This is a genomic window from Amycolatopsis kentuckyensis, assembly GCF_041679295.1.
GTDB lineage: Bacteria > Actinomycetota > Actinomycetes > Mycobacteriales > Pseudonocardiaceae > Amycolatopsis > Amycolatopsis kentuckyensis_A.
Genome location: NZ_JBGDMD010000006.1, coordinates 277202 through 334255, shown reverse-complemented (window position 1 = coordinate 334255; position 57054 = coordinate 277202). Strand labels below are relative to the sequence as shown.

55 protein-coding genes (2 of these 55 only partly in view) are annotated in these 57054 nt (G+C 71.0%); 25 read left to right on the top strand and 30 right to left on the bottom strand.

Annotated elements, in window-relative coordinates; translation table 11 throughout:
• Positions 1–26: the start of a hypothetical protein gene (locus ACERZO_RS26795; RefSeq protein ID WP_372667524.1), read on the bottom strand. Its footprint begins 1342 nt before the window's first position; 26 of the gene's 1368 nt are visible here — the first part of the coding sequence; the start codon lies at positions 24–26; the stop codon falls past the left edge of the window.
• A 60-nt stretch (positions 27–86) separates the two neighbouring features.
• Positions 87–467: a hypothetical protein gene (locus ACERZO_RS26790; RefSeq protein ID WP_372667523.1), complete on the bottom strand. Its 381-nt coding sequence runs from the start codon at positions 465–467 to the stop codon at positions 87–89.
• 149 nt (positions 468–616) lie between these two features.
• On the opposite strand from ACERZO_RS26790, the gene ACERZO_RS26785 reads away from it, so the two are divergent.
• The 10 genes from ACERZO_RS26785 (at position 617) to ACERZO_RS26740 (ending at position 9828) form a co-directional block, all read left to right on the top strand.
• Positions 617–1138: a YbaB/EbfC family nucleoid-associated protein gene (locus ACERZO_RS26785; RefSeq protein ID WP_372667522.1), complete on the top strand. Its 522-nt coding sequence runs from the start codon at positions 617–619 to the stop codon at positions 1136–1138.
• A 26-nt stretch (positions 1139–1164) separates the two neighbouring features.
• Positions 1165–1488, top strand: coding sequence for a hypothetical protein (locus ACERZO_RS26780; protein ID WP_372667521.1), 324 nt, complete (start codon positions 1165–1167; stop codon positions 1486–1488).
• Positions 1489–1498: 10 nt separating this feature from the next.
• Positions 1499–2464, top strand: coding sequence for a WXG100 family type VII secretion target (locus tag ACERZO_RS26775; RefSeq protein WP_372667520.1), 966 nt, complete (start codon positions 1499–1501; stop codon positions 2462–2464).
• 104 nt (positions 2465–2568) lie between these two features.
• Positions 2569–3528, top strand: a complete 960-nt coding sequence (locus tag ACERZO_RS26770) for a hypothetical protein (protein WP_372667519.1) — start codon at positions 2569–2571, stop codon at positions 3526–3528.
• On the top strand, positions 3525–3794 hold the full coding sequence (locus ACERZO_RS26765) for a hypothetical protein (protein ID WP_372667518.1): 270 nt from the start codon (positions 3525–3527) through the stop codon (positions 3792–3794). The genes ACERZO_RS26770 and ACERZO_RS26765 overlap by 4 nt, the downstream gene beginning before the upstream one ends.
• 114 nt (positions 3795–3908) lie before the next feature.
• Positions 3909–4637, top strand: coding sequence for a hypothetical protein (locus ACERZO_RS26760; RefSeq protein ID WP_372667517.1), 729 nt, complete (start codon positions 3909–3911; stop codon positions 4635–4637).
• Positions 4638–4895: 258 nt separating this feature from the next.
• The gene (locus tag ACERZO_RS26755; protein ID WP_372667516.1) at positions 4896–5765 is read left to right on the top strand and encodes a ribokinase; all 870 of its coding nucleotides are present in this window, start codon (positions 4896–4898) and stop codon (positions 5763–5765) included.
• 28 nt (positions 5766–5793) lie between these two features.
• Positions 5794–6531: a hypothetical protein gene (locus tag ACERZO_RS26750; RefSeq protein ID WP_372667515.1), complete on the top strand. Its 738-nt coding sequence runs from the start codon at positions 5794–5796 to the stop codon at positions 6529–6531.
• The gene (gene ptsP, locus ACERZO_RS26745) at positions 6524–8152 is read left to right on the top strand and encodes a phosphoenolpyruvate--protein phosphotransferase (RefSeq protein WP_372667514.1); all 1629 of its coding nucleotides are present in this window, start codon (positions 6524–6526) and stop codon (positions 8150–8152) included. Before ACERZO_RS26750 ends, ptsP begins: the two co-directional genes overlap by 8 nt.
• Before the next feature lie 266 nt (positions 8153–8418).
• A complete protein-coding gene (locus tag ACERZO_RS26740; protein WP_372667513.1) occupies positions 8419–9828 on the top strand; it encodes an MFS transporter in 1410 nt (469 codons plus the stop codon).
• 69 nt (positions 9829–9897) lie between these two features.
• Here ACERZO_RS26740 and ACERZO_RS26735 read toward each other — a convergent pair whose 3' ends face one another.
• Positions 9898–10560 (bottom strand): DUF1707 SHOCT-like domain-containing protein, encoded by a 663-nt coding sequence (locus ACERZO_RS26735; RefSeq protein WP_372667512.1) that lies wholly within the window; start codon positions 10558–10560, stop codon positions 9898–9900.
• On the opposite strand from ACERZO_RS26735, the gene ACERZO_RS26730 reads away from it, so the two are divergent.
• The gene (locus ACERZO_RS26730; protein WP_372667511.1) at positions 10465–11652 is read left to right on the top strand and encodes a hypothetical protein; all 1188 of its coding nucleotides are present in this window, start codon (positions 10465–10467) and stop codon (positions 11650–11652) included. The two genes, ACERZO_RS26735 and ACERZO_RS26730, sit on opposite strands and share 96 nt — an antisense overlap.
• Here ACERZO_RS26730 and ACERZO_RS26725 read toward each other — a convergent pair whose 3' ends face one another.
• The 3 genes from ACERZO_RS26725 to ACERZO_RS26715 are packed head-to-tail and all read right to left on the bottom strand — an operon-like array spanning position 11653 to position 14641.
• A complete protein-coding gene (locus tag ACERZO_RS26725; protein WP_372667510.1) occupies positions 11653–12312 on the bottom strand; it encodes a response regulator in 660 nt (219 codons plus the stop codon). It lies immediately after the preceding gene.
• Positions 12309–13445, bottom strand: coding sequence for a MacS family sensor histidine kinase (gene macS / locus ACERZO_RS26720; RefSeq protein ID WP_372667509.1), 1137 nt, complete (start codon positions 13443–13445; stop codon positions 12309–12311). The genes ACERZO_RS26725 and macS overlap by 4 nt, the downstream gene beginning before the upstream one ends.
• Complete coding sequence (locus ACERZO_RS26715; RefSeq protein ID WP_372667508.1) at positions 13442–14641, bottom strand: AI-2E family transporter; 1200 nt, start codon at positions 14639–14641, stop codon at positions 13442–13444. Before ACERZO_RS26715 ends, macS begins: the two co-directional genes overlap by 4 nt.
• A 236-nt stretch (positions 14642–14877) precedes the next feature.
• Between ACERZO_RS26715 and ACERZO_RS26710 the strand changes: the two genes are divergently transcribed.
• Entirely contained in the window at positions 14878–15786 is a 909-nt protein-coding gene (locus tag ACERZO_RS26710; protein WP_372667507.1) for a hypothetical protein, read from the top strand.
• Between the two features lie 186 nt (positions 15787–15972).
• Positions 15973–19170, top strand: a complete 3198-nt coding sequence (locus ACERZO_RS26705) for a beta strand repeat-containing protein (protein ID WP_372667506.1) — start codon at positions 15973–15975, stop codon at positions 19168–19170.
• Positions 19171–19355: 185 nt separating this feature from the next.
• On the opposite strand, the gene ACERZO_RS26700 is transcribed toward ACERZO_RS26705, so the two are convergent.
• On the bottom strand, positions 19356–20126 hold the full coding sequence (locus ACERZO_RS26700; protein WP_372667505.1) for a dioxygenase family protein: 771 nt from the start codon (positions 20124–20126) through the stop codon (positions 19356–19358).
• 68 nt (positions 20127–20194) lie between these two features.
• Positions 20195–20575, bottom strand: a complete 381-nt coding sequence (locus ACERZO_RS26695) for a MarR family winged helix-turn-helix transcriptional regulator (RefSeq protein ID WP_372667504.1) — start codon at positions 20573–20575, stop codon at positions 20195–20197.
• A 68-nt stretch (positions 20576–20643) separates the two neighbouring features.
• Here ACERZO_RS26695 and ACERZO_RS26690 point away from each other — a divergent pair, with 68 nt between their 5' ends.
• The gene (locus ACERZO_RS26690) at positions 20644–21096 is read left to right on the top strand and encodes a MarR family winged helix-turn-helix transcriptional regulator (RefSeq protein ID WP_372667503.1); all 453 of its coding nucleotides are present in this window, start codon (positions 20644–20646) and stop codon (positions 21094–21096) included.
• Here ACERZO_RS26690 and dnaB read toward each other — a convergent pair.
• The 12 genes from dnaB to ACERZO_RS26630 all read right to left on the bottom strand — a co-directional run bounded on the left by dnaB (position 21093) and on the right by ACERZO_RS26630 (position 30836).
• Complete coding sequence (gene dnaB, locus ACERZO_RS26685) at positions 21093–22508, bottom strand: replicative DNA helicase (protein ID WP_372667894.1); 1416 nt, start codon at positions 22506–22508, stop codon at positions 21093–21095. The two genes, ACERZO_RS26690 and dnaB, sit on opposite strands and share 4 nt — an antisense overlap.
• Before the next feature lie 502 nt (positions 22509–23010).
• Positions 23011–23799, bottom strand: coding sequence for an ESX secretion-associated protein EspG (locus tag ACERZO_RS26680; RefSeq protein ID WP_372667502.1), 789 nt, complete (start codon positions 23797–23799; stop codon positions 23011–23013).
• 87 nt (positions 23800–23886) lie between these two features.
• Complete coding sequence (locus ACERZO_RS26675) at positions 23887–25245, bottom strand: hypothetical protein (RefSeq protein WP_372667501.1); 1359 nt, start codon at positions 25243–25245, stop codon at positions 23887–23889.
• A 1-nt stretch (position 25246) separates the two neighbouring features.
• Entirely contained in the window at positions 25247–25849 is a 603-nt protein-coding gene (locus tag ACERZO_RS26670) for a DUF3558 domain-containing protein (protein WP_372667500.1), read from the bottom strand.
• Positions 25846–26199: a hypothetical protein gene (locus ACERZO_RS26665; RefSeq protein ID WP_372667499.1), complete on the bottom strand. Its 354-nt coding sequence runs from the start codon at positions 26197–26199 to the stop codon at positions 25846–25848. The genes ACERZO_RS26670 and ACERZO_RS26665 overlap by 4 nt, the downstream gene beginning before the upstream one ends.
• A 128-nt stretch (positions 26200–26327) precedes the next feature.
• Positions 26328–26786, bottom strand: a complete 459-nt coding sequence (gene rplI / locus ACERZO_RS26660) for a 50S ribosomal protein L9 (RefSeq protein ID WP_257926071.1) — start codon at positions 26784–26786, stop codon at positions 26328–26330.
• A gap of 14 nt (positions 26787–26800) precedes the next feature.
• The gene (gene rpsR, locus ACERZO_RS26655) at positions 26801–27049 is read right to left on the bottom strand and encodes a 30S ribosomal protein S18 (RefSeq protein ID WP_003098744.1); all 249 of its coding nucleotides are present in this window, start codon (positions 27047–27049) and stop codon (positions 26801–26803) included.
• Positions 27050–27092: 43 nt separating this feature from the next.
• Positions 27093–27602, bottom strand: coding sequence for a single-stranded DNA-binding protein (locus ACERZO_RS26650; protein ID WP_372667498.1), 510 nt, complete (start codon positions 27600–27602; stop codon positions 27093–27095).
• A 17-nt stretch (positions 27603–27619) separates the two neighbouring features.
• Positions 27620–27946, bottom strand: coding sequence for a 30S ribosomal protein S6 (gene rpsF / locus ACERZO_RS26645; protein WP_176173898.1), 327 nt, complete (start codon positions 27944–27946; stop codon positions 27620–27622).
• 102 nt (positions 27947–28048) lie between these two features.
• Positions 28049–28924 (bottom strand): hypothetical protein, encoded by an 876-nt coding sequence (locus ACERZO_RS26640; protein WP_372667497.1) that lies wholly within the window; start codon positions 28922–28924, stop codon positions 28049–28051.
• 87 nt (positions 28925–29011) lie between these two features.
• Positions 29012–29914: a hypothetical protein gene (locus ACERZO_RS26635; protein WP_372667496.1), complete on the bottom strand. Its 903-nt coding sequence runs from the start codon at positions 29912–29914 to the stop codon at positions 29012–29014.
• Between the two features lie 121 nt (positions 29915–30035).
• Positions 30036–30836, bottom strand: coding sequence for a hypothetical protein (locus ACERZO_RS26630; protein WP_372667495.1), 801 nt, complete (start codon positions 30834–30836; stop codon positions 30036–30038).
• A 114-nt stretch (positions 30837–30950) separates the two neighbouring features.
• Between ACERZO_RS26630 and ACERZO_RS26625 the strand changes: the two genes are divergently transcribed.
• Entirely contained in the window at positions 30951–31724 is a 774-nt protein-coding gene (locus ACERZO_RS26625) for a deoxyribonuclease IV (protein WP_372667494.1), read from the top strand.
• Here the strand turns inward: ACERZO_RS26625 and ACERZO_RS26620 are convergent.
• Positions 31721–33271 carry a glycosyltransferase family 87 protein gene (locus ACERZO_RS26620; RefSeq protein ID WP_372667493.1) on the bottom strand — a complete coding sequence of 517 codons (1551 nt, stop codon included), beginning with the start codon at positions 33269–33271 and terminating at the stop codon, positions 31721–31723. The two genes, ACERZO_RS26625 and ACERZO_RS26620, sit on opposite strands and share 4 nt — an antisense overlap.
• 49 nt (positions 33272–33320) lie before the next feature.
• A complete protein-coding gene (locus tag ACERZO_RS26615) occupies positions 33321–34406 on the bottom strand; it encodes an ROK family protein (RefSeq protein WP_444843233.1) in 1086 nt (361 codons plus the stop codon).
• A gap of 29 nt (positions 34407–34435) precedes the next feature.
• Here ACERZO_RS26615 and ACERZO_RS26610 point away from each other — a divergent pair, with 29 nt between their 5' ends.
• A complete protein-coding gene (locus ACERZO_RS26610; protein ID WP_372667492.1) occupies positions 34436–35479 on the top strand; it encodes a Gfo/Idh/MocA family oxidoreductase in 1044 nt (347 codons plus the stop codon).
• Between the two features lie 42 nt (positions 35480–35521).
• Here ACERZO_RS26610 and ACERZO_RS26605 read toward each other — a convergent pair whose 3' ends face one another.
• The 4 genes from ACERZO_RS26605 to ACERZO_RS26590 form a co-directional block, all read right to left on the bottom strand.
• Complete coding sequence (locus tag ACERZO_RS26605; RefSeq protein WP_372667491.1) at positions 35522–37849, bottom strand: transglycosylase domain-containing protein; 2328 nt, start codon at positions 37847–37849, stop codon at positions 35522–35524.
• A gap of 80 nt (positions 37850–37929) precedes the next feature.
• Positions 37930–40353: a transglycosylase domain-containing protein gene (locus ACERZO_RS26600; protein ID WP_372667490.1), complete on the bottom strand. Its 2424-nt coding sequence runs from the start codon at positions 40351–40353 to the stop codon at positions 37930–37932.
• Positions 40354–40502: 149 nt separating this feature from the next.
• Positions 40503–42962: a transglycosylase domain-containing protein gene (locus tag ACERZO_RS26595; RefSeq protein ID WP_372667489.1), complete on the bottom strand. Its 2460-nt coding sequence runs from the start codon at positions 42960–42962 to the stop codon at positions 40503–40505.
• A gap of 340 nt (positions 42963–43302) precedes the next feature.
• The gene (locus ACERZO_RS26590; RefSeq protein ID WP_329053600.1) at positions 43303–43701 is read right to left on the bottom strand and encodes a DUF5318 domain-containing protein; all 399 of its coding nucleotides are present in this window, start codon (positions 43699–43701) and stop codon (positions 43303–43305) included.
• Positions 43702–43946: 245 nt separating this feature from the next.
• Between ACERZO_RS26590 and ACERZO_RS26585 the strand changes: the two genes are divergently transcribed.
• The 4 genes from ACERZO_RS26585 to ACERZO_RS26570 all read left to right on the top strand — a co-directional run bounded on the left by ACERZO_RS26585 (position 43947) and on the right by ACERZO_RS26570 (position 46954).
• Entirely contained in the window at positions 43947–44492 is a 546-nt protein-coding gene (locus ACERZO_RS26585) for a PadR family transcriptional regulator (protein ID WP_372667488.1), read from the top strand.
• A gap of 69 nt (positions 44493–44561) precedes the next feature.
• Positions 44562–45650, top strand: coding sequence for an inositol-3-phosphate synthase (locus ACERZO_RS26580; protein ID WP_372667487.1), 1089 nt, complete (start codon positions 44562–44564; stop codon positions 45648–45650).
• 90 nt (positions 45651–45740) lie between these two features.
• The gene (locus ACERZO_RS26575; RefSeq protein ID WP_372667486.1) at positions 45741–46271 is read left to right on the top strand and encodes an RNA polymerase sigma factor; all 531 of its coding nucleotides are present in this window, start codon (positions 45741–45743) and stop codon (positions 46269–46271) included.
• Positions 46268–46954, top strand: a complete 687-nt coding sequence (locus tag ACERZO_RS26570; protein WP_372667485.1) for a hypothetical protein — start codon at positions 46268–46270, stop codon at positions 46952–46954. Before ACERZO_RS26575 ends, ACERZO_RS26570 begins: the two co-directional genes overlap by 4 nt.
• On the opposite strand, the gene ACERZO_RS26565 is transcribed toward ACERZO_RS26570, so the two are convergent.
• Positions 46947–47585, bottom strand: coding sequence for an HAD family hydrolase (locus ACERZO_RS26565; protein WP_372667484.1), 639 nt, complete (start codon positions 47583–47585; stop codon positions 46947–46949). The two genes, ACERZO_RS26570 and ACERZO_RS26565, sit on opposite strands and share 8 nt — an antisense overlap.
• Positions 47586–47651: 66 nt before the next feature.
• Between ACERZO_RS26565 and ACERZO_RS26560 the strand changes: the two genes are divergently transcribed.
• The 5 genes from ACERZO_RS26560 to ACERZO_RS26540 all read left to right on the top strand — a co-directional run bounded on the left by ACERZO_RS26560 (position 47652) and on the right by ACERZO_RS26540 (position 53948).
• Positions 47652–48110 carry a MarR family winged helix-turn-helix transcriptional regulator gene (locus ACERZO_RS26560; RefSeq protein ID WP_086680461.1) on the top strand — a complete coding sequence of 153 codons (459 nt, stop codon included), beginning with the start codon at positions 47652–47654 and terminating at the stop codon, positions 48108–48110.
• On the top strand, positions 48100–49317 hold the full coding sequence (locus ACERZO_RS26555) for an MFS transporter (RefSeq protein WP_372667483.1): 1218 nt from the start codon (positions 48100–48102) through the stop codon (positions 49315–49317). The genes ACERZO_RS26560 and ACERZO_RS26555 overlap by 11 nt, the downstream gene beginning before the upstream one ends.
• 170 nt (positions 49318–49487) lie before the next feature.
• Complete coding sequence (locus ACERZO_RS26550) at positions 49488–51560, top strand: PhoX family protein (RefSeq protein ID WP_372667482.1); 2073 nt, start codon at positions 49488–49490, stop codon at positions 51558–51560.
• A gap of 86 nt (positions 51561–51646) precedes the next feature.
• Complete coding sequence (locus tag ACERZO_RS26545) at positions 51647–53254, top strand: DUF7850 domain-containing protein (RefSeq protein WP_372667481.1); 1608 nt, start codon at positions 51647–51649, stop codon at positions 53252–53254.
• A 13-nt stretch (positions 53255–53267) separates the two neighbouring features.
• On the top strand, positions 53268–53948 hold the full coding sequence (locus tag ACERZO_RS26540; protein ID WP_372667480.1) for an SDR family oxidoreductase: 681 nt from the start codon (positions 53268–53270) through the stop codon (positions 53946–53948).
• On the opposite strand, the gene ACERZO_RS26535 is transcribed toward ACERZO_RS26540, so the two are convergent.
• The 3 genes in view from ACERZO_RS26535 to ACERZO_RS26525 are tightly spaced (at most 23 nt apart) and all read right to left on the bottom strand, a layout consistent with a single transcriptional unit that may run on beyond the window.
• Positions 53945–55252, bottom strand: a complete 1308-nt coding sequence (locus ACERZO_RS26535) for an amidohydrolase family protein (protein WP_372667479.1) — start codon at positions 55250–55252, stop codon at positions 53945–53947. The two genes, ACERZO_RS26540 and ACERZO_RS26535, sit on opposite strands and share 4 nt — an antisense overlap.
• Before the next feature lie 23 nt (positions 55253–55275).
• On the bottom strand, positions 55276–55926 hold the full coding sequence (locus tag ACERZO_RS26530; RefSeq protein ID WP_372667478.1) for a response regulator transcription factor: 651 nt from the start codon (positions 55924–55926) through the stop codon (positions 55276–55278).
• On the bottom strand, positions 55923–57054 hold the 3' portion of the coding sequence (locus tag ACERZO_RS26525; protein ID WP_372667477.1) for a sensor histidine kinase. Its footprint extends 665 nt past the window's final position; only the last 1132 of its 1797 coding nucleotides appear in the window; its start codon lies off the right edge, out of view; its stop codon occupies positions 55923–55925. Before ACERZO_RS26525 ends, ACERZO_RS26530 begins: the two co-directional genes overlap by 4 nt.

The following is a 57054-nucleotide window of genomic DNA, read 5'->3' as shown; positions in this document are numbered from 1 at the left end:
TCGAGCATGTCGCCGAACAACCCCACCGAACCGCGCTCCCCTCGCGTTCGATCTCCCCTCTTGCGTCACGGACAATACCCCACCGGTTACCGGCCGTGTGAGGAATCGACCAGGTCAGGCGATCGCACCTGCCACCGCGCCAATGGCCGGAGCGCCCACATGCACACGACGGCCATGCCGAGCGCGACGAAGAAGTGCACGACCCACGCCCCGACGAGCGAGGGCCCACCCCATGACCCGGCGGCCCCGGCCTCGGTCCAGAAGAACCCGTAGGTCCCGATCCGCCCGACGAGGTACCAGACCAGCAAGCCGAGCGGAAAAGCCAAGACGGCGGCGCCGAAGCCACCCGGTCTCGGCTCGGCACCCAGCCACCGCCGCGCCAGCCGCGTCCGCGCCTTCGGGCCGGCCAGGTACGCGGGCAGCGCGAGGGCCGCGTAGATCGTCCGTTTCCAGTCGGAGATGTTCATGAAAAGGCACGCTACGAGCCGCTGACCAGTGCGAACACCGGGCTTACCGCCCGGAAGGGTGGGGAAAACCGGAACTCCCCCGAAACTGTCGGGCCGGTGTGCCACACTCGGTCGCCGTACGGCTACTGACGTGAACAGGGGAGGTTCGCGTGTCGAACCCTGAGCAACTGCTGGCTGGCTTTGACGCCAGGATCGCCGAGGCCAAGCAGCGGGGTGACCGCATGCAGGCCGAGATGGCGACGGTCTCCGTGTCCGAGCGCAGCCAGGACGGCCAGATCGCGGTGAAGGTCAACCACCTCGGCAACCTGGTGGGGCTGGAGATCGGGCACGCGGTGCGGGACAAGGCGAACCTCGCCGACGAGATCCTGCGGACCGTCAAGCGCGCGCAGAGCAAGCTGGCGGATGCCGTGCAGGCCGGAATGCCCTCGATCGCGGGCACCGAGACCATGAACGAGCTGGTCCGGCAACTCCACGACGAATTCCCGGAGCCGGAGCCGCAAGGCTTCGTGGACGGCGGCCACGCGGCGACCGCGACCGACGGGGCGCGCTTCATCGCCGAGGAGGAGCCGCCGTCGCCGCCGGAGGCGAAGCCGAAATCCGCGCCGTCGCGGCCCGCACCTGAGACCGGCGCCGACGACGACTACTTCAGCGACGGCGACTACCTGCGCTGACCAGGGCAACGAGGGAGGGGAACACCGTGAACAACCCGCAGCCGGACATCCGGATCAAGCCGGAGCAATTGCTGTCCCACGCGAAGAAGCTCGAACCGTTCGTCGACCGGTTCGCGAAGACGCTGGACGCGGCGGCCCAGGTCGTCGACCCGATGGCGTTCGGCCTCATCGGCCAGGCCTGCGGTCTCGGCGCGCTGTGCGGCGTCGCCCAGACCCTGGGGAGCGACTCCATCGGCCACGCGAAGAACGTGGCCCAAGAGCAGATCGACCGCGTCCGCACCTGGTCCCAGCACGTCGAATGGCGCGAGCAGGACGTCAAGGCGAGCTTGGAAGGCATTCACATTGACTGAGAACGGGTTGGTGACGGAAGCCAAGAAGAAGGTCGACGAAGGTTCTTCGGCGCTCGAAGGCGCCGGGATGGCGCAGGACTTCTGGGACGCCGCAACGAAAGCGGCCGACGGCGACTGGACCGAAGGACTGCTCAACCTCGGCTTCGGTGCCATGGGCGTGATGGACTTCCTCCGGGACCCGATCGCCGGCCTGGCCAGCATGGGGCTCGGCTGGCTGATCGAGCACGTCGAGTTCCTGCGCGCCCCGCTCGACTGGGTGACCGGGAACCAGGAACAGCTCGACGTCATGCAGGAGACGTGGAGCGGCATCAGCGACGAGATCGACGCCATCGCCAAAGACCTCCTCGAGACCGTGAAGGCCGACAGCGCGGAGTGGCAGGGACAAGGTGCGGACGCCTATCGCGCGTTCGCCGCCGAGCTCGGCGACATGTACTCCGGGGTCGCGGGTGGCGCGAAGGCCGTCTCCGTCCTGATCGACGTCTGCAAGAGCATCCTGAACGTCGTGCGCAGCGTGCTGCGGGACCTGCTCACCGAATGCATCGGCAAGCTGATCAGCATCCTCATGCGGTACCCGGGCCCCGCCGCGCCGGCGGGCCTGGCCGGTGAGGGCACGGCCGAGATCGTCAGCTGCGGCACGCGGATGTCGGAGTGGGTGCAGAAGCTGATGCGTGCCTTCCAGAAGGGCATCAGTCAGTTCAACCACCTCAGCGGGCTTTTCCGAACCGTCGGCCAGAAGCTGCTCGCGGCTCTGCGGGACGCGGCTCACGCGGCGCCGGGCATCTTCAAGGACGGGCTCAAGGAGCTGCCCAAGGCAGTCGGTGAAGAGGCCGGCAAGGAAGCGGGCAAGAAGACCGCGGGCGCCTACGACGAGGCGGACAAGAACTACCGCGAAAACCACTACAACGAGAAGAAGCCCGCAGCCGCCGAACCTGTCTTCCAGCAGCAAGGCGGTCAGCGCATTTCCGGGTCGATTTAGCCGCCGTGGTCTCCACGACTCCCGGCGAGCCGGAAACGGACGCGGTCCGGGTCCGGCTCCCGATCCACAATCCGCCGTCCGAACTGAGAACGGCCGTCGGGTGCATGGCGTTCTTCGGTGTTTTGCTCGCTGCCGCGGCCTGCGCCTTGGCGTGGGTGCGCAGCGGTGACCCGGTCATGTACCTGGTCTCGCCCGTGCTCGGCGCGCTGGCATTGCTCTGCTTCTGCGCCGGACCGCTCCTGCGGCGGTACATCCGGCGCAACGGCGCGCTGGTGACGGCGAGGGTCGAATTCGGCCCCGATGGGTTCCGGCAACCGCTCGAGGACAAGACGACGCTCGTCCTCCCGTGGCACGACGTCCGCCGGTTCGACTTTCGCGGTGGCCGGCCCGGTGACCGGGTGTCGCTCGCGGTTTCGCTGGTGGACGACGACGCGATCCGGAACCTGAACCCCGACTGTCGGCACAAATCCGAAGACGGCTACATCCTGTCGTCGGCGATGGCCCGGGAAGAGGCAGAAAAGGCGTCCGCGGCGATCGAGCGGTACCGCCCCGGCCTCGTGCGGTGGACCTCCCAGAACGTTCGGCGCGGCGGCTTCGGCGTGCCGAACCCGGTGAAACAACTGGTGAAACGCTGGAGCGCGGACCAGTCACGCACGCTGGTCCGCGCCGAGCAGGCGTCCACCGGCCGGCTGTTCGTCCTGTGGACGGCTTGGCTGGCCGTCATCGCCGACTTCGTCGCGCCGGCCTTCTACGACATCCCGCCGGGGATCCCGTTGCCCGTCGCCGTGACGATCTGGGTGCTGCTGTACCTGACGCGCTATCGGGGCGAACTCGGCGAGTTCGCCCTCTCTGCCGACGCGATCACCTGGCGTCCCAAGGAAGGCGACCCGATCAGGGTGCGGCGCACCGACCTCGCCAGGTTGAGTGCCTCATCCTCGGCGAAGAAAGCCACGCGCCACTACGTTTCGGTCCACGCGGTCCTCCGTCGCGGTGAGGATCGGCGATTGGCGGCGAAAGTCTCCCCGGGCGCGGCCAAGGCCGTGTTGAGGTTGGTGACCGCGTGAACGAAAGTGTGGTCATCTCGCGGACGGAGGGTCGGCACTGGATCCTCGCCGGGGTGCTGCTCCTCGTCGCCGGCGGGTTCGTCTGGCTGACGCTGGCTTCGCAGCGAAGACCGGGCGCAGCGGGCTGGGTTTTCGGCGGAGCCTTTGGGCTGCTCGGCTTGATCTTGGTCTCCCGCTCGCTGCCTGAACCCGTCGTCGACGAACTGGTTCTCGACGTCTCGGGGATTTCGCGCATCGTCGGCGGAGTCGTCTGGGCGGTGCGCTGAGATGAGCTGGCAGCCGTCGCGGTACCGGCCGAGCTGGGCCGTGAACACTCCTTCCGGGTCCTTCTCGAGCCAGCCGATGCCCGGTTCGCCGAACAGCACAAAGGTCTTACTCCGGTGGCCGGAGGTGCGTTCCTGGTACCCGGGATCACGCTGTCGGACACCGAAGCCGGCCGCGTCCGCGAGATCGCCGGAAAGTCCGCCAGAGTCGCTGAACGGGCGATCACCCCCGTGGTGCCCGAACCCGCGCCCCGGGGTCACGCCGGCCGCCGAGTCCGCCCCGGCCCGGCAACCGTGTCCGAGCTGGACCACGTGAGCATCCACGTCAACGGCTGGGACCGCCGGAAGGTGTGGCTCTTCGACTTCGTCATGGCCATGCTCGGTATCGGGGCGTACGTGGCAGCTGAGCTCATGCCTGCCGGCTTCCTGCACACCGTCTGCCGGATTCTGCTGGGCGCGGTCATCGTGCTCGGCGGTGTCGTCCACGCCTTCGAGTTCAACAGCCGCAAGCGCGAGCTTCGGGCCGACCTGCGGCTTTCGAACGTGGGCTTCCGGTGGAAGACCTACTACCGGAAGTTCGAACTGGGCTGGCGTGAAGTCGCCGAGCTGCGGCTGCTCGCGGACGGTAACCTCGAGTTCCGGCCGGTCGACCTCGACTTTCCGCTGCGCCACGGCGACGCCGAGAAGTTCGCTCTGAGCGACGGCTGGTATCGGTTGCCGCGGCCCTTGAGCTCCGCGGCGATGCGGAAGTTCACCACGCACGCGCCCACACTGCTGCCCCACGGAGTCGCGTTGACCATCGGGGGCGGGGCGCCGCCGACGCCGATCACTCGGGGGGCTACGTGATCGGCGCCGGCGACCTGATGCCCTCTCCGGCTCTCGCCGGTTGGGGCACCGTCACCACGTCTCGCGTGATGACGCACCTGGAGAGCGGGACCGGTCCGGGAAGTGACGGCCGGGGGACGGACATCCCCTGATCGAGTGACGGGTATCCGCTGCTCGCATGATTGTCGCACTCAACGCCGGATAAGTTACAAAAACCTTCACTTTCCTCTGGGGCACCCTTCCCGACCTGGTCGGACGGCTTTCGTGGGACAGTGCGGTATGAACTCGGACGTACTCGTTGTGGGATCCGCCAACGCCGACCTCGTCGTCGCCGTGGACCGGCGGCCGGCGGGTGGCGAAACCGTACTGGGTGGGGACACCGTCCTCTCGCCGGGTGGCAAGGGGGCCAACACCGCGGTCGCGGCCGGGCGGCTCGGGGCGGACGTCGCGCTCCTCGGTGCTGTCGGCGACGATCCCTACGGGCGGCTGCTGCTCGACTCGCTGCGCGCCGCCGGCGTCGACACCGGGCTCGTCCGGACGAGTGAGCGGCCGACCGGCATCGCCTACATCACCGTCACCCCCGACGGCGAGAACGCCATCCTCGTCTCGCCCGGCGCCAACTCGAGCCTGGAGCCCGCTGACGTCGACGCCGTCTTCGACGGGGTCGAGATCATGGTCGCGTCGCTCGAGGTGCCGCTGCCGACCGTCGAACATGCCGTCGCGCGGGCCGCCGAAAAGGGCGTCAAAGTCCTGCTGAACCTGTCGCCGGCGGCCGAGCTCTCCCCCGAGACGCTCGCCAAGCTCGACGTCCTGCTGGTCAACGAGCACGAAGCCGCCTGGTTGACCGGGCCCGGCGCGGACTTCCGGAAGCTCCTCGGACTCGGGCCGCGCGCCGCCGTCGTCACGCTCGGGGCGGCCGGTGCGGTCGTCGTCGACGAGGGCGGTAGCACCGAGGTCGCGTCACCTGAGGTCGAGGCCGTCGACACCACCGGCGCCGGGGACGCCTTCGCGGGCGCGCTCGCCGCGTCGCTCGCCGACGGCGCGGACCTCGTCGACGCGGCGAAGCGCGCGGTGCGCGTCGCGGCCTTCAGCGTCACGCGGGCCGGGGCGCAGCCGTCCTACCCGACCGCCGCCGACCTGGGGGAATGATCGTCCGGCGGCTCGTGTTGCCCATCACATGGGCGATTCGTTTGGTTCGGCCTGGTGGCGCGGCTACGCCGCACAGCTGAGGGCGATCGCGGAAGCGCGGCGGCCCGACCACCTCGCGATCATGCCGCTCGGCGAAACCCTGCAGGCGCTCGGCAAGCAGACCGAAGTCGACGAAGGCGTCTACGACGTCCCCCTGGACGGCATCGTCGGTACGGTCGCCCGCGCCGGCGACTTCGACCGTGAGTTCCGGCCACGCAACCGAGCGCTGCGCGACCGCTGGGACCGGCTGACGCGGACGACCGCCGACCTCCCGCCGGTGCGGCTCGTGCGCCTCTCCGACATGTTCTTCGTCGACGACGGCCACCACCGCGTCGCCATCGCCCGGGCCCGGGGCGCGACGACCATCCGCGCGCGGGTCCGCTGGATCAGCACGGTCGCCTGCGCGCTGCGCTGCCTGACGCTCGCCGACCTGCCGTCGAAGACCGCCGAGCGGATGTTCCTCGAGCGCGTCCCGCTGCCCGACGACGTCCGGCTCGGGCTCTGGCTCGACGACCCGGCCGACTGGTTCCGGCTCGCCGACTCGGCCGAGGCCTGGGGTTTCCGCCGTATGCTGGCCGGACGGCCGGTGCGCAGCCGCGGCGAACTGGCCGAAGCCTGGTGGCACGAGGAGGTCCGGCCGGTGCTCGAACAGGTGCGTCAGCGAGGCTTGTGCCCGCCACCACGAGATATCCAGACGTATCTGAGCTATGGTCTAGACCATGTCTGAGTCCTTGTCCGGGGTCGCCGTCAGCCCCGGCCGCGCCAGTGGTCCCGTCGTCCGCGTCGCGGAGCCGCTCGGCGAGCCCGCCGCCACCCCGGCCCCGGCCGATCCCGCCGCCGAAGCCGCCCGGATCACGCCCGCCGCCGCGGTCGTCGCCGGAAGGCTCGAGAAGCAGGCCGAGACGGCCACCGGCGAGGCCGCGACGATCCTCATCACCACCGCCGCGATGGCGGCCGACCCGGCGCTCGCGGCCCAGGCCGAGACACTGGTCAAGACGCAGGGTCTGCCGGCCGCGCGTGCCGTCTACCGGGCCGCGGAAGGCTTCGCCGAAGCGCTGGCCGCCGCGGGCGGGTACATGGCCGAGCGCGTCCGAGACGTCCGAGACGTGCGCGACCGGCTGATCGCCGAGCTGCTCGGCATCGCGCCGCCGGGGGTGCCCGAGCTGGCGTCGCCGAGCGTGCTGGTGGCGCGGGACCTCGCCCCGGCCGACACCGCCGGCCTCGACCCGGCCAAGGTGCTCGCCCTGGTCACCGAAGAGGGCGGCCCGACGAGCCACACCGCGATCCTCGCGCGGGCGCTGGGCATCCCGGCCGTCGTCGCGGTGCGCGGCCTGCTGGCCCTGGACGCGCAAGCGCTTGCGGTCGACGGCGACGCGGGCACGGTCGAGGTCGCCGACCCGTCGGCGCCGGTCGTCACGGCAACGGTCGCGCAGCTCGCCGACTGGAACGGCACCGGCGCGACGGCCGACGGCCACCGCGTGAAGGTCTACGGCAACGTCGGCTCCCCGGCCGACGCGCAGGCCGCGGCCGACGCGGGCGCCGAGGGCGTCGGCCTCTTCCGCACCGAGTTCTGCTACCTGGACGCCTCGGACGAACCGTCGGTCGCCGAGCAGCGCACCGCGTACACGGCGGTGCTCTCGCCGTTCCGCGGCAAGCCGGTGATCGTGCGGACGCTGGACGCGGGCGCCGACAAGCCGCTGGCGTTCCTCTCGCCGGAAGCCGAGCCGAACCCGGCGCTCGGTGTCCGCGGGCTGCGCGTGGCGTTCGACCGACCCGAGGTGCTGGACCGCCAGCTCGAAGCGATCGCCGGCGCGGCTGAGGACTCCGGCGCCGAGGTCTCGGTGATGGCGCCGATGGTCGCGACGGTCGAGGAAGCCGCCTGGTTCGCCGAGCGCGTCCGCGCGGCGGGCATCGCGCGGGCGGGCGTGATGATCGAGATCCCGGCGGCGGCGCTGAGCGCCCGCGAGATCCTCGACGTCGTCGACTTCGTCTCGGTCGGCACGAACGACCTGGCCCAGTACACGTTCGCGGCGGACCGCCAGCTGGGCGCGGTCGCGAAGCTCAACGACCCGTGGCAGCCCGGACTCCTGCGCCTGCTGAAGCTGATCGGCGACGCGGCCAAGGCGACGGGCAAGCCGGCGGGCGTGTGCGGCGAAGCGGCGGCGGACCCGCGGCTCGCGCTGGTGCTGGCGGGTCTGGGCCTGACGAGCCTGTCGATGAACGCCCCGGCGGTCCGCGCGGTGGGCGCCAGCCTGGCGTACACGACGCTCGCGGAGTGCGAGGCACTGGCGGAAGCGACGCTGGCGACGTCCGACCCGGCCGCGGCACGCGCGGCGGCTCGCCCCTGACCGAAGCTCGCCGACCGATTCCCGGGGGCGCCCCCCCACTTTCAGTCTATCGGTCGTGACCGACAGTGCCGGATTGTGCGAACCTGGATGCGCGGAGTTGTCCCCAATGCACGAGGGGTGTGGACAACCTGACACAACCCCGTGAAGGCCGCCTCGACCACGAGGTGGCCTTCACGGCTTTCCGGCAAAAAATCCCGGGCTGTCGATTTCGGCCGCGCCCGCTCGACGAAGTGGTGAGAGCACCACCGAGCCGAGAGGACGCAGCCATGACCATCACCGCCGAAGCGCCGGGAGCCCCGAGCGGAGCGCCGGCCGAGACGGCGAAGGCCGGGCGCCGGGAGTGGGTCGGGCTGGCCGTGCTGGCCCTGCCCACCCTGCTCGTCTCGCTCGACGTCTTCGTCCTCGTCCTCGCGCTGCCGAAGATCGCCGCCGGGTTGCACGCCGATGGCACCCAGCAGCTCTGGATCATGGACACCTACGGCTTCATGGTCGCCGGGTTCATGGTCACCATGGGGACCCTCGGCGACCGGATCGGGCGGCGGAAGCTGCTGCTCATCGGGGCCGCCGCCTTCGGGCTCGCTTCCGTCGGGGCTGCCTTCGCCACCACCGCCGGGATGCTCATCGCCGCGCGGGCCGTGCTCGGGATCTCCGGTGCCACCCTCGCGCCCTCGACCCTCTCCCTCATCGGGACCCTCTTCAAGAACCCGCAGCAGCGGGCGCAGGCCATCGGGATCTGGGCCGGCTGCTTCACCGTCGGCGCCATCATCGGGCCGATGGTCGGCGGACTGCTGCTCGAGCACTTCTGGTGGGGCTCGGTCTTCCTGCTCGGCGTCCCGGCGATGGTCCTGCTGCTGATCATCGGCCCGAAGCTGCTGCCCGAATACCGCGACGAGCAGGCCGGCCGGCTCGACCTCCCCAGCGTCTTCCTCTCGCTCGCCGCCATCCTGCCCGCCGTCTACGGCGTCAAGGAGCTGGCTCGCGACGGCGTCCACCCCGTTCCCGTGGCCGCCCTCGTAGCAGGCCTCGCCGTCGGGTACGTCTTCTACAAGCGGCAGCGCGCCCTGAAGGACCCTCTCGTCGACTTCAGCCTCTTCGCCGCGAAGCCCTTCCGCACCACGCTCGGCGGAATGCTCCTGTTCAGCATGCTCGGCGGCACCACGATGCTGTTCACCGCGCAGTTCCTGCAGGTCGCGCAGCACCTCTCGCCGGTCGGGGCCGCCCTCGGGCTGCTGCCCGGGATGGCCGCCTCCACCGTCAGCTTCCTCGCCGCGCCGCACCTCGCGCGGCACGTCAAGACGAACGTCCTGATCGCCGGCGGGGTCGCCCTCGCCGCCGCCGGGATGGCGATCCTCGCGCTCGCCGACCCCGCGGCCGGGCCGGCGTGGCCCGCACTCGGGTTCGCCGTGACGTCGCTGGGCGTCGGGCCGATGGTCGCGCTCGGGACCGATCTCGTCGTCGGGTCGGTTCCGGAGCGCAAGGCCGGCGCCGCCGCGTCGCTGGCGCAGACCGTCAACGAGTTCGGCTACGCCATCGGCATCGCGACCGTCGGGACGCTGGGCAACGCCGTCGTCTCCGCGCACGGGTTCGCCGCCGGCCTGCACGTCGTCGCCGGGCTCGCCGCTGTGGCGTTCGCCGTCCTCGTCGGCTTCGTCGCGCGGAACCTCCGGGGCGCGTAAAGCGAAGGCCTCCCCACCCGATGCCTGGGTGGGGAGGCCTTCTTGACGCCGGGGGCAGAGGGGCCCCGGCTAGCCGAACAACCCGCGCCGCGGGTGCCGGATGACCAGCGAGCCGCCGTGGACCCGGCCGCTCAACACGAACCGCGGGTTCCCCAGGTGCCCGTTGCTGCGCGTCTTGTCCTCGAGCGAACCGAACTTGACGTCGGTGATCGAGTTGACGTCGACCGCCGCGTGCTCCGGGATGATCACCTCGACCGACCCCCACTTGGCGTCCAGCTCGATGTGCACCACCGGCGACTGGACCTGGGCCTCGGTGAAGTCGAGCTTCGTCGAGCCGTACTTGTTCCGCACGACCATCTCCGGCGGCACCACCCACGGCCCGCTGCGGACCAGCGACGAGTACTTCGCGTTCAGCTCGAACCGCCGGCCGGGCGAGAAGCCCGGCGCCGGCGGAGGCGCCGCGTACGACGGCGCGGCGGCCATCGCGGCCGCCGGGTGGTACAGCCCGGCGAGGTCGGCCAGCACGGCGTTCAGCTCGCCCCGGGTCCGCGACGCCAGCGCGCGGTCGGTGCGCTCGGTGAACTCGTCCAGGTCGATCATCCCGCGGCCGATGGCCTTCTGCAGGACCCCGACGACGTGCTCACGCTCGTCGTCGGACACCCGGAGATCGCGCTCGCTCAACGGCTTGGTTTCGGTCACCGGTTCCGCCGCCGCGGTCTCTTCCTCGCCCATGCCCACGATGGTAGAACCGGATTTCACCAGGGAGATCGGGGGAAAACCCTGAACGGACCCGTATTCCGCGCCGCTGCCGCCGTCGCGGCCGTCGTCCTGCTGTCCGCGTGCACGAACAAACTCGAAGCGCCGCCACCGCCGCCGGGTCCGCTGGCGGAACTCTCCGGGATCCAGGCGACCGGCGGCATCGGCGTCACCGCGCTGCTGCCGACCGTCGCACCCACCCTGTTCGACGCCGACCGCGGCCCGGCGGCCACCCTGCCCGGCTACCCCGGCGGTGACGTCCGGTTCGACGTCGTGCGGGTCGGGAAGCACCTCGTCCTGACGGTCCGCCCGCAGTACCCGAAAGACGCCGAGCCCTCCGAGATCCTCGAGTACACCGGGCCGGCGAGCCCGCCGCGGTCCCTCGGCCGAGCCCGGTCGGCGGGTCCGGACGCCGATGGCGAGGGCGTCTGGCTGGTCCGGCAGGACGCGCCGGACGACTGCCGCCTCCAGCACGTCTCGTTCACGAACGGCGAGCTCGGGCGCGGCCTGCCCGCCAGCTGCCGCACCGGAGTGCGGGCCGAGACCCGGCACGGCCTGCTGATCACCATCAACGCCGACGCCGCCGAATCGACCGACGCCCTGATCGAACCGGCGACCGGCCGGACGGTCCGGCAGGCGCCGCGCATCCTCGGCGCCGCCGGCGACTGGCTGCTGCTCGACGGCCTGACCGACCTGACCCTGGTCGACCTGCGGGACAACAGCAGCAAGAAGCTCAGCCGGCCCTCGATCGGCGCGGCGCCCACCGTGGTGCCCTCGCGTGAAGGAGCCATCTGGGCCGTCGACTTCGCCGACTCCGCCTACCGCCACACCAACACGCAGACACGGGACATCTGGCTGCTCCGCCCGGACGGGCCGACCTGGGACCACGCTCCCGGCATGCCGTTCGTCACCGAGCACCTCCAACGCGGCTTCGACTGGTCGGAAGCCGGTGACCTCGTGCTCGCCGACGACGTCCTCGCCGCCTGGCACCCCGGCGAACCGCAGTGGCGGCTGGGCCAGGCCAAGCTGCCGAAGGGCACCTGGTCGGGCCTGGCGGTCCAGCCGTGACTACTCCTCGTCGAGGCCGTGCTCGATCGCGTACCGGGCCAGCTCGACACGGTTGTGCAGCTGCAGCTTCCGCAGCGTCGACTGCACGTGGTTCTCCACCGTCCGGTGCGACAGCACCAGCCGTTCGGCGATCTGCCGCGCGGTCAGCCCCTTCGCGACCAGGCGCAGGACGTCGGTCTCGCGCTCGGTCAGCCGCGGCGGTTCCGCACCTTCCGCCGGCGCGTCGGCCATCCGCCGGTACTCGCCGAGCACCAGCCCGGCCAGGCCCGCGGTGAACACCGGGTCGCCGGCCGCGGTCCGGTGCACGGCGTCCACCAGCTCCGCCGCGGACGCCGACTTCACCAGGTAGCCGGACGCGCCGGCCTTCACCGCCTCCAGGACGTCCTTGTGCTCGCCGCTCGCCGACAGCACGAGCACCTTCGTCGACGGCAGCGCCGAGGTGATCTCACGGGTCGCGTCCACGCCCGACGTGCTGCCCAGGTTCAGGTCCATCAGCACGACGTCCGGCCGGACGGTCCGCGCGATGCGCAGCGCCGCGTCGGCGTCCGGCGCCGTCGCGCGGACGTCGAAGCCGTGCTCGGTCAGGTCGCGGGCCACCCCGTCGCGCCAGATCGGGTGGTCGTCGACCACCATCACGGAGATCCGCGGCTCGTCGCTCATCTCGCACCCCTCGTGCTCGGCACCCTGACCTCCCACTCCGTGCCCCGGCCGGGCCCGGTGTCGAGGGTCGCGCTCCCGCCGAGGTCGCGGACCCTCCCCCGGATGGATTCCACCACGCCGAGGTGCCCGTCCGCGGCCGCTCGCTCGAGAACGCCGTCCGGAATGCCCGGTCCGTCGTCGCGGACGCTGACCACGACCTCGCCGCCGAGGTCCTCCAGCAGCACCCACGCCCGCGCGTCGGGGCCCGCGTGCTTCTCGACGTTCGAGAGCGCTTCGCGGGTGATGGCCACCAGTTCGTCGGTGACGTGGGCCGGCAGCTCGACGTCGTCCGCCGGGGCCGAGACCTGCACCGACGACGTCGCGAGCAGCTGCAGCGCGGCGCGCAGGCTCGCCGTGCCGCGGTCGTTCGGCGTCAGCGGTTCGGTCGTCACCAGCGACCGCAGCGCGATCTCCTGCTCGCCGGCCAGCTTCGCCAGTTCCGCCGCTTCGCCGCCGACTTCGTTGCCGCGCTTGCGGACGCGGGCCAGCACCTGCAGGACGCTGTCGTGGATCGACCGCGCCAGCCGTTCCCGCTCGGCCGTCGCCGCTTCCTTCCGCAGCGCCTGCTCCAGCCGCGCCGCGGACCGGCGGCCCATCGTCGCGGCCATGCCGACCAGCAGGCCGGCCGCGGCGAGCAGGACGCCGTCGCGGGCGACGTCGAGGTCGAACTTCTCCCGCGCCAGCCCGGTCGCCACGCCGACGACCAGCCCGGCCAGCACCCCGCCGCCCGCGCCGAAACGCGCGCCCGCCGCGACCGGCGGCACGGCCGCCCACACCGTCGTGATGAGCGGGACGTTCAGCGCGAACTGCGCGTCGCTGAGCACCCACGGCGAAGTCAGCAGCAGCGCGGTCGTCAGCACCAGGTCGAAGACGACCAGCGCCGGTGGCCGCGTCCGCTCGCGCAAGTAGAGGAAACTGCTGAGCACCGACCAGACGGCCATCACCCCGAGGATCGTCCAGGCCAGCCACTCGCGTTGGTAGTGCCCGCTCTGGACGATCACGGTGCCGCAGGCGAACGCCCAGGTGAGCACGCGGAACGCGAGCACGCCACGCCACATCGGCGTGATCGGGTCGGGCGTCCGCGCGGTGGTCATTCGTCGTCGTCGCCGCGCGTCGGCACCTGCGCCTTGGGCGAGCCCGGCTCGGCGTCGTTCGGCTGCGCGGCCTGGTCCTTCAGGACGTCCACCTCGGCCGGGTCCGGGTTGGTCTCGTGCAGCAGTGACCGGACGCCGGCGTTGAGCACCGCCAGCAGCGGCACGGCCAGCAGCGCGCCGGCGATCCCGCCCGCGACCAGGCCGGCGGTGATGGCGAGCACGACGGCCAGCGGGTGCAGCTTCACCGCCCGCCCGAGCAGCAGCGGCTGCAGGATGTGGCTCTCCAGCTGCATCACGCCGATCACGATGGCCAGCACGATCACCGCGCCGATGAAGCCGTTCGTCACCAGCGCGATGAGCACCGCGACGCCGCCGGTGATGACCGCGCCGATGATCGGGATGAACGCGCCGATGAACACCAGCGTCGCCAGCGGGATCACCAGCGGCACACCCATGATCCACAGGCCGACGCCGATGCCGACGGCGTCGACCACGGCCACCGCGGCCGTCGCCCGCACGTAGCTGACCAGCGACGCGAACCCGCGGCGCCCGGCGACGTCGACGCGGTTGCGGACCCGGGCGGGCACCGCGCGGACGAGGAACGTCCAGATGCCGTCGCCGCCGCTGAGGAAGAAGATCGTGATGAACAGCGTCAGCAGGAAGCCGGTGAGGATCTCGCCGACGGTGCTCGCCGTCGTCAGCGCGGTCGTCGTGATGGACGCCTGGTTGTTCTGGATGAACCCGATCGCCTGGTTGATGAAGTCCTGGATCTGCTCCTGGCGCAGGTGCGGCGGGCCGTTGAGCAGCCACTCCTTGATCTGGTTGAGGCTGTCGTTGAGCTGCTGCTGCAGCTGGGGCAGGCCGGAGGAGAACTGCGTGATGACGAACGTCAGCAGCCCGCCCAGCACCGCCAGCCCCGCGATGAGCACGATGGCCGTCGCCAGCCCGCGCGGGAACTTCACCGCCACCAGCTTCTGCACCGCGGGCGCGAGCAGTGCCGACAGCAGCAGGGCGATGGACAGCGGGATGATGACGACGGACAGGTAGCCGATCACCCAGACCACGGCGTACAGCGCGGCGATCACGACGATGAACCGCCACGCCAGCGCCGCGCTGATGCGCAGGCCCCGGGGGATCAGCCCGGTGATGTCCTCGTGCTCCGGCAGGAACGGGTCTTCGCGTCGCGCGTGGCTCACCGGATCACCGTACTGGCAACACCGCCCGATTCGGCCGCTTTCCGCGGGCCGAGTCCGACACGCTCGGCTGCCAGGGGAGATCACCCGGTGTCAGGCCCGGTTGCACGCTGTGTTCTTCACACGATGGGGGCATCAAGTCGTGTCGAGGATGCGAGCCGCGTCGCGGGTTTGATTAGGTCGATCCCGCAACGGCAATCGCCGAACGATCACCCGGTTTCGAAGGAGACGCACCTGTGGTGGACCACGCGACGAACGAGGGGCAGGGTGCCAAGCGCGCCGGCCGCTTCGTGTCGCGTGCGCTGCTCGTGCTCGGTGGTGCCGTGGCCGGTACCGCCGCCGCGTGGCTCGTCTCCGGTGCGGTCGCCTCCGCGGACACCGTCGAGGTCGGTACCGCCCCGATCACCGAGGCCGCCACCGGCAGCGTCGGCGACGTGAACGCCGGCGCGACCGACGCGGCGAGCGACGTCTCCGCCTCGAACTGCCACCAGGACGCCACGTCGTGGAGCGACCCGTGCGCCCGCGTCCTCGGGCACGAGGTCTCCGACCGCGTCGGCGACTCGGTCTCGGACTTCGCCGAGGACGCCGTCGTCAGCCCGGCGCACCGCACCCTCGACGCGGTCGAGCACATCGTCACCCAGCCGCAGGACACCCGCGAGGTCCTCGAGCAGACCTTCACCCCCGAGCCGGCGCACGACGTGCTGCAGCTGCTCAACCCGGGTGGGCACGGGGACCTGGTCGCGCTCCCGGGGAACTCCCCGGTCGAGCAGCAGCCGGTCACCACGACCCCCGGCCAGGCCACGGACCCGGTCGCCGTCTCGACCGTCCAGCTCCCCGCCGCGTTGCGAGCCGCGCTCGCGATGCCGACGGGTCTTCAGCACGACGTCACCGGTGGCGCGGGCGATTCCCGTGATTCCCACCGTGACCTGCCGTCGCCGCTGACCCCGGTGCAGCTTCCGGTCGCACCGTCCGTCCCCACCGCCCCGGGTGGCAGCACTGCCCCCGGTGGTCACCTCGACGGCCTCAACTTCGGCGTCCCCTTCTGGACGACCGAAGCCGTCGACTCCGCCGTCGCGGCCATGAGCCGCGCCGGCCTGCGCACCACGATGCGCACCCCGGGCGAGCAGCCCGGCGTCACTCCTGACTGAACACCTCCCTTCACGGGTCGCTGACGCGCCCAAGTCCGTCTTCAGCTGACGGCGCACGCGTCCGCGAAATACCCGTGATCAGGCGGTGCGCTTTGTTGCGCCCGCAGAAATTCCTTCCCCCCTCGGTGCGTATCGACGCACCCCCATAAGCCCGCAAGGGAACCCGAAATAAAGGAGAAAAACCCCATGCAGACGTGGGCAAAGCGCGGACTCCAGACCGCACTTGTCACGGGTGGGTTGCTGATGCTGGGCACCGGCATCGCCTCGGCTGACGAGAACGTCAACCCCGACACCCCTGCCTCGCCGCTCGACCTGAACGTCACGGTTCCGATCCAGGAAGCCAACAACGCGGTCGGCACCCCCTTCGGCCAGCTGGACCTGCCCGCCGGGCAGACGGAGCTGAGCGCCAAGCCGGTCACGCAGGCCGCGAACCAGGCCGCCCAGCAGCTCGACGAAGCCAGCCCGATCAGCCAGAGCACCCTCGGCGGTGTCACCAAGGCCGACGGCGCGGGCGCGTTCACCCCGAGCCACAACAACCTCAAGGGCAACAAGGTCACGGGCGACGTCGTCGTCCCGATCCAGATCGTGGACAACGCGGTCGGCGTGCTCGGCGACGCGACGGTCCAGGGTGGCAACCACACCCAGACCTGGGACCACAACCAGGACATCGCGACGACCGGGCAGGACTCGAGCCTCGCGGGCAACGCGGTCGCCCTCGACTGGGCGCTCCCCGTCCAGATCGCCGGGAACGGCGGCGGCGTCGCCGGCGGCACCGGCCGCGTGACCGGTGGGTCGGCCAGCCAGAGCGCCACCGAGACCGGCGACGTCGACACGAACGGCGACGGCTCGGCCCTCTCCGGCAACGTGGTGGCCGGCCAGTTCGCCACCCCGGTGCAGGTGACCGGCAACGCCGCCTCCTACCTGCTCGGCAACGGCCAGAGCCACGGCTACACCGCCGACACCGTCGCGACCTCCGGCGGCTCGCTGTTCAGCTCCGGCGACCAGGCCAGCGGCTCCGGCAACGTGGTCGGCGCGCCGATCGCCCTGCCGGTCAAGTTCAACTGCAACTCGGGCGCCGTGTGGGGCTCGCTGTCGAACTCCGACGGCTGCAACACCTCCGCCGACGCCACCGCCGGGGACACCCGCGAAGGCAGCCTGGGCATCCCGACCTACCTCGAGACGTCCGGCAACGACTCGTTCCTCTCCGGCAACGGCGGGGCGGCCTCGCTGTCCCCGATCGCGAACGTCGCGGGTGTCGCGGGCTCGTGGATCGGCAACGCCACGGCGGGCATCCCCGACACCGGCAGCTCCTCCAGCACGGTCGACTCGGGTGGCTTCGTCAAGACCGCCGGCGACAACGCCAGCGGCTCGGGCAACGTCCTGAACCCGTCGGTCGCGCTGCCGGTCGAGGCCTTCGGCATCGGTGGCACCTACATCGGCCAGGCGAACGCCGCGCACGACAACACCACCGACGCCAACGCGGGCAACGGCAGCTACACCAAGGGCAACGGCTCCGTCCTCGGCGGCAACATCGTCAACACCCAGACCGCGGGCGCGCCCGAGGTCTTCGGCATCGGCGGCAGCCACATCGGCAACGCGTCCGGCACGGCGACCGAGGACAAGACGGTCACCGCCGGGGCGTACGACGGCACCCAGGGCGACAACTCGTCCGGCTCGGGCAACGTCGTGCAGGTGCCGGTCGGCCTGCCCGCCGAGGTCTTCGGCGTGGGCGGCTCGTTCATCGGCCAGGGCTCCGGCTCGGCCGACGAGACCAAGGTCGTCTCCGGCGGCGGCGGTGGCAGCACCCACGACGACAACGGCTTCCTGAGCTCGAACCTGGGCACCGTGCCGGCGTCGCTGCCGGTGCAGGTCGCCAACATCGGTGGCGCGTTCGTCGGCCAGGGCCACGGCAAGGGCTCGACCGACACGACGTCCAACGCGGGCGGCGACGTCACGGCGAACGGCCCCGCCGGCGCCGGCGCCGGCAACATCATCGAGGCCCCGGTCTCGCTCCCGGTGCTGGCCGCCGGCAGCGGTGCCGCCCTCGCGGGCATCGGCACCGGTGAGAACGACAACATCACCGACTCCTCGGCGGGCGGCGACGCCCTCACCGACGGCCAGGACGGTGCGCTGACCGGCAACATCGTGAAGGCCCCGATCGCGGGTGTCGCGCAGGTCTTCAGCGACGGCGTCGCGGGTGCGGCCCTGGGCCACGGCCTGGGCACCAGCGACACCACGTCGGTGGCGGGCGGCGACGCCACCACCAACGGTGACGGTGGCGCCGTGGCCGGCAACATCGTCGGCGCGGACGCGCTGCCGGTCGCGCAGGTCTTCGGGGACGCCGTCAGCGCGGCGGGTGTCGCCAGCGGCACCGGGATCAACACGACGTCCGTGGAGAACGCGGGCGACGACACCACCTCGGGTGTCGAGGGCGCCATCTCCGGCAACATCCTCGACATCCCGGCGACGGCGATCGTGCAGCTGTTCGGCGACGCGGTGGCCGTGGGCGGGGTCGCGCACGCCATCGGCGACAACTCGCTGACCACGCAGAACGGCGGCGAGCCGGTCACCGAGGGTGACGGGTCGGCCCTGTCGGGGTACAACTTCTACCACGACATCGTCGCGCCGGTGCAGATCTTCGGCGTGCCCCTCGAGCTGCTCGGGGTCGCGACCGCCGAAGCGACCGACATGACGAGCATCAACGGCGAAGCCACCGAGGTGGCCGAGACGATCGCGAACCCGGTCGAGGGTTCGGAGCTGGGCGCGGGCGAGCTGCCCTCGCTGACCGGGCTCGCCAGCGGCCTGCCGACGGCGGGGCTGCCCACCCAGGGCCTGCCCGCGCTGCCGACCGCCGCGCCGCTCGGTGCCGAGCGCGCCGACCTGCCGACCGGTGGCGGGAACCCGCTGGCCGGGCTGACCCAGCTGTCGCACCTGGGCAGCGTCGCGGCGATGCCGAAGCCGGCCCTGCCCAACACCGCGGCGCTGCCCGCGGTGACCGGGCTGTCGGCGCTGGGTGGTGCCCTGCCGGGTCACACCCAGCGTGCGGACCTGCCGACCGCGGGTCTGCCGATCGCGGCCCCGGCCCTGCCCGCCCTGGGCGCCCTGTCCGGCACCCAGCGTGCGGACCTGCCGACCGGCGGCCTGCCCGTCGCGCTGCCGGCGCTGCCCGCCCTGGGTGGCGGCGTCCCGACGCTGCCGGTCGCCCTCCCGGTGACCCCGGCCGTGCCCGCCGCCCCGGCGCTGCCGGCCGCCCCGGCCCTGCCGGTGAACGCCAAGCTGCCGGTGCTGGACAGCGCCGCCCCGGCCGCGCAGGTCCCGGCGATGTCGGGCCTGGACTCCACCGGCTTCCTCGCGAAGCTGCTGGGCCTGGTGAAGCGCAAGTAGTTCGGTGATGCCGGGCGGGTCCAGCCAAGGGCCCGCCCGGCCCTCAACCCCCGGCAGGCGCTCCACCGCGCCGCGAGGTCTCCTCGCACGGAGCGCCTGACGATCGCGAGAACGCTCCTTCCCTGGAGACGGCGAGCCCCAGGAACCGCTCAGGTTCCTGGGGCTCGTTCGTGTTCGCGGGCAGGTCAGGAGAACTGCAGGGACCGCTTCGCCAGCCCGTGCCAGAAGCCGTCGATCACCGTGCGGCCGGACTTCTCCTCCGCGGTCGCGCCGAGGGAGACGAACAGCGGCGCGAAGTGCTCGATCCGCGGGTGCGCCAGCGCCGCCGCCGGCGCCTTGTGCCGGAAGTCGAGCAGCGCGTCGACGTCGCCGCCGCGCACGACCTCGTCGCCCCAGTGGTCGAACTCGGCCGACCAGGCGGGCGGCGTCCCGTCGGTCGCGCGGGCCATGCCGCTCAGGTTGTGGGTGAAGAAGCCGCTGCCGATGATCAGCACGCCTTCGTCGCGCAGCGGCGCGAGCTTCCGGCCGAGGTCGAACAGCTCCTGCGGGTCGAGCGAGGGCATCGACACCTGCAGCACCGGCACGTCGGCGTCCGGGTACATCTCCACCAGCGGCACGTAGGCGCCGTGGTCGAGGCCGCGCTCCGGCGCGTCGTGCACCGGTGTGTCCGTCGAGCGGAGCAGCTGCCGCACCTTCTCCGCCAGCTCCGGCGCGCCCGGAGCCGCGTACTTCACCTGGTAGTAGCGCTCGGGGAAGCCCCAGAAGTCGTACACGAGCGGCACGGTCGTGGTGGCCGCGATGGTCAGCGGGGCCTCCTCCCAGTGCGCCGACACGACCAGGATCGCGCGGGGCCTGGGCAGGTCGGCCGACCAGGCGGCGAGCTGGCGGGTCCACGTGGTGTCGTCGGCGAGCGGCGGCGCTCCGTGGCTGAGGTAGAGGACCGGGGTGCGGGTCATCGACGGCTCCAGTGCTTGAAAGTTCAACTACTAGGATACCTGACGCCGTCGTCGTCCGGGATATTCCTTCAGCGGCTCTCGAGGTTCGCCGCGCAGCGCTCCAGTGTGCGGATCGTCGTGCGGTAGTCGTCGTCGCTGACGCCGTCGGTCACGGCGGTGCGGAACGCCTGGACACGCGCCTCGACCCGGGCGTGAGCCTCGCGGCCGGCCTCGGTGAGCTCGCCGTTTTCGGCGACCCACCCGCGGGTCCGGAGGTCGGTCAGCTGGCCGGCGGTCGCGCCGAACGGGGCCAGCGCCGCGCCGACCTCCTCCGGCGTGCGGGCGCCGAGGGCGATCGTGTTGAGTACCTGCCAGTGCCGGCGGCTCAACGACTCCGCGTCGAGGGCCTGGGCCATGGAGGACTCGAGGAGCTCGTGGACGTGGCGCAGGTGCCACCCGAGGGGTTTCATGGGGTACTCCGACGATGTCGATGAACAACTACATGTAAAAGTACATGTAGTTCGGAGGTGGAGCAACCATGACGGACGCGGTGGCCGAGGTCGAGCGCGCCATGATCGCGATCCGCCGCAGCCAGCAGCGGCGGGCGCTGAGCCGGATCGGCAAGGCCCGCGGCCAGGGCGCGCACGACCCGGTGCACGAACTGCTGGACGTCGTCGAAGAGCTCACCGAACGCGGCGAAGCCGGCACGGTGACCGCGTTGAGCGCGGCGATGGGCGTCGACCAGCCGCGCGCGAGCCGGTTGGTCGCGCGCGCGGTCGAGCAAGGCCTGCTCCGCCGCGAAGCCGATCAGCGCGACGGACGGCGTGCGGTGCTCGTGCCGACCGAGGCCGGCCAGGCGCACCTCGACGAGCTGCACGCGTTCCGGCGCTCGGTGTTCGCCGAGGTCATGGCGGACTGGCCGGAGGAGGACCGCGAGAACTTCGGCCGGCTCCTCACGGCGTTCGTCCGCGGGTACAGCGCGCTCGGTTAGTCGTGGGAAAGGTCGACGAACCGGCTGTAGTGCAGCTGGTGGGCGACGGTGATCGTCGCCGTCGGGCCGGCACGGTGCTTCGCGATGATCAGGTCCGCTTCGCCCGCGCGCGGGTCGTCGCGCTCCCAGGCGTCCGGGCGGTTGACCAGGATGACGAGGTCGGCGTCCTGCTCCAGTGAGCCGGACTCACGCAGGTCGGACAGCATCGGGCGCTTGTCCGTCCGCTGCTCGGGACCACGGTTCAGCTGGCTGATCGCGATCACCGGGACCTCGATCTCCTTCGCCAGCAGCTTCATCTGCCGCGAGAACTCCGAGACTTCCTGCTGCCGCGACTCGACGCGCTTGCCGGACGTCATCAGCTGGAGGTAGTCGAGGACGACGAGCTTGAGGTCGTTGCGCTGCTTCAGCCGCCGGGCCTTCGCGCGGATCTCCATCATCGTCATGTTCGGCGAGTCGTCGACGAACAGCGGTGCCTCGGACACCTCACTCATCCGGCGGGCCAGCCGCGTCCAGTCGTCGTCGGACATCTTCCCGCCGCGCATGTCGGCGAGGCGGATCTTGGCCTCGGCCGAGAGCATGCGCATGACGATCTCGGTCCGGCTCATTTCCAGCGAGAAGATGACGCTGGTCATGCCGTGCCGGATCGACGCCGACCGCGCGAAGTCCAGGCCCAGTGTCGACTTGCCGACACCGGGACGGGCCGCGACGATGATCATCTGACCCGGGTGCAGCCCGTTGGTCAGCTCGTCGAAGTCGGTGAAGCCGGTCGGGATGCCCTGGGACTGGCCGCCGCGCGAGGCGATGGCGTCGATCTCGTCCATCGTCGGCTGCAGCAGCTCTTCCAGCGCGACGTAGTCCTCGCTGGTCCGGCGCTCGGTGACGTCGTAGATCGCGGCCTGCGCGCGGTCGACGACCTCGTCGATGTTCGCGCCGTCGGCCGCGGCCGCGCCGTAGCCGTACTGCACGATCCGGGTGCCCGCCTCGACCAGCCGGCGCAGCACCGCCTTCTCGGCGACGATCTCCGCGTAGTAGCCCGCGTTCGCCGCCGTCGGCACCGTCGCGATCAGCGTGTGCAGGTACGGCGCGCCGCCGACGCGACCCAGTTCCCCGCGCCGCTCCAGCTCCGCCGAGATGGTGATCGGGTCGGCGGGCTCGCCGCGGCCGTAGAGGTCGAGGATGCAGTCGTAGATCGCCTGGTGCGCAGGCCGGTAGAAGTCGTCGGGGCCGAGCGCCTCGATGACGTCGGCGACCGCGTCCTTGGACAGCAGCATGCCGCCGAGCACGGACTGCTCGGCCGCGAGGTCCTGCGGCGGCTGGCGGTCGAAGCCGCCACCGCCACCTCCCGGACCGGGGTCGCTCGGCCCCGGGTCGGACTCCGCGTACATCGGACTGCGGTCGTCGGTCAGCGCCACCGCCCCGGACACCTCCTCATCGTGTCGAACACCCGTTCGAGTATGCCGGATCTTCGCTCTCGAAGCACGCGGCTCGATCCGCGTCACCCGTCCCCGGGCCCCTCCCCGATGATCGGGGACAACGTCCGCCAGTCGTCTTAGACACGCGGAGCGCCACCGTGAGTACAGGCCCGAGCGGGCACGCTAGATCCCCCGGAAGGCGGATGGCAATTCAGGATGGGGACCCTTCTGTGGACAACCTGGGGATGAATGGGGGTAACCAGTCACAGGTGGCGCGAGAGCTGTGGACAAGTTGGGGACAAGGTTGATCGGCTTCGACGAATCCGCAGGTCATACCCTGTGAACAAGGTGTGGAGAACTTCCCGGAAACTCGTCCGGCGTGTCGCGTGAAACCCGTTGTTCGGCGTGTCGTGGACCAGCCGGAGCCCATTGGGCTACGCAGCCTGTGGATGAATATCACGGAGGGTAGAGCGGTAACCCGGAGGGCTGAACGGCCGCCGGGTCAGGCCGCGGTGAGCCTGCCCTGTGCGCTGCGTAACCGGTCAGCGAGAACGCGCTGGTCGGCCGGGGTGAACGCGATCCGGTTCTCCCCGCGGCCCGGAACCTCTTCGGTCAGCCATCGGCCTTCCGAGGTATCGATGTAGTTCACCGGGCGTTCGATCCGGCGCCAGGCGCCGGTGCGGCTGCGGGCCGCCACGTACAGGCTGCCACTCCCCATTCGGCGTAGCGCCAGGATCCGCCGGAGCTCTTGGACCTCCTGCGAGCCCTCGGCCGGGCGGTCGTTGCGGAGCACCGCGTACCCGCCGTCGTCGCCGCCGGCGGTCCCCTCGAGCTGGCTCTTCGGCACCGCGAGCGGCGTCCCGCGTCCCGGCGCCAGCTTCGGAATCTGCCCCAGGAAGTCGTCCAGCAGCTCACCCGGCCGGGTCGACTCCAGCACCACGACGTCCAGCTCTTCGTGCTTGGCCAGCACGAACGCCTCACCGCCGGCGCTGCCGGCCAGCAGCCGGTAGCTGACCGGCTTGCCCTGGAACCCGCCGTCGACCCAGCCGTAGTACTCCAGCTGCGGCCGGGCGATCGCTTCGACCGTCGCGACGAACCCGGGGTGCATGCCGCGCGGGCCGAACAGCCCGGCCTTGGCGAGCTCGGCGTTGACCCGCTCGTCCTCCGCGCGCTGGGCCTCTTCGCTGTACCAGGTCGGCGTCTCGGACAGCACCGTGTGCGGCTCGCCGCCGCGGCGCCTGATCAGGTTGACCAGGGTGCCGGTCGTGATCGTGACCTGCCTGTCCAGCACGCTTTCCCCCAGTAGGAATCCGAACCCGGCGCAGCTCGACGAGCCGGGCGCGCCCATCTTGGCACGCGCCCGGCCGTCCCGCGTGCGCTACTCGCCGATGACCGGCGGGGCCGTCAGCTCGTCGGTCCCGAAGATGTCGTTCGGGTCGTCGCCGAGCAGGTACTTCGACGTGCGTTCCTCGTCGCCGCCGCCCTGGCCCTTGGCGCCGTGGCCCATGCCGCCCATGCCACCCATCCCGGTGGAACCCGCGCGCCCGGCCGCCGCGCCGCCCGCGCCCATCGCGCCACCGGCCCCCATGCCGCCCCGGCCCGCGCCGGCCGCGCCCGCGCCGCCCGGCAGGGCCGCGCCGCTCGAGCCGCCGGGCCCGAAGCCCGCGCCGCCGCCCGGGCCGAAGCCCGCCGTCGGGTCGCCGACCCCGCCCGACCCGCCGGGGCCGAACCCACTGCCGCCGCCACCGGAGAAGCTCGGCGTGCCGCCGCCGGGCCCGAAGCCCGGCATCCCCGGCACGTCCGACGGCGAGAAGCCCGACGAGTGCGTGCCGTCGTTGAAGTTCGGCGGGGTGTAGTTGCCCCCACCGGGGAGCTTGGACGGGTCGTAGCTCCCGCTCGGGACCTTGCCCGGGTCGAAGCTCGGCACCTTGGACGGGTCGTACCCACCGCCGGGCACCTTCGACGGGTCGAAGCTGCCGCCAGGCGTGTTCGGCGGCTGGCCGTTGAACGACGGGACGCCACCCGGGCCGGGCATGTTCACGCCGCCGGGACCGGTGCCCGGAGCACCTCCGCGCTCGCCGTCCCCGGTGCCCTTCCCGTCGTCACCCGGCTTCTTCTTGCCGTCCTTGCCGTTGTCGACGTTGACGTTCTCCTGCTGCCCCTTCAGCGCGGAGTACGTCGGCATGTTCTGGCCGTTGTCGTTGCTCGCCTTGTAGTAGGTGTTGAAGGCGTCGACGTTGGCCTGGCCCTTGGTGTTGTAGTCGCGGATCGCCCGGTCGGTGTCGGTCGTCCACGGCGTCACGGCGTTGAGCAGGTTGTTCTTCGGCGGGTCCTTCGGGACCTCCTGCACCTGCGCGTGCACCGTGGTGAACGCGTTGTTCTGCTCGCCGAGGTACTTGTCGGAGTCGGTGAGCTTGGTGCCCGAGTCCTCCATCCACACCCGCAGCGGGTGCGCGCCGGCGTTCTGCGCCGCTTCCGAGCCGCCGCCGGTCCAGGCCGCGTCCATCTCCTTGGCCAGGGTGTCGATGGTGGTGAGCCGGTCCGCGTACGCGCCCTTCAGCCGGCTCGCCGCCGCCTGCCCGTTCTGGATCGAGCCCGTGCCGGGGCCGGTGGTGATCTGGTGCCAGATGTCGTAGCAGTCGATCTTGCGGTCGCCCTGCGTGGACGTGTGGTCGTCCGAGTGCGTGGTGGCCATGTTGTACGCGGCGAACCCGCCGAGCAGGACCAGTTCCAGCATCTCAGCCCCCCATCAAGGTCTGGATCATCGCTTCGCCGAACTTCCCCGCGACCGAGCACGGGTCCGACGCGCCCGCGCCGTGGTCGTACTGGACCAGGATGTTGACCGCCAGCTCGTTGGTCACCCCGACGAACAGGCCGCACTTGCCGTTCTTGCGGTCGTCCAGCGCGGCGGCGTAGACGGCCGGGTAGCCGTAGGCCTGCGACTCGCCGAAGTAGGCGTCGTTCCCCTTGGTGTCGTAGACGTCCTGGAGCCCGTTCTTGTTCGCCGTCACCGTGGTCACGTCGATCTGGTTGCCCGGGTCGGCGGCTTCCTGGAACGTGCAGCTCGGGCCGTTGCCCGTGCTGCGCGGGGTGCCGTCGCCGAGGCCCAGCGTGGAGCGGCCGGCCGCGTTGATGGTGTTGCACGCGTCCGCGGTGATGTTCGCGGTGTTCAGCGGCTCCGGCACCCGCGGCGCGGAGTCCGCGGCGGACCGGGACGTCTCGCTGCTGGTGGTGTCTTCGGTCGGCGCCGGGTTGGCGGTGCCGCGGGTCTTGCCCGAGCAGCCCGCGACGGCGAGCACGGCGAAAACCAGAGCCGGGACGGCGAGGAGTCGGCGGTTCACGTGGGCTGGTTCCCCGTCTTCGAGAGGTCGGCCTGCGTGTCCGACTCCTTGGTGGTGATCTTCTGCTTCGCGGCGGTGAGCGCGTCGATGTAGTTCTTGACGTACTCCTGCATCTTGGAGTTCTGCTCGAGGAACGCCTTGCCGGACGGGTTCGCGAGCTTCTCCCAGTCGCCGCTGGCGAACTCCTTGCCGGGCGCCTTGACGTTCGCCATCAGGTTGGCGTCGTCGTAGTCGCGCTTGAGGTCGGCCTGGAGGTCCTGCCACTTCTTGATCACGCCGTCGATCTTGTCGGCGTCGAACGTGAAACCCCCTCCGCCGGACGGCGCGGACATGTTGACCTCGTTACCCATCCGAGTGCGCTCCCTTCGCGTCCCGCTCCATTGTCCTACGACGGCGGCTGCCTGTCCGGGGTTCCCCCGAAACGCGTGAAGGCGGGCCACTCCTGAGGGAGCGACCCGCCTTCTTCACGGCGTATGCCTTACTGCGAGGCCTTGACCTCGAGGCGCACGTCGACCTTGACGTCCGGGTGCAGCCGGGCGCCGACCGAGTGCTTGCCGACGGTCTTGATGTGGTCGCGCAGCTCGATGACGCGCTTGTCGAGCAGCGGGCCACCGGCCGCCTTGATCGCGTCGACGATCTCGCCGGCGGTGATCGAACCGAAGAGCTTCTTCGAGCCCTCGGCCGCCTTGCCGGTGAGCTGGATGGCGCCGAGGCCCTCCAGCGTCGCCTTGATCTCCTTGGCGTGGTCGAGGTCGCGGATGCGACGGCTCTCCTGCGCGCGCTGGATCGTGCGCACGTTCTTCTCCGCGCCCTTGGAGGCCACGATCGCGTAGCCCCGCGGGAGCAGGTAGTTGCGCGCGTAGCCGTCCTTGACCTCGACGATGTCGCCGGGGCCACCGAGGTTGGCCACGTCCGTGGTGAGGATGATCTTCGCCATGTCAGTGCCCTCCCTTAGCGCGCGGTCGAGGTGTAGGGCAGCAGCGCCATCTCGCGGGAGTTCTTGACCGCGATGGCGATGTCACGCTGGTGCTGGCTGCAGTTGCCGGTGACGCGACGGGCACGGATCTTGCCGCGGTCGGAGATGTACTTCCGCAGCAGGTTGGTGTCCTTGTAGTCGATCAGTTCCGGGCGGCCCTTCTTCTCGGCCTTGCAGAACACGCAGACCTTCTTCTTGGGCTTGCGGATGGGTGGCTTGGCCACTGTCTACTCCTGGTAATTCAAATCTTTGTGGATGTGTACGAGATCAGAACGGGGGCTCGTCGCTGAAGCCGCCGCCACCGCTGCTCGCGGCCGGCGCGGAACCCCACGGGTCGTCGGCCGGTGCGCCGCCGCCACCGCGGTTGCCACCGCCTCCGCCGCCGCCGAAGTCACCACCGCCGCCGCCACCGCGGCTGACCTTGTTGACCTTGGCCGTGGCGTAGCGCAGCGAGGGCCCGATCTCGTCGACCTCGAGCTCGACGACGGTGCGCTTCTCGCCTTCCTTCGTCTCGAACGACCGCTGCTTCAGGCGGCCCTGCACGACGACGCGGGCGCCGCGGGTCAGGGACTCGGCGACGTTCTCCGCCGCCTGGCGCCAGATGTTGCAGCGCAGGAACAGCGCCTCGCCGTCCTTCCACTCGCCGGACTGCCGGTCGAGCGTGCGCGGGGTGGACGCGACGGTGAAGTTCGCGACCGCCGCGCCGGACGGGGTGAAGCGCAGCTCCGGGTCGGACGTCAGGTTGCCGATCACCGTGATGACGGTGTCTCCAGCCATCGGGGATCCCCTTCGGCTCAGGCCTTGGCGGCGGCGGGCTTGGCCGCGGCGCGCTTGACCTCGCGACGCATGACCTTGGTGCGGAGCACGGTCTCCTGCAGCGACAGCTGGCGGTCCAGCTCCTTCACCGCGTCCGAGGACGAGTTCAGGTCGAGGAGCGCGTAGATGCCCTCGGCGTGCTTCTTGATCTCGTACGAGAGGCGACGACGGCCCCAGACGTCGACCTTCTCCACGGAACCGCCCGAAGTGCGGATCACGTTGAGGAAGTTGTCCAGCGTGGGGGCGACCGTGCGCTCGTCGAGCGTGGGGTCCAGGATGACCATTACCTCGTAATGGCGTGACACAACCACTCACCTCCTATGGGCTCGCGGCCACGGACTGTCCGTGGCAGGAGGGTTTGTCCAGGTAAGGCTACCTGGGGGTGCCTTCGGGGCCGGACGCCGGGGTCAGCTCGCGCGGCGCAGGACCCACGTGCGGACGAGCCCCGCCGTGACGCCGGCCAGCACGATCACCGCGAGCAGCATCGGCAGCTGGACGTCGCTCGACGCGCCGTTCGAGGCGAGCGACTGCGCGTTGCCCGCGTCCCGGATGCCGGCGCTCTGGCCGCTCTGGTCACCCTGGCCCGCCTGTGGGGCGGAGGCGTCACCGGGGAGCGTCCCGTTCGCGGGGTACCGCACGCCGGGGGCGACGGCCGTGCCGGCGGTCGCCGTGGGGATGCCGCTGTAGTCGCGCATCGGCGCGCTGCCGCCCGTGCCGCCCGCGGTGCCGGGGTTGAGGTTCGAGAGGTTGCCGGTGGTGCCGCCCGGGGTGGTCGCGGTGCCGCCCGGCGTGGTGCCGGTGCCCTGCTGGCCCGGCGCGACGTAGTTCGTGGCGACCGTCGTCAGGCCGCAGCCCTGGGCGACGTGCGCGGAGATCGAGCTGAGGACCTCGTTCTTGGTGCTGTCCAGCACGCCGAGGCCGTTGGCGCCCTTGAGCGCGGTCGCGACGACGCCGCCGATCGCCGGGCCGGCGATCGTGCCGCCCGCCGCGTTCGGCACCTGGCCGACCGGCAGCGCGCCCTTGGCGGCGATCGTGTCGGCGAGGGAGTCCGGCCACACCGAGAGCGCGGTCCACAGGTGGGAGTTCACGTAGTCCCGCGCGCCCTTGCGGACCAGCTCCTTCACCGAGGAGCCCTGGATCGCGACGGTGTCGCCCATGCTGCCGTTGACCGCGCCGGAGCAGGTGCCCGCGAGCGTCGTCGCGGCGGAGGCAGTGCCCGTGGAGAGGAATGCGCCGCCGGCCAAGAACGCGGCGATGGCGGTGGCGGTCAGGATCTTCCGCACGTGCGGGTCCTCCAAAGCGTTACGGGGGCGTCGTTCCAGGCAACAGGATCAACGAAGGAGATACGCGAAAGATACTCGGCAGTCGGGTCAATTCGCAGCGGCCATTCGGCGGAGCACCCAGGTCCGCACGAGGCCCGCGCTGACTCCGGAGAGTGCCAGCACCGCGATCAACAGGGGCAGATTCGACCCGTCCGTGAAACTGTCGGACACCGACGGTAGCGCTTCGGCCTGACCCGCCGTCTGGACGCCGGAGTTGCCCGCCGCGGCCTGGTCGGGCCCGTTGAGGCCGTACTGAGGCGCGTAACCCGGGATCTGGCTGCCGTACCGGAGGGCGGGCGACGGCGTGAACAGCCCGGCCGTCGCGAACGGGATGCCGCTGTAGTCCCGCATCGGCGCGTAGCCCGTGCCGATGCTGAACGGGAAACCGCCGAACGCCGGGCTCGCGCCGCCGCCGGAGAAGCCGGGGAGCAGCGGGCTGTTCGCTTCCGGGATGCCACCGGAGCCCTGCGGGGCACCGCCCTGCTGGTTGCCGCCGGTCCCACCGGACGGCGGTTGCTGCGGGTTGCCGCCGGGCTGCTGGGGCGCGGGCTGCCCGCCGCCGCTGAGCGCGCTCACGCCCTGCTGGGCGCCGCTGGTCACACCCTGCACGCCCTGGTTGATCGCGCTCGCCGCGGGCGCGCCGACCACCGGCACCGGCGACACGACCGTGTCCACCACCTTGACGGTGACCTGGCAGAGCGTGCCGAGGATCGCGTTGATGGTGCCGGTCAGCACCTTGGTGCCCTCGGTGACGACACCGAGGTTGAGCGGGAGACCGAGCAGCGGGGTCGTGGCTTTGATCGTGTCGCCGGGCTTCGCCTCCACGGTGCTGCCGCAGGGCACGGTCTTGGTGTCGGCGGAGGCGGTGCCGGGCATGCCGAGCACGGCCGAACCCGCGAGCACGAACGCCGTCGCTCCGACCGCCGTTGCCCTCCGTGTCCGATCCTGCATGCTCGCCGCCCCTTGCCTCGTCGTCTCTCCCCAGGACAACGACGTTAAGGCAGCACGGTGACGCCCGCTCGCTCAGAAATGTCCGGCATTCGAGTGGAAGCGAGCGTCACCTTGGGTGAGATCAGGCCGGCTTGCGGCGGATCCACGCCCGGACGAGGGCCGCGGCGACGATCGCCAGGGCCAGCACTGCCAGCAGCATCGGCAGCTTCGCCGGCGGCGTGACGCCGGGCAGCGCCTCGGCCGTGCCGGACTTCTGCTCGTCGACCGTCGGGACCTGCTGGCCGGGGATGATCTGCGCGATCACCGGCGCCTGCACCAGGCTGCCGGGCAGCAGCGAGGCGTTGCTGAAGATGCCCGAGATCGCGTCTCCGGGCAGGCCCGCGTTGCCGGGACCGGTGGTCACCGGGCCGGTGCTGTCGCCGGGCGGGTTCTGCCCCGGCGGCGTCGGGCCGGGCGGGGCCGGCGGGGCGGGTGGTGCGGGCGGGTTCGGGCCCGGCGGGAGCGGCAGCGGGGGCAGCTCCTCGGCCACGCCCTGCGTCACGCCGCCGACGGTGTTCACGACGGTCTGCGCGGTCGGGCAGACCGTCTTCGCCGCCGCGTCGCCGACCACCGGCACGTCGCCGATGCCGAGCGCCCGCACGGTGTCGCCCACCGGCAGGGTGAGCAGCGGGGCCGAGCCGTTCGTGTTCTTGGCGCTGGAGTCGAGCCCGACGGTCAGCCGGTCCGGGGCGTTCAGCGGGGCGCCGGCGTCCAGCAGGAGGCCGGTCTTCGCGTCGCGGGCCTGGCCGTTCTGGAGGGAGGCCGAGCAGTCGCCGCCGAGGGTCGGGCTGGTGTCCGCGCTCGCGACGCCTGGCGCGACCAGCGCGGCCGAAGCGGCAAGAGTGAATCCCAGTGCGGTGATCCGGGTGAACTGCTTCCCCATCGATGCCCTCCGGCAGTCGGACCAATCTGGATCACGGAACGCGCTCACGGTACTCCACGAGCGTCACCAACCGGTCCCACAGGCCAAAGATGCACCCGGAGTAGCGTGCTCGGCATGCTGATTGGCGCCCATGTCCGTGACGACGACCCGTTGACCGCGGTCGCCGAGCGCAAAGCCGACGTCGTCCAGTTCTTCCTCTCCGACCCGCAGGGCTGGAAGGCCCCGAAGCCGCACCCCCACGGCGAGGCCATCGCGGCCGACCCCGTCGAGGTGTTCATCCACTCTCCCTACCTCATCAACGTGGCTTCGCTGAACAACAAGATCCGGATCCCATCCCGTAAGAACGTCACGCAGCACGCGGACGGTGCGGCGGCCATCGGCGCGAAGGGCCTGATCGTGCACGGCGGGCACGTCGGCGCGAACGACGACGTCGAAGCCGGTCTGGACAACTGGCGCAAGCTCTTCGAGCGCGAGCAGGAGAAGGGCGGCTTCAAGGTCCCGATCCTGATCGAGAACACCGCCGGCGGCGAGAACGCGATCACCCGCGACCTCGAGGTCATCGCCCGGCTGTGGGACAAGGTCGGCGAGTTCGGTGCCGGGTTCTGCCTGGACACCTGCCACGCGTACGCCGCGGGCTGGGACCTCGCGACCGCCGTCGAGAAGGTGAAGGCCATCACCGGCCGGATCGACCTGGTGCACCTCAACAACTCCCGCGACGAGTTCGGCTCGACCCGCGACCGGCACGCCAACGTCGTCGAGGGCGAAGGCACGATCGACCCCGAGGCGCTGGTCGAGGTGGCCCGGGCCGCCGGCGCGCCGGTCGTCGTCGAGACCCCGGCCGACGGCCAGGCGACCGACATCGCCTACCTGCGCGAACAGCTGGGTTAGGCGGCCACGGCCTTGCGGCGGCGCCGGACGGCGTTCGGGACGACGACGTCCCGGGCGCCGTCGAGGAAGCCGCCCGCCGGGTCGTCGTCGCCCGCGGCCCGGACCAGGTCGGTGGCCGGGCGGTAGATCTCGCGCACGACCAGCACGCACAGCGCGGCGACGGCGAGGTCGCGGAGCACGACCGTGCCGAGGAACCAGCCTTCGGGCAGGCCCTTGTGGTCGACGCCGAGGTAGTAGAACATCCGCGGCACCCAGACCAGGGCGTCGAGCAGCATCCAGCCGAGCAGCAGCCGCCAGCGCGGGATCGCCAGCACGGCCAGCGGCACCAGCCACAGCGAGTACTGCGGGCTCCACACCTTGTTCGTCAGCAGGAACGCGGCCACGACGAGGAACGCGAGCTGGCCGACGCGCGGCCGGCGCGGCGCGGCGAGCGCGAGGTAGGCGATGCCCGCGCAGCAGGCCAGGAACAGCACGGCGACCGTCAGGTTCAGGTACGTCGGCGTCTGGTTCTTCTGCAGCACGCCGTCGAAGCCGGCCCAGCCCGTCGTGTACGAGATGACGTTGTAGAGCGAGTCCGGGTCCATCGGCCGCAGCGTGTTGAGCCGGAAGAACTCCCACCAGCCGCGGGTCGCGGTCAGGATGAACGGCGCGTTCACCGCCAGCCACGTCACGACGGTGGCGGCCGCGGTCTTCCAGAACGGCGTCAGCTTCCCGGCGCGCAGGCACAGGAAGAACAGCACGCCGAGCAGGAACAGCGGGTAGAGCTTGGCCGTCGCGCCGAGGCCGAGCAGGAGCCCGGCGAGCAGCGGTTTCCTGCGCGCCCAGGCGAGCAGGCCGGTCGCGGTGAACGCGGTCGCGATCGCGTCGAAGTTCGTGAACGCGTGCACCAGCACCAGCGGCGAGACCGCCACCAGCACCATGTCCCACGGCCGGCGTTTCACCGTCCGGCCGGTGGCCCACACGGTGACCAGCCAGGCCAGCGCCAGGAACAACGCCGTCAAGTCGAAGTAGACAGCGACCGGCAGCGCGCCGGGCAGCCAGCCGCTTTCGGCGACGTTCAGCCAGCCCGCCGCGAGCTTCGCGTTCGCCCACTGGAAGAGGCCGGTGAACACCGGGTACTCCATGTACCGGGTGTCGTTCTCCGCGGTCTGCGAGCTCTCCTTCCACGACGTGTAGTACGGGAAGGTGCCCGGCCGGTCGAGCCGCTCGGAGCTGTAGAGCGGCACGATGTCGGAGTAGCACATCGCGACGAACGGGCGGCCCGCCCGCCAGTCGAGCTGGGTGGCGCCGCTGGAGTCCTGGTACTGCTGGATGCACGAGCCCTTGCCGAGCCAGCAGAGCATCAGCGCGAGCGTGGCCAGCAGCAGGCCGACGCGCTGCGGTGACCAGAACCAGTGCCTGCCGACCGCCGCGTGCTCGCCGAGCGGGCCGCCGAGGGGTCTGGTGACCGCCGCCGCGAGGGGCTCGTTCCAGCTCGGGACGACCCGTTCCGCCCGGGTAAGCGTCACGGGGCCGGGCTCCGGCTCGCGCGTGGTCTCCTCTGGCACGAGTGCGGATGTTAGCGGTCGGCGCCCGCCACCGAGGTGAAGCCGGTGATCATGCCGGATTCGCGTAGTACGAGGCCAGGACCTCGGCGGCGGCGCCGCGCGTGACGATCTCCTCGCCGAAGGCGTCTTCGACGACCTCGATGCGCTGCCACTGCGGCAGCGGCAGCAGCTCCTCCAGCCGCTCCGAAACGGCGTCGCGGTACGTGCCCGGTTCGTCCCGCACAGCGCGCCCGGCCAGCACGATCCGCTCCAGGTCGAGCACCTGGACGAGGTCGGCGAGGCCGATCCCGAGGAAGCCCGCGGCGGCTCGGGTGCCGGGTGCCTGCTTGGCCATGATCTCGACACAGCCGCGTCGCCCGCAGGCGCAGACGGGCCCGTCGAAGGCGATCGTGGTGTGCCCGAACTCACCCGCGTTGGTCCGCGGGCCGCGGTAGAGCCGCCCGTCGATCAGCAGGCCGACGCCGATGCCGGTGCCGACGAGCACCACCGCGGTCGCCGTCGGCTCGCCGTGCGGCCAGAGCTGGGCGAACGCGGCCGCGTTGGTGTTCTTGTCGAGCGTCACCGGCAGCCCGGTGCGCTTCTCGAGCAGGTCGCGCAGGGGGACGTCGTGCCAGCCGGGCATGTTCGTCGCGTCGCGGACCAGGCCGGCGAGGTGGTCCAGCGGGCCGACCGCGCCGAGGCCGAGGCCCAGCACGTCGAAGCCGTCGGCGAGTTCGAGCGCGGTCGCGCCGATGGCCTCGACGGCCTGCTCGGGCGTGAAACCGGCCGGGAGCGGGCCGCCCGCCGCCTCTTCGACCTCGCCGATGAGGTTGGTGCGCAGCACGCGGTACTCGTCGCGGTCCAGGCGCGCGCCCAGCGCGTGGCGGGCGCCGGCCCGGATGGTCAGCTGCGTGCGGGGCTTGCCGACGCCCGTCGACGCCTGGCGTTCCTCGTCCAGCAGGCCGGCGTCGAGGAGTTCGGGCACGATCTTGGAGACAGCCTGCTGGGTGAGCCCGGTGCGTTCGGCGAGTTCGACGCGGCTGAGGCCGCCGGCGCGCAGGATGTGCGTGAGCAGCAGGGCGCGGTTGTGCTCGCGCACGTTGCGCAGGTTCACCCCGGTGTCCGCCATGGACAGGATCTTCCCACGGCTGGTCAATTAAGCAACACTGTTGTTTAATGGAGGCCATGGCTGACTTGCGCGTGGGCATCCTCGGGTACGGCATCGGCGGACGCGTCTTCCACGCGCCGCTGGTGGCGGCGACGCCCGGGCTCACCCCCGCGGTGATCACGACGGCGGGCAACGCCCTTCAGGCGCGCACCGACCACCCCGGCGCCGAGGTCGTCCCGAACGCCGACGCGCTGTTCGAGCGGGCCGGCGACCTCGACCTCGTCGTGGTCAGCACGCCCAACCGCACGCACGTGCCGCTGGCGCTGCGGGCGATCGAGGCCGGCCTGCCGGTCGTCGTCGACAAGCCGTTCGCGCCGACCGCGCTCGAGGCCGAGCAGGTCGTCGCCGCGGCGAAGGCGGCGGGCGTCGGCCTGACCGTCTTCCAGAACCGGCGGCTCGACTCCGACTTCCTCACCGTCCGGAAGGTCCTGGAGTCCGGGAAGCTCGGCGAGGTCTTCCGCTTCGAGTCCCGCTACGACCGCTGGGTGCCCAAGCCCAAGGACAACTGGCGCGAGTTCGGCGACCCGGCCGAGGCCGGCGGCCTGCTCTACGACCTGGGCGCGCACATCGTCGACCAGGCGCTGCAGCTGTTCGGCCCGGTCACGCAGGTCTACGCGGAGACCGACCGCCGCCGCGCCGGCGTCCAGGTCGACGACGACGTCTTCGTCGCGCTCAAGCACGCCAACGGCGTCCGGTCGCACCTCTGGGCGTCCGCGCTCGCCGGCACGCTGAACCCCCGCTTCCGGGTGCTCGGCGACCAGGCGACGTTCACCAAGTACGGCCTGGACGTGCAGGAACCCCAGATCAAGGCGGGCATGCGCCCCGGCGACGACGGCTGGGCCGTCGAACCCGCGTCGGACGCGGGCCGCATCGGCGTCGGCAACGACGTCAAGACGGTCCCCACCGAGGCGGGCCGCTACGAGCAGTTCTACGCCGAGGTGCGGGACGCCCTGCGCGGCGAAGGCAGCTTCCCGGTCGACCCGGAGTCGTCGGTCGAAGCGCTGCGCGTGATCGAGGCGGCGCACCGCTCGGGCGTCGAAGGAACGGTCATCAAGCTCTGACCCCCGGTCTGGCCGTGACGCCGGTGTCCCCCAGCGCCGACGTCACGGCCTCTTCCTTCCTCGCTGCCGGTCCTGGAGTTCCTGCAGCCGCTGCTGGAACTGGCGGAACTGGTCCAGCTGCTGCTGGTTGCCGGGCCCGACCTGGATCCGCTGGTCGCGCTGGTCCGGTTGCTGCTGCGGCGGCTGCTGCTGGACCTGCACCCGGTCCTGCGGCGAGCTGATCGCCGCCACGCGGTCGAAGCGCTCGCCCGGCCGGCCCGACAGGTACAGCTGCATGAACCGGTCCCAGATCGGCCCGGCCAGCGTCGAGCCGAACAGCGGCGCGCCGTTCGGGCCGCGCAACGCCTTGTCGCCGTCGCTGCCCACCCAGACCGCCGCCGACACCGACGGCGTGTAGCCCACCATCCACGTCTGGGAGTTCGCGTTCGCCGCCGACGCGGGTTCGTCGTTCTGCGGGGTGTGTTGCTGCGTCCCGGTTTTCCCGGCGCATTCGTGGCCGGCCGGGCAGCTGAGCCGCGAGAACTGGATCACCGGGGCCAGCGCCGCCGTCACGTTCCCGGCGATCTGCGCGCTCTTCTGCGGGTCGTTGTCCGCGAACGCGTCGGCCGAACGATCCTTGGCCTGGTAAGCGGTTTCGCCGTTCGCGTTCGTCACCTTCTGGACGAAGTGCCGGTCGCGCTGGACGCCGCCCGCGGCGAAGGTCGCGTACCCCGACGCCATGTCGGCCGCCGTCACCTGGGTGCCGCCACCGCCGATGGAGATGTTGTTGTCGCCGGTGAACAGCTTGCTGCGGCCGCCGTTGTCCGACGTCCGGATTCCGGCTTCCTGCGCCGCTTCCGCCACCCCGGACGGCTTGGTGACGTTGAGGACCATGTCGTAGAAGACGGTGTTCGTGGACCGCTGCATGGCTTCGGCGACCGTGCACTGCTGCGAGCAGCTGCTGCTGTCGCCCGCGTTGCGGATCGGCAGGTCGACACCGGGGAACGTCCGCGGTGACGTGCCGTCGAAGCGCGCGTCGAGGCCGCGGCCGAGCTTGAGGAACGCGGCCAGGTCGAACGGTTTCATCGACGAGCCCGGGTTGTGCGGCTCGTCCGCCCAGTCGCGGCCGGCCAGGTCCTCGCCGTTCGGGCCCTTCACGATCGCTTCCCCGCCGTAGTAGGCGAGCACGCCGCCGGTCTTCGGGTCGACGGCGACGAGCGCGTTGAGGATCCGGTCGTCGGTCTGGTCGGCCATGCCCTCGGCGACGGCCTTTTCCGCCGACTGCTGGGCTTGCGGGTCGATGGTGGTGAACACCTGGAAGCCACCGGAGTAGTACTGCTTCTCGTCGATGCCCTGCGCGGCCAGCTCGGCCTTGACCTGCTTCTTGATGAACGGGTTCAGCGCGCCGGCTTCCCGGCTCTCCTTCAGCGGGATCGGCGCGGGGAACTTCGCGCCCGCGCGCTGGGCCGGCGTCAGGTAGCCGTTCTTCTGCATCCGGTCCAGCGCGGTGTTCCACCGGCCCGTCGCGACGGCGGTGTTTTCCGAGCGACCCGGTTGCTGGATCAGGCCGGCCAGCAGCGCGGCCTCCGAGTAGTCGAGCTGCCCGACGTCCTTGCCGAAGTACGCCTGCGCGGCGGCCTGGATCCCGTAGGCGCCGCGGCCGAAGTAGATGATGTTGAGGTAGGCGGTGATGATGTCCGCCTTCTCGTAGGTCTGGTTCATCTTGAACGACTTCGCGAGCTCGACCCACTTGCGGGTCAGGGTCGGGTCGTCATCACCGGAGGCGTTCTTGATGTACTGCTGCGAAATCGTCGACCCGCCGCCGGACCCGCCGGTGACCTGGTTGTACGCCGCGCGCAGGATGCCGCCGACGTCGAAGCCGGAGTTCGTCTCGAAGGACGCGTCCTCGGTCGCGATCACGGCTTTCTTGACGACGTCCGGGATCTGGTTCGCCGCCAGGATCTGCCGGTTGCCGCCGGTCGGCACGTCCTTGCCCATCTCGGTGCCGTCGCTGAACAGGTAGGTCACGGCCTGGCCCTGCGCCTGCGCGACCGTCTCCGGCGAGGGGACGTCGACGGCGAGGTAGGTGATCAGGAACGCGACCGCGGGCACGGCGAAGGACAACCCGGCGACGACGTAGGCGATCCGCCGGACCCGCCGCCAGCGCCGGCGCCGCAGGTCCTGGTCGGTGAGCGGCCGCGGCCGCCGCGGCGGCTGACCGGGCCGCGGCCGCAGGATCGGCACGGTCGGCGGGTCGTCCTCGGTGCCGTTGTGCGCGTGGTGGGTGATCAGCTCCGGCTCGGCGCCCAGCAGGCCGGAGCGCGGCACCGGCCGCCGGGTACGTCGACGCGGGACGTGCTGCCGGCCGGGTGACGTGCGGTCGTGGTTCACGGGCCGTCCTCCACGGTGGGCTGCGGACGCAGTCCTCTCGAAGAGGACACGGACCGCGGCCCACCGTGGTTCAGTCCCGGCTAGCGGGGTGGCTCGTCGGAGCTCGTCGGCGTTTCCTTCGACGTCGGCGTCTTGGTGTGCTTCGGCGTGCTCTCCTTCGACGACGACTGGTTGTGGCCGTTGTCGTCGTTGCCGCCGCCGTTGTCGCCTTGGTCGCCGCCGTTGTCCGGGTTCTCGCCCGTCGGGGTCGCGTCCGTCGTCGTGACGACGTCGGACGACGGCGGCGGAACCTCGCCGCCGATGCGGTCGACCTTGTCGAACCGCTCGCCCGGCTTGCCGTTCAGGTACAGCGAGAGGAACTTCTGCCACATCGGGCCGGCGATGGTCGAGCCGTAGATCGGCGAGTTGTTCTTGCCGTGCAGCGGCTTGTTGCCGTCGCCGCCGACCCAGGCCGCCACCGAGACCGACGGCGTGTACCCGACCATCCACGTCTGCGAGTTCGCGTTCGCCGCCCACGACGGCTCGCCCGCGACCTTCGTGTGCTGCTGCGTGCCGGTCTTGCCGGCGCACTCGTGGCCGTTCGGGCACTTCAGGTGCGAGAAGTCGATGACCGGCTTCAGCGCTTCGGTGACGTTCCCGGCGATCTGGCGGCTCTTGTCCGAGTCGCTGTCGAAGGCCGCCTTCGCGTCGGTCGGCGCCTCGTACGCGACTTCGTTCTGGCCGTTGGTCACCTTGAGCACGAAGTGCCGCTGCCGCTGCTCGCCGTTCGCGGCGAACGTCGCGTACGCCGAAGCCATGTCCAACGGCGTGATCTGGGTTTCGCCGCCGCCCAGGGAGATGTTGTTGTCCTTGGTGGAGATGATCGACTGGCCGCCGTCCTCCTTGACCTTGACGCCGGCCTCCTTCGCGGCTTCCTTGACCGGGCCCTGCTTGGTGTCGTGCAGGACCATGTCGTAGAACACCGTGTTCGCCGACCGCATCATCGCTTCCGAGACCGTGCACTGCTGTGAGCAGCTGCTGCCCGGGCCCGCGTTGCGCACGACGCGGCCGTCGAAGGTGCGGTTGTTGGAGCCGTCGTACGTGGTGTCGAGGCCCTTGCCCATCTTGAGCAGCGCCGTGAGGTCGAACGGCTTCATCGACGAACCCGGGTTCTGCGGCGTGTTCGCCCAGTCGCGCCCGGCCTGGTCCTGCCCGTTGACCTGCACGATCGGCTTGCCGCCGTAGTAGGCGAGCACGCCGCCGGTCTTCGGGTCGACGGCGACCAGCGCGTCGAGCAGGTTGTCGTCGACCTGGTTCGCGAGCGCCTCGGTGGCGGCCTTCTCGGCCGCCTCCTGCGCCTTCGGGTCGATGGTCGTCTGGACGACGAAGCCGCCGGAGTAGTAGCGGTCTTCCGGGATGTCGTGCGCGGCCAGCTCGTCCTTCACCTGCTGGACGACGAACGCGGGCGGCGCGCCGGCCTGCTGCTTGCTGTCCTCCAGCGGGATCGGCGTCGGGAACTTCGCCGCCGCGCGGTCGGCTGCGGTGATGTAGTTGTTCTTCACCATCCGGTCGAGCGCGGTGTTCCAGCGGTCCTGCGCGACCTTGGGGTTCTCGGAGCGGCCCGGCTGCTGGATCAGCCCGGCCAGCAGTGCGGCTTCCGAAAAGGTGAGGTCCTTGGCGTCCTTGTGGAAGAAGGCCTGCGACGCCGCGCCGACCCCGTACGCCCCGCGCCCGAAGTAGATGATGTTCAGGTACGCGGTGATGATGTCCTTCTTCTCGTACGTCTGGTTCATCTTGAAGGACTTGGCCAGCTCGGTCCACTTGCGCGTCAACGTCGGGGCGTCGTTGTCGGTGGCCTTCTTGATGTACTGCTGGGAAATCGTCGAACCACCGCCGGTGCCGCCGGTGGCCTGGTTGTAGACCGCGCGCAGCAGGCCGCCGACGTCGAAGCCGGAGTTGGTCTCGAACGAGTCGTCCTCGGTCGCGATCGCCGCGTGCTTCATGACGTCGGGGATCTGCTCCGGCGTCAGGAGCACGCGGTTGCCGCCGCGCGGGACGTCCTTGCCCATCGGCGAGCCGTCGGCGTACAGGTACGTCACGGCCTGGCTCTGGCTCTGCGCGACCTCGGTCGGCGACGGCACGTCGACCAGGAAGTACGTGATGACGAACGCGATCGCGGGGAGCACGAAGAACACCGCGACGAACGCGTAGGCACACCGCCGGATGATCTTCCAGCGCCGTTTCTTCTTCTGCTCCGGCGTGAGGACCGGCTTGCCGTCTTCGTCGGGCCGGACGTCGTCGACCGGCTCTTCGTACGCGTGGTGCGTCATCAGCTCGGGGCCACCGCTCATCGGCGGCGGCTCGGGCCGGTACCCACGCGGCGGCGTCCGCGGCGGCTGCTGGGGTGGCTGCTGCTGCCACGGCTGCTGCGGGCGGCGCGGACCCTGGCCGGGCGGACCCTGGGGTGCGCGACGGCGCGGATCGGGTCCCTGGCCGGGCCAGGAGCGGGATCGATCGTCGGGCACGGGGCAGTCCTCCAGTGTGTGCGGGCGGCGACAGCCGCCACCCCCTCTGGGAAAGGACGCGCGTGGAGCGGAAGGGTTGCCGAAACGATCTTCCTGAAACGCTTCAGGGCCCTCCGCGCGGTCGCGGAGGGCCCTGAAGGAGGACGTGGCTACCCGGGCCCGGAGCCCGGTGGCTGGGCGACTCCGCCACCACCACCGAACGTGTTGCCCTGACCGGGGTCGATGCTCGTGATCGGCGGCCCCGGCCGGGTCCGGGTCCGCGACGGCGTGCTCGTCTCGGTGTCCGACGGCTCGGTGCTCGGCGGGGTCTCCGTGGTGGTGGGCGGGGTCGTCGTGGTCGGCGTGTCCGACGGCTTCTGCTGCGTCGACGTCACGTCGTTGACGTCCTTGCCGATCGGCTGGACCTTGTCGAACTTCTCCGCCGGTTTGCCCTTGAGGTAGAGGTTCATGAAGTTCTGCCACGTCGGACCGGCGATGGTGGCACCGAAGATCGGCTTGTTCTTCGGGTCGTGCAGCGGCTTGTTGCCGTCGCCGCCGACCCAGACCGCGGCCGACACCGACGGCGTGTAGCCCACCATCCACGTCTGCGCGTTGCGGTCGGCGTACGACTTCGGGTCGTCGGCCTTCGCCGTGTACTGCTGCGTACCCGTCTTGCCCGCGCACTCGTGGCCGCTCGGGCACTTCAGGTTCGAGTGGCTGATGACCGGCTTCAGCGCTTCGGTGACGTTGCCCGCGATCTGCTGGCTCTTCGACGCGTCGTCGTCGAACGCCGGGTTGGTCTTGATGTTGTTCTGGTCGAACTCCACCTCGTCCTGGTTGTTCGTGAGCTTCGCGACGAAGTGCTGCTCGTGGTAAGTGCCGCCGCTGGCGAAGGACGCGTACGCGGCCGCCATGTCCTCCGGCGTCACGGCCGTGCCACCACCACCGAGCGAGATGTTGTTGTCGTCGGTGTAGAGGACGCTCTTGCCGTCCGGCGCGACCTTGACCCCGGCTTCCTTGGCCGCTTCCGCGACCCGCGACGGCTTCGTCACGTTCAGGACCATGTCGTAGAACACGGTGTTCGCCGAGATCTCCATCGCCTTCGCGACGGTGCAGTCCTTGCCGCAGCTGGCGCTGTCACCCGCGTTCCGGACCGTGCGGCCGCCGAGCACCCGGTTGTTCGAGCCGTCGAACGTCTCGCCGAGGCCCTTGCCCATCTTGAGGAACGCCGTGAGGTCGAACGCCTTCACCGAGGAACCGGGGTTTCTCGCCTGGTTGGCGCGGTCCTGGCCGATCTGGTCCTTGCCGTTGGCGTCCTTCACCAGCTCGGGCCCGCCGTAGTAGGCGAGCACGCCGCCGGTCTTCGGATCCACCGCGACCAGCGCGTTGAGCAGGTTTTCGTCGGTCTGGCCCTTCATGCCGTCCGCGGTGGCCTTCTCCGCCGCGTCCTGGGCCGCCGGGTCGATCGTCGTGTAGATCTTGGCGCCGCTGGAGAACAGCTTGTTCTCGTCGTAGCCCTTCGCCGCGAGCTCGTCCTTGATCCGCTGCTGGACCTGGTAGGTCAGCTTGCCGGAGTTCTGCTCCTTGTTGGCGTTCTTCGGGATCGGCTTCGGGTACTGGAAGGTCGCCCGCTCGTCCGCGCGCAGCCACTTGTTGGCGACCATCTGGTCCATCACGTACGCCCAGCGCTTCTGCGCGTACGCCTCGTTTTCCGAGCGGCCGGGGCCCTGGATCAGGCCGGCCAGCAGCGAGGCTTCGGACGCGTTCAGGTCCTTGGCGTCCTTGTTGAAGTACGCCTTCGCGGCCGCCTGGATGCCGTTCGCCCCGCGTCCGAAGTAGACGATGTTCAGGTAGGAAGTGATGATCTCTTCCTTGGACTGCTGGTTGTTCATCTTGAACGACTTGGCCAGCTCGGTCCACTTGCGGGTCAGCGTCGGGGCGTCGTTCTGCGTCGCCTGCTTGATGTACTGCTGGGAGATGGTCGAACCACCGCCCTGGCCGCCGGAGACCTGGTTCCAGACGGCGCGCAGGATGCCGGTGACGTCGAAGCCCGAGTTGGTCTCGAACGTCGCGTCCTCCGCCGAGTACACCGCGTGCTTGACGACCTCGGGCACCTCGCCCGGCTTGAGCAGCTGGCGGTCGCCGCCCGGCGGCAGCTCCCGGCCCATCACCTGGCCACTGGCGTCGTAGTAGGTGATCGGCTGGTTCTGCAGCGACTTGATGCTCTCCGGCGTCGGCACGTCGACCAGGAAGTACGTGATGACGAACGCGATCGCGGGGACGACGAAGAACAGCCCGACGAAGGCGTACGCCACCCGCCGGATGATCTTCCACCGGCGCTTCTTGCGCTGCGCCGGCGTGAGGACCTTCTTGCCCTTTTCGTCGAGCTCGTCCTGGGGCTCGACGTCGTCGGCGAACTCGTTGAAAGCGGCGTCGTCATAGCCGTCGTCGTACGGGTCGCGGCCGAAGTCGTCGGTGCCGTTGTGCGCGTGGTGGGTGATCAGGTCCGGCTCGCGCCCCGGAGGCGGCACCGGCCGGTTGCCGGGCTGGCGGAAGCCCTGCGGCGGAGACCCGGGCGGACCCTGCTGCGGGCGCTGACCGGACGGCGGGGCCGCGCGCCGGGGCGGCATGCCCTGCTGGCCCTGCTGACGCGGGCGCTGCGGCCGCCTCGGCGGCTCGTCGCCGGCGGGCCACTGGGGACCGCCTTCGTCGCCGGCGGGCCACTCGGGCGACCCGCCGCCCCGCGGATTGCCTCGGGGCGGCGTCCCGCGCTGGGGTCGACGGGGGGCTTCTTCGCCGGGCCACGCCGGTCCGGGGTCTTCCCCCGGCCACGGGCCTGACTGGGCACGGCGAGGTGCATCAGGCTCCTGGCCGGGCCAGGAGCGGTTGCGGTCGTCGTTCACGAATGGGCCTCCCAGACCGGCACCCGGTAGTGCGCCGTTCTGCGCTCTTCAGCGGTTGTGATCCAGCTCACCGGCCTGCGGTCCTTCGCGGACCGTCGGCCGGTTCCCCCGTGCCGAGGACGTACGACCGGACCAGGTGGTTCCAGTGGCACGCCCGGCACACTTCGACGTCGTACACGGTGAACTCGGCGAACCGGCCGGCCATCCTGGCCAGCTCTTCGGGGGTCCTCGCCGAGCCCGCGACGTGCTTGAGTTCGTCACCGTAGACCCAGGACACCAGGGTCAGCGGTTCCTGGCGGCAGATCGGGCAGGGCTGGTCACCGGCCCGGCCGTGGAACTTCGCCGCCCGCAGCAGGTACGGGCTCGCGTCGCAGGCTTCGTAGCTGCCGACGCGCCCGGAGCGGACTTCGGCCAGCAGCGCACGGCGCTGCAGCGCGTAGTCCACGACCTGCCGCTGGTTAATCACCAGGACAGAGTACGGGCTCTTCCTGTGTCGTCCACGCCCCCTAGCGCGACCGGCCCCGTGACCGGGGCGGACACGCCGGACGTTCGATAACTCTCCGGTGAATTTCCCCCACTCCAGAGTGAGGGCGCCCGTTAGCTTCGCCACTTCGATGTATCGGCGCGATATAGTGGCTGAGTAGGTTGGATCGAGGCGATCATTCGGAGCAACGCGGTTCGTCTCGGTTTGTTCCCGGAAGGGGGTGCGCTGTGCTGGAGTTCGCGATCCTCGGTCATCTGCACGAAGCGCCCATGCACGGGTACGTGCTGCGCAAGCGGCTGCACGAGACGCTCGGCACGTTCCGGACGTTCTCGTACGGCTCGCTGTACCCGACCCTGCGGAAGCTGCTGCGGGCCGGGTACCTGGTCGAAGAGCTGGACGAGGCCGACGACCGGGCGTGGTCGCGGCGCGGACGGCGGGTCTACAAGCTCACCGCGGAGGGCAAGGAGCGCTTCGGTGAGCTGCTCGGCGACGCCGGGCCGCAGACCTGGGACGACGAAGGCTTCGGCGTCCACCTGGCCTTCTTCTCGCGGACCCCGGCCGACGTGCGGATGCGGATCCTCGAAGGCCGCCGCCGCCGCGTCGAAGAACGCCGTGAGGGCATGCGGGCGGCGCTGGCCAGGGCCGAGGAGAAGATCGATCGCTACACCCGCGAGCTGCACCGGCTGGGGCTGGAGACCAGCGAGCGGGAGGTGCGCTGGCTCAACGAGCTGATCGCGCACGAACAAGCCGAACGGCAGGGTCCGGAGACCTGAGCCGCGCGGCCGGGCCGCAGCGTCGCGGCACCAGACCTACTGAACAGACGGATTGAAGGAGAAACCCCCATGGGCGAGAACCGCCGCGTACGGGTGGCCATCGTGGGCGTCGGCAACTGCGCGGCGTCGCTGGTCCAGGGTGTCCAGTACTACCGCGACGCGGACCCGGCCACCCGCGTCCCCGGTCTGATGCACGTCGACTTCGGCGGCTACCACGTCCGCGACATCGAGTTCGTCGCCGCGTTCGACGTGGACGCCAAGAAGGTCAGCCGCGACCTGTCCGAGGCGATCTTCGCCTCCGAGAACAACACCATCAAGATCGCCGACGTGCCGCCGCTCGGCGTCACCGTCCAGCGCGGCCACACCCACGACGGGCTCGGCCGCTTCTACCGCGAGACGATCGAGGAGTCCGACGAGACCCCGGTCGACGTCGTCGCCGCGCTGCGCGAAGCGAAGGCCGACGTGCTCGTGTCGTACCTGCCGGTGGGCTCCGAGGTGGCGGACAAGTTCTACGCCCAGGCCGCGATCGACGCCGGGGTGGCGTTCGTCAACGCGCTGCCGGTGTTCATCGCCTCCGACCCCGAGTGGGCGCAGAAGTTCACCGACGCCGGCGTCCCGATCGTCGGCGACGACATCAAGTCCCAGGTCGGCGCCACCATCACGCACCGCGTGCTGGCGAAGCTGTTCGAGGACCGCGGCGTCCAGCTCGACCGGACGATGCAGCTCAACGTGGGCGGGAACATGGACTTCCTGAACATGAAGGAGCTCGAGCGGCTCGAGTCGAAGAAGATCTCGAAGACCCAGTCCGTGACGTCGCAGGTCGACCGCGAGCTCGGCAAGGGCAACGTCCACATCGGACCGTCGGACTACGTGCAGTGGCTCGACGACCGCAAGTGGGCCTACGTCCGGCTCGAGGGCCGCGCGTTCGGCGACGTGCCGCTGAACCTGGAGTACAAGCTCGAGGTGTGGGACTCGCCGAACTCGGCCGGCATCATCATCGACGCCGTGCGCGCCGCGAAGATCGCGCTCGACCGCGGCATCGGCGGCCCGATCCTGTCGGCGTCGTCCTACTTCATGAAGTCGCCGCCGGAGCAGTACGACGACGCGACCGCGCGCGACGCCGTGGAGAAGTTCATCCGCGGCGAGGTCGAGCGGTAAGAAGATCTCCCGAGAAGGCCGTCACCGCTGGTGGCGGCCTTCTTCGCGTGGTCGACTAAACCGGTGGGGCGAGGTGGGCGTTGGCGGGGTGTGAGTGCGAGCGTGGGCGAGAGCGCGCCGGGGGACCTGGGCGCGCCGACGTTCCACGGCCTGTTCCGGGAGTACTTCGCCCAGATGACCCGGCTCGCCCACCTGCTCGGCGCGGACGACGCGGAGAACGTCGCGCAGGAGGCCTTCGTCAAGCTCCACCAGCGCTGGGACACGCTGTCCGACCACACTCGGGTGGCCGGCTACCTCCGCACGACCGTGGTCAACATGTCGCGGTCGCGCACGCGGCACCTGCGCGTGGTCCGGCGGACCCCGCAGGAGCGGCCGCCGGACGAGCTGTCGGCCGAGGTCCGGGCGGTGGCCAACTGGGAGCACGAGCAGTTGCGCACGGTGCTGGGGAAATTGTCCCGTCGCCAACGCGAGGTGCTGGTGCTTCGCTATTGGCTGGACCTCAGTACGGCGGGCATCGCGGAGACCCTGGGCATCTCCCCCGGGACGGTCAAGGCGACGACCCACCACGCGATGGAGAACCTGCGCAAGCACCTGGGGGAAGAGCCGGGAGGTGAGCGATGACCGACCTCGAACGCAAGCTGGCCGAAGCACTGCGCGGACAGGCCGGGGAGGTCACGCCCAACCTCGACGCGGCGTGGGCGGAGCAGCAGCGGAGGCAACGGCGGCCGAGGCGCCGCCGGTTGACGGTGGTGGTCGCGCCCCTGGCGGCGGTGCTGGTGGTGCTGACGAGCGTGCTGCTGGCCACGCAGCTGAACACGGCCACGGCCCCGCCGGCGAACCCAGGGCGAGAGCTGACGCTGGCGCCGCCGCGGTACACGCCGCTATCCCAGCTGCAGATGATCAACACCCCCGAAGTTCTCACCGAGTTCACCGGGCAAACCGACACCTGGACCACCTACGTGTTCATCGCGACCGTGGCCGGTTCTTCGCACTTCTGCGTGGCGGCAGTGCCACGAGGGGACCAACTCGTTCCCTCGGCGCCGCAATACGGAACCAAGTCACCGTCGTGCGCACCGATCGACGACAACGCTGAAGTGCACGCCGGATACGTCGGCGAGGTCGGCGGCCCCCTTCCGGCAGGCAAAGCGGTTTACCTGACGGATCAGAGAGTGTTCAGGCTGAAGATGTTCAATGCGGAAGGGGATATGTCAGCGGCCTCGAAGCGGAGTGAGGTTTCCGGCTACGCGGCTTCGCTCGTCGATGTGGTGCCCGGCTCGCCGCCGGTGCGTTTCCAGATCAACTGAGCCCGAGTGCCCCCGGCAGGTCGGTGATCTTCTCCACCACCGCCGTGGCCTGCCCGAGCACCTCCGGATCCGGCGGGAAGTGCGGGTTCGGCACCGCGTACACGGCCATCCCCGCCGCCAGGGCCGACCGCAGCCCGTTGGTCGTGTCCTCGACCGCCGCACAATCCGCCGGCGCCACCCCCAGCAGCTCGGCCGCCCGCAGGTACACGTCCGGCGCCGGCTTCCCCGCCCCCACCTGCTCCGACGACACCGCCGCCCCCACCGGCAACCCCGTCACGTCCAGGAACCCCTTGATCAAGATCACCGGCGACGAACTGGCGATGGCCACCGGCCACCGCCCCGACACCTGCCGCACGACCTCGACCGCGCCCGGGATCAACGGCGGTTCGGCCGCGTACCGCGCCGCCATCCGCTTGACCACCAAGGTCGCGATCTCCGGTGGGGACAACCGCGCCCCGAGCTCCTCGACCAGGTACCGGGCCCACTCCGGGGTGCTCATCCCCTGCTGGGCCCGCGTCGCCTCGGGCAGCCACGTGCCGCCGTGCTCGGCGACCACCGCGCGGCGCACCTCGTCCCAGATGCGCTCCGAGTCCACCAGGACGCCGTCGAGGTCGAAGATCACCGCTTCCATACCCCGAGCCTAGCCTGTGAGCCGAATTACTTAGCTACCCTTACTATATTTTGTTAGCCTAGCTAAGTGACTTCCCCGATCGCCGACCTCGCCCACCGGTTGCGGCCGCTGGTCTTCCGGTTGTACCACCAGGTGCGCCGCCAGACCCCGCAGCTGACGCTGACCCTCACGCAGGGCTCGGTGCTGAGCGAGCTGGTCAACGGCGGGCCGCGGCGGATGAGCGCGCTGGCCGAGTTCGAGCAGGTGAAGCTGCCGTCGATGACCGACGTCGTCAGCCGGCTCGAACGCCTGGGCCTCGCCACCCGCACGCCGGACCCCGCCGACCGGCGGGCCGTGCTCGTGGACGTCACCGACGAGGGCCGCCGCTTCTACGCCGAGACGGTGGCTGCCCGCGAAGAGTTCCTTCGCGAACGGCTCATCGCCATGGACGACACCGACCGCGCCGCGATCGAAGCCGCCCTCCCGGCTCTCGCCAAGTTGCTCGTAGACGCCAAGAAGGAGGAACTGATCAGCGATGAGCGCTGAGCACCACTCGAGCCTGCTGGACGCCGTCAAGGGCCAGCCCAAGCAGGTGTGGATCACCGCGTTCGCCGCGGTCATCGCCTTCATGGGGATCGGGCTGGTCGACCCGATCCTGCTGTCCATCGCCAAGGGCCTGGACGCGACGCCGTCGCAGGTCACGCTGCTCTTCTCGTCCTACCTCGGCGTCCAGGTCATCGCGATGCTGGTCACCGGCGCGGCGAGCGCCAGGTTCGGCCCCAAGAAGACCGTGCTGGTCGGGCTGACGCTGATCGTCGCGGCCACCGCGCTGTGTTCGGCCGCCGGGTCGATCGAGCAGCTCGTCGGGCTGCGCGCGGTCTGGGGGCTCGGCAACGCGTTCTTCATCGCGACCGCGCTTTCGGTGATCGTCGGCGCCGCGACCGGCGGCCAGGCCGGCGCGATCCTGCTCTACGAGGCCGCCCTCGGGGTCGGCCTGTCGGTCGGCCCGCTGCTGGGCGCGCTGCTCGGCAGCATCTCGTGGCGCGGCCCGTTCCTCGGCACCGCGATCCTGATGGCCGGCGCGCTCGTGCTGTGCGCGGTGTTCCTCAAGAGCGACAAGGGCGAGCAACGCGCCCCGATCAAGCTGCTCGACCCGCTGCGCGCGCTGAAGCACCCCGGCCTGCTGCGCACTTCGGTCGCGTCGGCGCTGTACACGGCCGCGTTCTTCGCGGTGCTGGCCTGGTCGCCGTTCGTCCTCGGCTGGAGCGCCATCGCCGTCGGGCTGGTGTTCTGCGGCTGGGGTCTGTGCGTCGCCGTCGCCGGGGTCGCCCTCGCGCCGCGCCTGGCCGCCAAGCTCGGCGAGCGGCACGCCGCCGCGGCCGCCGTCTTCGGCTACGCCGTGCTGATGCTGGTGCTCGCCGTGCCGAGCAAGCCGGTCCTGGTCGCCGGGATCGTCGTCTCGGGGCTGGTGTCCGGCCTGCTGAACACGCTGTTCACCGGCACCGCGATGTCGATCAGCGACGCGCCGCGCCCGGTCGCCAGCGCGGGCTACAACTTCTGCCGCTGGCTCGGGGGCGCCGTCGCGGCGACGCTCGTCGGGCACGTGGCCGAGTGGTTCGGCTCGCCGCAGGCGCCGTTCATCGCCTCCGCCGTGCTGTGCGTCGTCGCGGGCGGCCTGCTCTCGCTGCGGGAGAAGAAGGCGGACCCGCACGCCGTGCCGCGGGAAGCGGTGCTCGTCGGCGAAGAGTTCTGATACACGGAGAGCGACAGCCCCTGGACCAAGCGTCCGGGGGCTGTCGTCCGTTCGGGCCGTGGTACTTCGGCAACGCGACTAATACACCCGCTGTTCACCCAGATGTCTGGATCGGCTGGTTTTCGGCACATACGGTCGCTTCGTTCCCGAACTCCCACCATGGAGGCGCTGTGCCCGACCGCCTGCTCCCGCTGTTCCCCGCGCACGCGGGTGGACGCTCCCCGATCACCTGCGAATACCGGTGCGGCAACGCGTGCGCCCACCCGGAGGCGAACGAGACCGACAACGAGTACTTTGGTGACGTCGTCAAGGACATCTCGCGGCGCCGGGTCTTCAAGGCGGGCGCCGTGATGGCCGCCGCCGCGGGCGGGTTCGCCGCCCTCTCCGGCACCGCGGCCGCCGCCGACGTCACGGCGAACGGTCACGGCGGCCCGAAGCCGCGGCCGGTGCCGGGCACGGACTTCGACCCGGTCCCGCCGAACAAGCTCGACCAGGTCAGCATCCCCGCGGCCTACGACCAGCGCGTCGTCGTCCGCTGGGGCGACCCGGTCGTCGCCGGCGCCCCGAAGTTCGACTACGCCAAGCAGACGGCGGCCGCGCAGGCGAAGCAGTTCGGGTACAACAACGACTTCGTCGGCCTGATCCCGCAGGACCCGCTGGGGCTGTCGAACCTGCTCGTGGTCAACCACGAGTACACCACCGAGGTCCACATGTTCCCGGCCGACCAGTACGACCCGGCCAACCCGACCGAGGAGCAGGCCAAGATCGCCTGGGCGGCGCACGGCCTGTCGGTACTGCTGACCCGCCGCGACCCGGTGCACGGCGGCCTCGCGGTCGTCCCCAGCCGGTACGGCCGCCGGATCACGCTCGACACGGTCTTCGAGGTCCGCGGCCCGGCCGCCGGCTCGAAGTACCTGAAGACGTCGGCCGACCCGAGCGGGCGCAAGGTCCGCGGCACGCAGAACAACTGCTCCGGCGGCGTGACGCCGTGGGGCACGGTGCTCTCCGGCGAAGAGAACTTCGACCAGTACTTCGCGAACTCCGACAAGGTCACCGACCCGGTCGAGGCCGCGCGGCTCAAGCGCTACACCGTCGGCGCCGGCGCGAGCACCCGCAAGTGGGAGCGCTTCGACAAGCGCTGGGACGTCTCGCAGGAGCCCAACGAGCCGAACCGCTTCGGCTGGGTCGTCGAGATCGACCCCAACGACCCGAACTCGACGCCGATCAAGCACACCGCGCTCGGCCGGTTCAAGCACGAGGCCGCGAACATCAAGATCACCGCCGACGGCCGGGTCGCCGTCTACTCCGGGGACGACAGCCGGTTCGAGTACATCTACAAGTTCGTCTCGAAGGGCAAGTACAAGCCCGGCAACAGCGCGCACGCGCGGCGGCACAACTCGGCGCTGCTCGACGAAGGCACCCTGTACGTCGCCCGCTTCACCGGCGACAGCCCCGGCGAGATCGACGGCACCGGCAAGCTCCCGGCGGACCACGAGTTCGACGGCACCGGCGAATGGCTGCCGCTGGCCAGCGGCGACAAGTCCTTTGTGGACGGCTTCACCGCCGAAGAGGTCTACGTCTTCACCCGCCAGGCCGCCGACAAGGTCGCCGCGACGAAGATGGACCGGCCGGAGGACATCGAGCCGAACCCGGTCAACGGCCGGATCTACGCGGCGCTGACCAACAACACCGACCGCGGTGCGGCGGGCAAGGCCGGCGTCGACGAGGTGAACCCGCGCAACGGCAACAAGAACGGGCACATCCTGGAGTGGGAGGAGAACCGCGGCGACGCGGCCTCGACGCGCTTCACTTGGCGGCTGCTGCTCGTCTGCGGTGACCCGGCCGCGGCCGACACGTACTTCGGCGGCTTCGACAAGAGCCAGGTCAGCCCGATCTCGTGCCCGGACAACGTGACCTTCGACCGGCACGGCAACCTGTGGATCGCCACCGACGGCAACGCGCTCGGCGCGAACGACGGCCTGTTCTCGGTGCCGGTCACCGGGCCGGAGCGCGGGCACGTCAAGCAGTTCCTCTCGGTGCCGGTCGGCGCGGAGACCTGCGGCCCGGTCGTGACGGACAACCTGGTCCTCGTCGCGGTCCAGCACCCCGGCGAGAACGCGGCGAGCTCGGCGAACCCGACGTCGCACTGGCCGGACGGCGGCACCGCCCAGCCGCGGCCGTCGATCGTCTCGGTGTGGAAGAAGGGCCGCTTCGGCCTGCCCGGCCGCATCGGCGAACGCTGACGCCCTGACCCGCACCGGCCGAGGTTCACTCTTAAGTGGACGGTTCTCGGCCGGTGCGGGCCTCGCCGCCGCGCCATAGTCGAGGCATGGTCCGTTCGGCACGCGTGGTGGCAGTGGCGGTGGTGGCGCTTTCGGGGGTGGTGGTGCCCTCGGCGATCGCCGCCCCGGAACCCGCGTGCGGCGGGATCGCCGCCAACCCGAGCGTCGAAGAGACTGCGCGCAACGGCGCCCCGGACGCTTACGTCTTCACGCCGGCCGCGCCCGTGCCGCCCGGGACACCGCCCTCGAAGGCGCCGAGGCTGCTGACCGAGCAGGCGTTCGCCGTCGACGGGCAGCGGTCGGCGGTGATCCAGACGCCGGACGGCCGGGCCAGCACGGCCTACTCGACCGAGAAGTTCGTCCCCGGCGGCGTCTACACGCTCAGCGTGTCGACCGGCTCGTACGCGCCGGACACCGGACCGGCGACCGGGCTGCGCTTCTTCGACGTGAACGGCACCCAGGTCCAGGAGACCAAGCTGGTCGCCGACCACTTCGCCGGCGACGGCCGGCTGGACCGCCAGGACTTCCCGGCGGTGACGGCCCCGGCGAAGGCAGCGGCGGTGAAGTTCTTCGCGACGACGAGGGCCGAACGGGTGCGCTGGGACTGCGTCGACCTGCAGCTCGCGGCGTACTCGGTGAAGAAGGAAGTGCAGAACCCGGCGACCGGCGCGTGGGGCCCGTTCGCGACGGTCACCGCGGGTGAGACCGCGCACTACCGCGTCACCGTGACGAACGACGGCACGCAGGACCTCAGCGGGATCACCGTGGTGGACCCGTGGTGCACCGGCAAGTTCGAGCCGTTCGCGCTCGCGGCCGGCGCGAACAAGGCGCTGACCTGCGACCACCCGAACCTGACGGTGGCCGACACCGGGCACGTCAACACGGCGAAGGTGAGCGGCGTGAAGTACCCGGGCGGCACGCTGGGCGACAAGACGGCGTCGGCGACGATCACGGTGCTGCCGCCGCCGGCGATCGCGAAGATCGGCGACTTCGTGTGGGCGGACCGCAACCGCGACGGGATCCAGGACCCGGACGAACCCGGCGTCGCGGGCGTGAAGGTGACGCTGAAGGACGGCGCCGGCGGCTCGGTCGCCACGGCGACGACGGATGACAAGGGCAAGTACGGCTTCGAGAAGCTGAAGGACGGCACGTACCAGGTCTGCTTCGCGGTGCCGTCGGGGTACGCGGTGACCAGCAAGGACGCGGCGCCGGACGACCGCGATTCGGACGCGGACCCGGACGGCTGCACCGCGCCGCGCACGGTCGGCGGCCCGTCGCACGAGGACTTCGCGGTGGACCTCGGCCTGGTGACGCCGACGAACCGCATCGGCGACTTCGCCTGGTCGGACTCGAACGGCGACGGCCTGCAGGACGCGGGCGAGCCGGGCCTGGGCGGGGTGAAGGCGGTGCTGAAGAGCGGCGACAAGGAGCTCGCGAGCGTGGTGACGGGCCCGGACGGCGCGTACGGCTTCGACGGTCTCGAGGACGGCAGCTACCAGGTGTGCTTCACCGCGGACGGGCACCAGCCGGCGCCGAAGGACGCGGGCGACGACGCGAAGGACTCGGACGCGGACCCCGCCACGGGCTGCGCGGACCCGCGCCGGCTCGGCGCGGACAAGCGCGAAGACCGCACGGTCGACGTGGGCTTCGCGTAGTTACGGTGGGGGCATGACGACGGATCTTCCCCTCGCCCTCGTGACCGGCGCTTCCCGCGGCATCGGCAGGGCGGTCGCCCACCAGCTGGCCCCGACCCACCGCGTCCTCCTCGGCGGCCGGGACGCGGCAGCCCTCGAGTCGCTGGCGAAGGAGCTCCCGGGCGCGAAGCCGTGGCCCGTCGAGCTGACCGACCCGGACTCGCTCGCTTCGGCGGTCGCGGACATCCCGTCGTTGGACGTCCTCGTCCACTCGGCCGGGGTCGCCAAGCTGGGCCGCGTCGAGGACGCGTCGGCTCAGGCGTGGCGCGACAACTTCGAGGTCAACACCCTGGCTGTGGTCGAGCTGACGCGCCTGCTGCTCCCGGCGTTGCGGACGGCCCGCGGCCACGTGGTCGTGATCAACTCCGGCGCCGGCCGCAACGCCCGCCCCGGCTGGTCCCCGTACGCGGCGAGCAAGTTCGCGGTCCGCGCCTTCGCCGACGCCCTGCGCGAGGAGGAGCCGGAGATCCGCGTGACGTCGGTGTACCCCGGCCGCACGGACACCGAGATGCAGCAGGAGATCTTCAAGGGCGAAGGCCGCGACTACGACACGTCGCACCTGCTGACGGCGGACTCGGTGGCGACCGCGGTGGTGACGGCGGTGTCCGCCACCCCGGACGCCCACCTGACCGAGCTGATCCTGCGGCCGAACTAGGCGCGCAGCCGGGCGGCGGTCTCGGCCACCTCGGCCTGGACCTTCGCCCGGTCCACCTTCAGCGACTCGCCGTCGGCGACGACCTGCTCGCCCGCGACCCACACGTCCCGGACGCGCCGCGATCCCGCCGCCCAGACGAGGTTCGACAGCAGCTGCACGTCCGGGACGTCCAAGCCGCACGCGAACGCCGGGTCGTCGAGGTCGATGTGCACCAGGTCGGCCCAGCGGCCCGGCTCCAGCACGCCGATGTCGTCGCGGCCGAGCGCCGCAGCCCCACCGCGGGTGGCCAGCAGGAACGCGTCCGCGGCCGTCAGCACCGTCGAGTCGCCCGTGGCCAGCCGCGCGAACATCGCCGAGAGCTGCAGCTCTTCCCACAGGTCGATGTCGTCGTTCGACGCCGGCCCGTCCGTGCCGAGGCCGACCGCCACGCCCGCGTCGCGCAGGTCCTTGATCCGCGCGATCCCCGAAGCCAGCTTCGCGTTCGAACCCGGGCAATGCGCCATGCCGACGCCGTACTGGGCGAACAACGCGATGTCGGTGTCCGAAAGGTGGATCGCGTGCGCCGCCAGGACCCGGCCGTCGAGCATGCCGAGCTGCTGCAGCAGGGCGGGCACCGAGCCGTGTGCTTCCCGGACGACGGTGTCTTCGAGAGCCGCCTCGGCGACGTGGATCTGCACCAGCGCGCCGCGCGCGGCAGCCGACTCCGCCGTCGCGCGCAGGCCCTCCGACGACAGCATGTACGCCGAGTGCGGGCCGTAGCCCAGCTCGATGCGGTCGCCGTGGCCGAAGCGGAGGCCGTCCGTGTCGATCCAGCGCTCGATCGCCGTCAGCTGGGCGCGCCAGTCGAGGCCCGGCAGCTCCATCACCGGCGGGGCGACCAGCACGCGGCCGCCCGTCGTGAGGACCGCGTCGACCAGCTGCTCGCCTTCGAAGTACATCTCGGCGCTGGTCGTGACGCCGTGGCGCAGCATCTCGACCGACCCCAGCAGCATGCCGGTGCGGACGTCTTCGGGCCGTAGCTTCGCTTCGGCGGGCCAGATGATCTCGTTGAGCCAGGGCAGCAGCGGCAGGTCGCCGCCCATGCCGCGCAGCAGCGTCATCGGGCTGTGCGCGTGCGTGTTGACCAGGCCGGGGAGCAGGATGCCGGTCAGGGTGGTGACCGGTGCGGCGGACTCGGGGGCGGTGGCCGCCGGTCCGCAGTAGGAGATGCGCCCGTCGGCGTCCACATCGACGACCGCGTCACGCAGGAGCGAACAGGACGCGTCGGCGGGGAGAACGACAGGGGCGTGGAAACGGCGTTGCATCTCTGGATACTACGCACCCTCGATTACGAGACGACTCCACTCCGCCACGCCCACGCCGCGATTTCCACGCGGTTGCGGGCGCCGATCTTGCCCTGCACCGACGCCAGGTGCGTCTTCACCGTCGACAGCGACAGGAACAGCTCCGCGCCGATCTCGGTGTTCGTCAGCCCGCGCGCCGCCGCCTTGACGACGTCCATCTCCCGCGCGGTCAGCGGTTCCGACGGCGGTGCGACCTGTGACCGAGCCGGGCCGCCGTCGAAGTGCTTGAGCAGCCGGATGGTGATCTGCGGGGACACCAGCGCGTCGCCGCGGTCGGCCGCGCGGACCGCCTCGATCAGCAGCGCCGGGCCCGCGTCCTTGAGCAGGAAGCCGTGGGCGCCGTTGCGCAACGCCGTGTGGACGTACTCGTCGAGGTCGAACGTGGTCACCACGACCACCTTCAGCGGGTCGGCCACGTCCGGGCCGGCCAGCTGCCGGGTGACCTCCAGCCCGTCGAGGCCCGGCATGCGGATGTCGAGCAGGCAGACGTCCGGACGCAGTTCGCGGGCCTTCGACACCGCCGAGACGCCGTCCGCGACGTCGGCGACGACCTCGATGTCGTCCTGGGCGTCCAGGATCATGCGGAAGCCCATCCGCACCATCTCCTGGTCGTCGGCGATCAGTACCCGGATCACTCGTCCCCTTCCGTGTCTTCTCCGGCCGCCAGCGGCAGCCAAGCTTCGACGCGCCAGCCACCGTCCGGGCCGCGCCCGGCCGACAGCCGTCCCTTGAGCAGCGCGACGCGTTCGCGCATGCCGACCAGACCGTATCCGCCCGATCCGCCGGCCGGCCGCCGCGCCGTTTCGTGGCCGTTGTCCGTCACCCGCAAGTGCAGCTCGGTGCCGCTCACCTCGGCCAGGACGAAGGCGTCCGTCGCGTCCGAGGCGTGCTTCCCGACGTTCGTCAGCGACTCCTGGACCAGCCGCAGCGCCGAGCGGCCGACCTCGTGCGGCAGGTCCGGCGGCAGGTCGAGGTGCATCGACGTCGGCACGCCGTGGTTGGCGCTCTCGACCAGCTTCCGCAGGTCGGCGCCGAGGTCGGTGGTGGCCTGCTCGCTGAACTCGCTCGACCCGGCGGGCGCGTCCCCGCGCATCGAGCGGACCAGCCGCCGCATCGCGGCCAGTGCTTCGACACCCGCGTTCTCGATCCGCTCCATCGCCTCGACCGCGACCTCCGGCTTCTGGGAAGCCATCATCCGCGCGGCCTGCGCCTGCACGACGATCCCGGTGACGTGGTGGGCGACGACGTCGTGCAGCTCGCGGGCCAGCGCCATCCGCTCGGCGGTCTGCGCGTCGGCCACCGCCGACTTGACGACCGTGGTGCGCTCGGAGTCCCGTGACCGCAGCATCAGGCCGGTGGCGATCGAGATGCCGAGCAGCAGCGCCGCGGCGAAGGCCAGGATCGACAGGACCTGGGGGTCGCTCTGCAGGCCCCGGGGCTGGTTCGAGTTGAGGATCGCGGCGAGGGCGACGACGGCCGAGAGGACGCCGATCCGCGGCCACGACTGGCTCAGCCCGCGGGCGCGGGTCAGGTTCACGATCACGCCCATCGCGGCGATGACCTGCACGAACGGTACTCCGCCCGGCATCGGGTAGTCGTAGCGCAGGTGCAGGAACGGCGTGACGACCGCCGACAGCAGCAGGATCCCGCTGATGCCGAGCAGCGCGTCCGCGGGCCGCCGCGGCGACAGCACCGCGATGAGGGCCGCGACGAGCGAGCAGAACAGGATCGGGAACCCGCGGGCGTTGCTCGAGTACGTGTAG

Excerpts from the sequence above, each read along its gene's own strand:
- ACERZO_RS26665 (WP_372667499.1), bottom strand. The coding sequence starts at position 26,199 with ATGGGTAACGAGGTCAACATGTCCGCGCCGTCCGGCGGAGGGGGTTTC.
- ACERZO_RS26625 (WP_372667494.1), top strand. The coding sequence starts at position 30,951 with ATGCTGATTGGCGCCCATGTCCGTGACGACGACCCGTTGACCGCGGTC.
- ACERZO_RS26610 (WP_372667492.1), top strand. The coding sequence starts at position 34,436 with ATGGCTGACTTGCGCGTGGGCATCCTCGGGTACGGCATCGGCGGACGC.
- ACERZO_RS26635 (WP_372667496.1), bottom strand. The coding sequence starts at position 29,914 with ATGCAGGATCGGACACGGAGGGCAACGGCGGTCGGAGCGACGGCGTTC.
- ACERZO_RS26565 (WP_372667484.1), bottom strand. The coding sequence starts at position 47,585 with ATGGAAGCGGTGATCTTCGACCTCGACGGCGTCCTGGTGGACTCGGAG.
- macS (WP_372667509.1), bottom strand. The coding sequence starts at position 13,445 with ATGACCACCGCGCGGACGCCCGACCCGATCACGCCGATGTGGCGTGGC.
- ACERZO_RS26690 (WP_372667503.1), top strand. The coding sequence starts at position 20,644 with ATGACGGACGCGGTGGCCGAGGTCGAGCGCGCCATGATCGCGATCCGC.
- ACERZO_RS26650 (WP_372667498.1), bottom strand. The coding sequence starts at position 27,602 with ATGGCTGGAGACACCGTCATCACGGTGATCGGCAACCTGACGTCCGAC.
- ACERZO_RS26580 (WP_372667487.1), top strand. The coding sequence starts at position 44,562 with ATGGGCGAGAACCGCCGCGTACGGGTGGCCATCGTGGGCGTCGGCAAC.
- ACERZO_RS26675 (WP_372667501.1), bottom strand. The coding sequence starts at position 25,245 with ATGCTGGAACTGGTCCTGCTCGGCGGGTTCGCCGCGTACAACATGGCC.
- ACERZO_RS26595 (WP_372667489.1), bottom strand. The coding sequence starts at position 42,962 with ATGCCGCCCCGGCGCGCGGCCCCGCCGTCCGGTCAGCGCCCGCAGCAG.
- ACERZO_RS26725 (WP_372667510.1), bottom strand. The coding sequence starts at position 12,312 with ATGAGCGACGAGCCGCGGATCTCCGTGATGGTGGTCGACGACCACCCG.
- ACERZO_RS26540 (WP_372667480.1), top strand. The coding sequence starts at position 53,268 with ATGACGACGGATCTTCCCCTCGCCCTCGTGACCGGCGCTTCCCGCGGC.
- ACERZO_RS26705 (WP_372667506.1), top strand. The coding sequence starts at position 15,973 with ATGCAGACGTGGGCAAAGCGCGGACTCCAGACCGCACTTGTCACGGGT.
- ACERZO_RS26790 (WP_372667523.1), bottom strand. The coding sequence starts at position 467 with ATGAACATCTCCGACTGGAAACGGACGATCTACGCGGCCCTCGCGCTG.
- ACERZO_RS26555 (WP_372667483.1), top strand. The coding sequence starts at position 48,100 with ATGAGCGCTGAGCACCACTCGAGCCTGCTGGACGCCGTCAAGGGCCAG.
- ptsP (WP_372667514.1), top strand. The coding sequence starts at position 6,524 with ATGTCTGAGTCCTTGTCCGGGGTCGCCGTCAGCCCCGGCCGCGCCAGT.
- rplI (WP_257926071.1), bottom strand. The coding sequence starts at position 26,786 with ATGGCGAAGATCATCCTCACCACGGACGTGGCCAACCTCGGTGGCCCC.
- ACERZO_RS26735 (WP_372667512.1), bottom strand. The coding sequence starts at position 10,560 with ATGGGCGAGGAAGAGACCGCGGCGGCGGAACCGGTGACCGAAACCAAG.
- ACERZO_RS26630 (WP_372667495.1), bottom strand. The coding sequence starts at position 30,836 with ATGGGGAAGCAGTTCACCCGGATCACCGCACTGGGATTCACTCTTGCC.
- ACERZO_RS26535 (WP_372667479.1), bottom strand. The coding sequence starts at position 55,252 with ATGCAACGCCGTTTCCACGCCCCTGTCGTTCTCCCCGCCGACGCGTCC.
- ACERZO_RS26740 (WP_372667513.1), top strand. The coding sequence starts at position 8,419 with ATGACCATCACCGCCGAAGCGCCGGGAGCCCCGAGCGGAGCGCCGGCC.
- ACERZO_RS26570 (WP_372667485.1), top strand. The coding sequence starts at position 46,268 with ATGACCGACCTCGAACGCAAGCTGGCCGAAGCACTGCGCGGACAGGCC.
- ACERZO_RS26770 (WP_372667519.1), top strand. The coding sequence starts at position 2,569 with ATGGCGTTCTTCGGTGTTTTGCTCGCTGCCGCGGCCTGCGCCTTGGCG.
- ACERZO_RS26700 (WP_372667505.1), bottom strand. The coding sequence starts at position 20,126 with ATGACCCGCACCCCGGTCCTCTACCTCAGCCACGGAGCGCCGCCGCTC.
- ACERZO_RS26545 (WP_372667481.1), top strand. The coding sequence starts at position 51,647 with ATGGTCCGTTCGGCACGCGTGGTGGCAGTGGCGGTGGTGGCGCTTTCG.
- ACERZO_RS26750 (WP_372667515.1), top strand. The coding sequence starts at position 5,794 with ATGGGCGATTCGTTTGGTTCGGCCTGGTGGCGCGGCTACGCCGCACAG.
- ACERZO_RS26755 (WP_372667516.1), top strand. The coding sequence starts at position 4,896 with ATGAACTCGGACGTACTCGTTGTGGGATCCGCCAACGCCGACCTCGTC.
- ACERZO_RS26695 (WP_372667504.1), bottom strand. The coding sequence starts at position 20,575 with ATGAAACCCCTCGGGTGGCACCTGCGCCACGTCCACGAGCTCCTCGAG.